Origin of the sequence: Nonomuraea longispora (genome assembly GCF_004348345.1) — a bacterium.
Taxonomy (GTDB): domain Bacteria; phylum Actinomycetota; class Actinomycetes; order Streptosporangiales; family Streptosporangiaceae; genus Nonomuraea; species Nonomuraea longispora.
This window is the reverse complement of record NZ_SMJZ01000032.1, coordinates 1-53,099: the sequence shown is the minus strand read 5'-3', so window position 1 is coordinate 53,099 and position 53,099 is coordinate 1. Positions and strand designations below refer to the sequence as shown.

At 69.7% G+C, this 53,099-nt stretch carries 52 protein-coding genes, 1 tRNA gene, 1 pseudogene and 1 riboswitch; of the genes and pseudogenes, 27 read left to right on the top strand and 27 right to left on the bottom strand.

The genetic code is table 11. From position 1 onward, the window contains the following. The 5 genes from E1267_RS11550 to E1267_RS11530 form a co-directional block, all read right to left on the bottom strand. The coding region (locus E1267_RS11550) for an adenosylcobinamide amidohydrolase (RefSeq protein WP_132332423.1) at positions 1-573 on the bottom strand (573 nt) is incomplete at its 3' end. Next, complete coding sequence (locus E1267_RS11545) at positions 570-1,343, bottom strand: ABC transporter ATP-binding protein (RefSeq protein ID WP_132332422.1); 774 nt, start codon at positions 1,341-1,343, stop codon at positions 570-572. The genes E1267_RS11550 and E1267_RS11545, both read right to left, overlap by 4 nt. Next, positions 1,340-2,374, bottom strand: a complete 1,035-nt coding sequence (locus E1267_RS11540) for a FecCD family ABC transporter permease (protein ID WP_181957784.1) — start codon at positions 2,372-2,374, stop codon at positions 1,340-1,342. Before E1267_RS11540 ends, E1267_RS11545 begins: the two co-directional genes overlap by 4 nt. 2 nt (positions 2,375-2,376) lie before the next feature. Beyond that, the gene (locus E1267_RS11535) at positions 2,377-3,339 is read right to left on the bottom strand and encodes an ABC transporter substrate-binding protein (protein ID WP_132332421.1); all 963 of its coding nucleotides are present in this window, start codon (positions 3,337-3,339) and stop codon (positions 2,377-2,379) included. 199 nt (positions 3,340-3,538) lie between these two features. Continuing rightward, entirely contained in the window at positions 3,539-4,396 is an 858-nt protein-coding gene (locus E1267_RS11530) for a Gfo/Idh/MocA family protein (RefSeq protein WP_132332420.1), read from the bottom strand. Positions 4,397-4,759: 363 nt separating this feature from the next. Here E1267_RS11530 and E1267_RS11525 point away from each other — a divergent pair, with 363 nt between their 5' ends. Beyond that, a complete protein-coding gene (locus E1267_RS11525) occupies positions 4,760-5,359 on the top strand; it encodes a histidine phosphatase family protein (protein ID WP_132332419.1) in 600 nt (199 codons plus the stop codon). A 15-nt stretch (positions 5,360-5,374) separates the two neighbouring features. On the opposite strand, the gene E1267_RS11520 is transcribed toward E1267_RS11525, so the two are convergent. From E1267_RS11520 to E1267_RS11510, 3 genes are all read right to left on the bottom strand, one after another. Continuing rightward, a complete protein-coding gene (locus tag E1267_RS11520) occupies positions 5,375-5,632 on the bottom strand; it encodes a hypothetical protein (RefSeq protein WP_132332418.1) in 258 nt (85 codons plus the stop codon). 88 nt (positions 5,633-5,720) lie between these two features. Further along, positions 5,721-5,957, bottom strand: coding sequence for a DUF397 domain-containing protein (locus tag E1267_RS11515; RefSeq protein ID WP_043632079.1), 237 nt, complete (start codon positions 5,955-5,957; stop codon positions 5,721-5,723). Then, a complete protein-coding gene (locus E1267_RS11510; protein WP_132332428.1) occupies positions 5,958-6,779 on the bottom strand; it encodes a helix-turn-helix domain-containing protein in 822 nt (273 codons plus the stop codon). It lies immediately after the preceding gene. Between the two features lie 223 nt (positions 6,780-7,002). Here E1267_RS11510 and E1267_RS11505 point away from each other — a divergent pair, with 223 nt between their 5' ends. Further along, the gene (locus E1267_RS11505) at positions 7,003-7,506 is read left to right on the top strand and encodes an ATP-binding protein (RefSeq protein ID WP_132332417.1); all 504 of its coding nucleotides are present in this window, start codon (positions 7,003-7,005) and stop codon (positions 7,504-7,506) included. Positions 7,507-7,586: 80 nt separating this feature from the next. Next, positions 7,587-10,016, top strand: coding sequence for a helicase-associated domain-containing protein (locus tag E1267_RS11500; RefSeq protein WP_132332416.1), 2,430 nt, complete (start codon positions 7,587-7,589; stop codon positions 10,014-10,016). 12 nt (positions 10,017-10,028) lie between these two features. Here E1267_RS11500 and E1267_RS11495 read toward each other — a convergent pair whose 3' ends face one another. The 3 genes from E1267_RS11495 to E1267_RS11485 are packed head-to-tail and all read right to left on the bottom strand — an operon-like array spanning position 10,029 to position 12,945. Then, the gene (locus tag E1267_RS11495; protein WP_132332415.1) at positions 10,029-10,829 is read right to left on the bottom strand and encodes an ABC transporter ATP-binding protein; all 801 of its coding nucleotides are present in this window, start codon (positions 10,827-10,829) and stop codon (positions 10,029-10,031) included. A 32-nt stretch (positions 10,830-10,861) separates the two neighbouring features. Then, positions 10,862-11,869 carry a FecCD family ABC transporter permease gene (locus E1267_RS11490; protein ID WP_132332414.1) on the bottom strand — a complete coding sequence of 336 codons (1,008 nt, stop codon included), beginning with the start codon at positions 11,867-11,869 and terminating at the stop codon, positions 10,862-10,864. Further along, entirely contained in the window at positions 11,866-12,945 is a 1,080-nt protein-coding gene (locus tag E1267_RS11485; RefSeq protein ID WP_246063740.1) for a FecCD family ABC transporter permease, read from the bottom strand. The genes E1267_RS11490 and E1267_RS11485 overlap by 4 nt, the downstream gene beginning before the upstream one ends. Before the next feature lie 88 nt (positions 12,946-13,033). Between E1267_RS11485 and E1267_RS11480 the strand changes: the two genes are divergently transcribed. After that, complete coding sequence (locus E1267_RS11480) at positions 13,034-14,035, top strand: ABC transporter substrate-binding protein (RefSeq protein ID WP_132332413.1); 1,002 nt, start codon at positions 13,034-13,036, stop codon at positions 14,033-14,035. 4 nt (positions 14,036-14,039) lie between these two features. On the opposite strand, the gene E1267_RS11475 is transcribed toward E1267_RS11480, so the two are convergent. Both E1267_RS11475 and E1267_RS11470 read right to left on the bottom strand, forming a co-directional pair. Continuing rightward, the gene (locus E1267_RS11475; protein WP_246063738.1) at positions 14,040-15,293 is read right to left on the bottom strand and encodes an ArgE/DapE family deacylase; all 1,254 of its coding nucleotides are present in this window, start codon (positions 15,291-15,293) and stop codon (positions 14,040-14,042) included. Positions 15,294-15,347: 54 nt separating this feature from the next. Further along, positions 15,348-15,911, bottom strand: a complete 564-nt coding sequence (locus E1267_RS11470; protein ID WP_132332411.1) for a DUF1349 domain-containing protein — start codon at positions 15,909-15,911, stop codon at positions 15,348-15,350. Positions 15,912-16,012: 101 nt separating this feature from the next. Between E1267_RS11470 and E1267_RS11465 the strand changes: the two genes are divergently transcribed. After that, entirely contained in the window at positions 16,013-16,333 is a 321-nt protein-coding gene (locus E1267_RS11465; protein WP_132332410.1) for a GroES family chaperonin, read from the top strand. A gap of 3 nt (positions 16,334-16,336) precedes the next feature. Here the strand turns inward: E1267_RS11465 and E1267_RS11460 are convergent, their stop codons facing one another. Both E1267_RS11460 and E1267_RS11455 read right to left on the bottom strand, forming a co-directional pair. Further along, complete coding sequence (locus E1267_RS11460; RefSeq protein WP_132332409.1) at positions 16,337-17,299, bottom strand: TolB-like translocation protein; 963 nt, start codon at positions 17,297-17,299, stop codon at positions 16,337-16,339. A gap of 47 nt (positions 17,300-17,346) precedes the next feature. Next, on the bottom strand, positions 17,347-17,808 hold the full coding sequence (locus tag E1267_RS11455) for a TIGR02611 family protein (RefSeq protein ID WP_132332408.1): 462 nt from the start codon (positions 17,806-17,808) through the stop codon (positions 17,347-17,349). A gap of 148 nt (positions 17,809-17,956) precedes the next feature. On the opposite strand from E1267_RS11455, the gene E1267_RS11450 reads away from it, so the two are divergent. The 3 genes from E1267_RS11450 to E1267_RS11440 are packed head-to-tail and all read left to right on the top strand — an operon-like array spanning position 17,957 to position 19,919. Continuing rightward, positions 17,957-18,865 (top strand): phosphotriesterase family protein, encoded by a 909-nt coding sequence (locus E1267_RS11450; RefSeq protein WP_132332407.1) that lies wholly within the window; start codon positions 17,957-17,959, stop codon positions 18,863-18,865. A gap of 34 nt (positions 18,866-18,899) precedes the next feature. Next, complete coding sequence (locus E1267_RS11445) at positions 18,900-19,289, top strand: PPOX class F420-dependent oxidoreductase (protein ID WP_181957783.1); 390 nt, start codon at positions 18,900-18,902, stop codon at positions 19,287-19,289. A gap of 33 nt (positions 19,290-19,322) precedes the next feature. Further along, positions 19,323-19,919 carry a P-loop nucleotide/nucleoside kinase family protein gene (locus E1267_RS11440; protein WP_132332406.1) on the top strand — a complete coding sequence of 199 codons (597 nt, stop codon included), beginning with the start codon at positions 19,323-19,325 and terminating at the stop codon, positions 19,917-19,919. On the opposite strand, the gene E1267_RS11435 is transcribed toward E1267_RS11440, so the two are convergent. Next, on the bottom strand, positions 19,901-20,683 hold the full coding sequence (locus E1267_RS11435; RefSeq protein WP_220449427.1) for a putative hydro-lyase: 783 nt from the start codon (positions 20,681-20,683) through the stop codon (positions 19,901-19,903). The genes E1267_RS11440 and E1267_RS11435 overlap by 19 nt on opposite strands. Positions 20,684-20,768: 85 nt before the next feature. Between E1267_RS11435 and E1267_RS11430 the strand changes: the two genes are divergently transcribed. Together E1267_RS11430 and E1267_RS44225 are read left to right on the top strand one after the other, a co-directional pair. Continuing rightward, positions 20,769-22,400 carry a sodium:solute symporter family protein gene (locus E1267_RS11430; protein ID WP_246063736.1) on the top strand — a complete coding sequence of 544 codons (1,632 nt, stop codon included), beginning with the start codon at positions 20,769-20,771 and terminating at the stop codon, positions 22,398-22,400. Then, entirely contained in the window at positions 22,397-22,558 is a 162-nt protein-coding gene (locus tag E1267_RS44225; RefSeq protein WP_165959559.1) for a hypothetical protein, read from the top strand. Before E1267_RS11430 ends, E1267_RS44225 begins: the two co-directional genes overlap by 4 nt. A gap of 126 nt (positions 22,559-22,684) precedes the next feature. Here the strand turns inward: E1267_RS44225 and E1267_RS11425 are convergent, their stop codons facing one another. Both E1267_RS11425 and E1267_RS11420 read right to left on the bottom strand, forming a co-directional pair. Further along, complete coding sequence (locus tag E1267_RS11425) at positions 22,685-22,924, bottom strand: hypothetical protein (protein WP_132332404.1); 240 nt, start codon at positions 22,922-22,924, stop codon at positions 22,685-22,687. Further along, positions 22,921-23,145: a DUF6158 family protein gene (locus E1267_RS11420; RefSeq protein WP_132332403.1), complete on the bottom strand. Its 225-nt coding sequence runs from the start codon at positions 23,143-23,145 to the stop codon at positions 22,921-22,923. Before E1267_RS11420 ends, E1267_RS11425 begins: the two co-directional genes overlap by 4 nt. A gap of 96 nt (positions 23,146-23,241) precedes the next feature. On the opposite strand from E1267_RS11420, the gene E1267_RS11415 reads away from it, so the two are divergent. Beyond that, complete coding sequence (locus tag E1267_RS11415) at positions 23,242-24,174, top strand: LysR family transcriptional regulator (protein WP_132332402.1); 933 nt, start codon at positions 23,242-23,244, stop codon at positions 24,172-24,174. A gap of 227 nt (positions 24,175-24,401) precedes the next feature. On the opposite strand, the gene E1267_RS11410 is transcribed toward E1267_RS11415, so the two are convergent. Further along, complete coding sequence (locus E1267_RS11410; RefSeq protein ID WP_132332401.1) at positions 24,402-24,929, bottom strand: histidine phosphatase family protein; 528 nt, start codon at positions 24,927-24,929, stop codon at positions 24,402-24,404. Positions 24,930-25,191: 262 nt separating this feature from the next. On the opposite strand from E1267_RS11410, the gene E1267_RS11405 reads away from it, so the two are divergent. Next, positions 25,192-25,265: transfer RNA gene (locus E1267_RS11405), tRNA-Ile, on the top strand. A 359-nt stretch (positions 25,266-25,624) separates the two neighbouring features. Here the strand turns inward: E1267_RS11405 and E1267_RS47170 are convergent. Beyond that, positions 25,625-25,819 carry a hypothetical protein gene (locus tag E1267_RS47170; protein WP_220449426.1) on the bottom strand — a complete coding sequence of 65 codons (195 nt, stop codon included), beginning with the start codon at positions 25,817-25,819 and terminating at the stop codon, positions 25,625-25,627. Further along, entirely contained in the window at positions 25,819-27,195 is a 1,377-nt protein-coding gene (locus E1267_RS11400; protein WP_220449425.1) for a site-specific integrase, read from the bottom strand. Before E1267_RS11400 ends, E1267_RS47170 begins: the two co-directional genes overlap by 1 nt. Positions 27,196-27,310: 115 nt before the next feature. Between E1267_RS11400 and E1267_RS11395 the strand changes: the two genes are divergently transcribed. Continuing rightward, a complete protein-coding gene (locus E1267_RS11395; protein WP_342774802.1) occupies positions 27,311-28,645 on the top strand; it encodes an IS630 family transposase in 1,335 nt (444 codons plus the stop codon). A gap of 583 nt (positions 28,646-29,228) precedes the next feature. Here the strand turns inward: E1267_RS11395 and E1267_RS11390 are convergent. Together E1267_RS11390 and E1267_RS11385 are read right to left on the bottom strand one after the other, a co-directional pair. Then, the gene (locus E1267_RS11390; protein ID WP_132332399.1) at positions 29,229-29,831 is read right to left on the bottom strand and encodes a YdcF family protein; all 603 of its coding nucleotides are present in this window, start codon (positions 29,829-29,831) and stop codon (positions 29,229-29,231) included. Next, entirely contained in the window at positions 29,828-31,273 is a 1,446-nt protein-coding gene (locus E1267_RS11385; protein ID WP_132332398.1) for a helix-turn-helix domain-containing protein, read from the bottom strand. Before E1267_RS11385 ends, E1267_RS11390 begins: the two co-directional genes overlap by 4 nt. A gap of 286 nt (positions 31,274-31,559) precedes the next feature. Between E1267_RS11385 and E1267_RS11380 the strand changes: the two genes are divergently transcribed. The 6 genes from E1267_RS11380 (at position 31,560) to E1267_RS11350 (ending at position 40,149) form a co-directional block, all read left to right on the top strand. Then, a complete protein-coding gene (locus E1267_RS11380; RefSeq protein ID WP_132332397.1) occupies positions 31,560-31,979 on the top strand; it encodes a hypothetical protein in 420 nt (139 codons plus the stop codon). A 186-nt stretch (positions 31,980-32,165) separates the two neighbouring features. Further along, positions 32,166-33,419 (top strand): methyltransferase, FxLD system, encoded by a 1,254-nt coding sequence (fxlM, locus tag E1267_RS11375; protein WP_132332396.1) that lies wholly within the window; start codon positions 32,166-32,168, stop codon positions 33,417-33,419. 42 nt (positions 33,420-33,461) lie between these two features. Further along, positions 33,462-33,656, top strand: a complete 195-nt coding sequence (locus tag E1267_RS11370; protein ID WP_132332395.1) for an FxLD family lanthipeptide — start codon at positions 33,462-33,464, stop codon at positions 33,654-33,656. 108 nt (positions 33,657-33,764) lie between these two features. Beyond that, positions 33,765-38,069 carry a thiopeptide-type bacteriocin biosynthesis protein gene (locus E1267_RS11365; protein WP_220449423.1) on the top strand — a complete coding sequence of 1,435 codons (4,305 nt, stop codon included), beginning with the start codon at positions 33,765-33,767 and terminating at the stop codon, positions 38,067-38,069. Between the two features lie 17 nt (positions 38,070-38,086). Beyond that, positions 38,087-38,959: a thiopeptide-type bacteriocin biosynthesis protein gene (locus tag E1267_RS11355; protein WP_132332393.1), complete on the top strand. Its 873-nt coding sequence runs from the start codon at positions 38,087-38,089 to the stop codon at positions 38,957-38,959. 17 nt (positions 38,960-38,976) lie between these two features. Continuing rightward, on the top strand, positions 38,977-40,149 hold the full coding sequence (locus E1267_RS11350) for a hypothetical protein (protein WP_132332392.1): 1,173 nt from the start codon (positions 38,977-38,979) through the stop codon (positions 40,147-40,149). Between the two features lie 82 nt (positions 40,150-40,231). Here E1267_RS11350 and E1267_RS11345 read toward each other — a convergent pair whose 3' ends face one another. Continuing rightward, positions 40,232-40,954, bottom strand: coding sequence for a 3'-5' exonuclease (locus tag E1267_RS11345; RefSeq protein ID WP_220449422.1), 723 nt, complete (start codon positions 40,952-40,954; stop codon positions 40,232-40,234). After that, positions 40,896-41,450: a transglutaminase domain-containing protein gene (locus E1267_RS11340; RefSeq protein WP_132332391.1), complete on the bottom strand. Its 555-nt coding sequence runs from the start codon at positions 41,448-41,450 to the stop codon at positions 40,896-40,898. The genes E1267_RS11345 and E1267_RS11340 overlap by 59 nt, the downstream gene beginning before the upstream one ends. Before the next feature lie 486 nt (positions 41,451-41,936). Here E1267_RS11340 and E1267_RS11335 point away from each other — a divergent pair, with 486 nt between their 5' ends. Then, the gene (locus tag E1267_RS11335; protein WP_165959557.1) at positions 41,937-42,812 is read left to right on the top strand and encodes a hypothetical protein; all 876 of its coding nucleotides are present in this window, start codon (positions 41,937-41,939) and stop codon (positions 42,810-42,812) included. Between the two features lie 34 nt (positions 42,813-42,846). On the opposite strand, the gene E1267_RS11330 is transcribed toward E1267_RS11335, so the two are convergent. Together E1267_RS11330 and E1267_RS11325 are read right to left on the bottom strand one after the other, a co-directional pair. After that, positions 42,847-43,899 carry a hypothetical protein gene (locus E1267_RS11330; RefSeq protein WP_220449421.1) on the bottom strand — a complete coding sequence of 351 codons (1,053 nt, stop codon included), beginning with the start codon at positions 43,897-43,899 and terminating at the stop codon, positions 42,847-42,849. Between the two features lie 99 nt (positions 43,900-43,998). After that, positions 43,999-44,727 (bottom strand): hypothetical protein, encoded by a 729-nt coding sequence (locus tag E1267_RS11325; RefSeq protein ID WP_132332389.1) that lies wholly within the window; start codon positions 44,725-44,727, stop codon positions 43,999-44,001. A 246-nt stretch (positions 44,728-44,973) separates the two neighbouring features. Here E1267_RS11325 and E1267_RS11320 point away from each other — a divergent pair, with 246 nt between their 5' ends. The 7 genes and pseudogenes from E1267_RS11320 to E1267_RS45580 form a co-directional block, all read left to right on the top strand. Further along, a complete protein-coding gene (locus E1267_RS11320) occupies positions 44,974-45,576 on the top strand; it encodes a superoxide dismutase (RefSeq protein ID WP_132332388.1) in 603 nt (200 codons plus the stop codon). Positions 45,577-45,581: 5 nt separating this feature from the next. Further along, positions 45,582-46,157 carry a GNAT family N-acetyltransferase gene (locus E1267_RS47860; RefSeq protein WP_132332387.1) on the top strand — a complete coding sequence of 192 codons (576 nt, stop codon included), beginning with the start codon at positions 45,582-45,584 and terminating at the stop codon, positions 46,155-46,157. Between the two features lie 37 nt (positions 46,158-46,194). Beyond that, positions 46,195-47,913 (top strand): ABC transporter ATP-binding protein, encoded by a 1,719-nt coding sequence (locus E1267_RS45305; RefSeq protein ID WP_181957782.1) that lies wholly within the window; start codon positions 46,195-46,197, stop codon positions 47,911-47,913. Next, complete coding sequence (gene cydC, locus E1267_RS11305; protein WP_132332385.1) at positions 47,910-49,676, top strand: thiol reductant ABC exporter subunit CydC; 1,767 nt, start codon at positions 47,910-47,912, stop codon at positions 49,674-49,676. The genes E1267_RS45305 and cydC overlap by 4 nt, the downstream gene beginning before the upstream one ends. A 227-nt stretch (positions 49,677-49,903) precedes the next feature. Beyond that, positions 49,904-50,110, top strand: a riboswitch (cobalamin riboswitch). A gap of 130 nt (positions 50,111-50,240) precedes the next feature. Then, positions 50,241-52,541 carry a 5-methyltetrahydropteroyltriglutamate--homocysteine S-methyltransferase gene (metE, locus tag E1267_RS11300; protein ID WP_132332384.1) on the top strand — a complete coding sequence of 767 codons (2,301 nt, stop codon included), beginning with the start codon at positions 50,241-50,243 and terminating at the stop codon, positions 52,539-52,541. 60 nt (positions 52,542-52,601) lie between these two features. Beyond that, on the top strand, positions 52,602-52,892 hold the full coding sequence (locus tag E1267_RS11295; protein ID WP_132332383.1) for a hypothetical protein: 291 nt from the start codon (positions 52,602-52,604) through the stop codon (positions 52,890-52,892). After that, a pseudogene (locus E1267_RS45580) lies at positions 52,889-53,099 on the top strand (hypothetical protein); the annotation flags it as partial. The gene E1267_RS11295 and the pseudogene E1267_RS45580, both read left to right, overlap by 4 nt.

The following is a 53,099-nucleotide window of genomic DNA, read 5'->3' as shown; positions in this document are numbered from 1 at the left end:
CCATTCCGAGCGCGGCCCCCCGAACACCTCCTGCGGCCCGCCGCCGTTCTCGTGCGCGGGCACGACCACGCACACCGCGTCCGAGGCCGTGCCCGTGCACGGGAACCCGGCCTCGATGAGCGCCTGCGTCTTCGCCTCCGTGACGGTCACGACCGTGTTGACGAGGGCCGCGTCCGTCATCGCCACCGGCAGCACGGTGACGATGTTGACCGTGCCCGCCCGCATGGGCGCGAGCTCGGGGTCCTCGGTGCCTTCCGGAGCCGCGGCCCAGGTCGGCACCCGCAGCCCGACGGTGGCGACCGCCTCGACGCCACCGTCCACGGCACGCGCGTGGCGGTCGACGGACGCGGCGGTCATCATCCCGACCCCGTCGCCCGCGGGGCCTAACGACCGCAGGTGCTCGGCCGGGTCCATGCGCGCGTACCCGGCCACGACCTGCGCGTTCAGCACCCACGCGCGCGTCCCGATCCCGCCGCCCAGCATCGCGGAGGAGATCATCCGCCACCCGGGCCCGAACTCCCACAACAACGACCCGAGCCTGGCGCCCTCCTCCACCCGGTACGTCAGCTTCACGGTCCTCCTCTGACCAGATGCACCACGGGCCGCCCGTCCGGTCCCCGTTCGATCTTCACCTGGGCGTCGAAGTGCCGTCCCACCAGCGCCTCGGTCAGCACCTGGGCGGGCCTGCCCGCAGCGACCGCGCGCCCTTCGGCCATGAGGAGCAGGGAGTCGGCGTACAGTCCCGCGACGGTCAGGTCGTGCAGTGTGGTGACGACGGTCAGCCCGTCGGCCCTGCGCAGGCGGTCGACCAGCTCCAGCACCTGCTGCTGGTGCCCGAGGTCGAGCGCCGTCGTCGGCTCGTCGAGCAGCAGCACGGGCGCCTCCTGGGCGAGCGCTCTGGCCAGCACCACACGCTGCCGCTCCCCGCCGGACAACTCGCCGACGCGGCGGGTGCCCAGCTCCGTCAGGTCGAGCCGGTCGAGCACGGAGGCGGCGACGCGCCGGTCGTGCCCGCTCTCCCTGCCGAGGTAGGGGATGTACGGGGTGCGCCCGAGCAGCGCGTAGTCGAAGACCGACATGTCAGGCGGCAGGGCGGGGGACTGCGGCGCGTACGCCACCAGCCTGGCCCGCGCGCGGGGCTTGAGCGCGGCGGCCGGCCGGGAGTCGATCGTGACCTCGCCCCGGTGCGCGACCAGGCCCATGACCGCTTTGAGCAGCGTGGACTTGCCGGCGCCGTTGGGCCCGATGATGGCCAGCCATTCGCCGCGGTGCACGTCGAGCCCGACGTCGGCGACGACGTCACGCCCGCCGAGCCGCACGGAGACGGCCGATGCCCCGATCAAGTGACCGCCCGCCTGGTCATGCGCAGCACGCCGACGAAGAACGGCGCCCCCACGAACATGGTCACCACGCCGATCGGAAGTTCGGCGGGCGCCAGCACGGTGCGGGCCACGAGGTCGGCCAGCACCAGGAAGGCCGCGCCGCCGATCATCGAGAGCGGCAGCACGCTGCGGTACGAGCCGCCCGCCAGCCGCCTGACGACGTGCGGGACGACGATGCCCACGAAGCCGATCAGCCCGCTCACCGCCACGGCCGAGGCGGTGGCCAGCGACGCCGCCAGCAGCACCGTGAACCGCACCCTGGAGGCCCGTACCCCGAGGCTGGTGGCCTCCTCGTCGCCCACGGACAGCACGTCGAGCATCCTCCCGTGCACCAGGAGCAGGACGGCGGAGACGGCGGCGTACGGCAGGACCAGCCAGAGCTGGTCCCACCCGCCGCCGACGTCGCCGAGGATCCACGCGTAGATGCGCTGCAGCTCCTCCACCTTGAACTGCTGGACGAACGTCTGGATCGCGGTCAGGAACGACGTGACCGCCACCCCGGCCAGCACCAGCGTGGCGGTGCCGCCCGCGCGCCCGGCGGTGTTGCCGAGCGTGTAGGCCAGGAACACGCCGCCGACGGCCCCGGCGAAGGCCGCGATCGGCACGCTGCCCTCCGCGGAGGGCAGCAGCACGATCACCGCGGTCGCCGCGAGCCCAGCCCCCGCGGCGGCGCCCAGCAGATACGGGTCCGCCAGCGGGTTGCGGAACACCCCCTGGTACCCCGCCCCCGCCATGGCCAGCAGCCCGCCGACCACGGCGGCGACCAGGACGCGGGGCAGCCGCAGCTCGTACAGCAGTCCCTGTTCGACCGGGGCGAGCCCCGAGTCGACGTGGGCGAACGGCAGCCAGTCCACGGCCTGGAGCACGACCTGCCACGGCGAGATGTCGGCGGCCCCGTCGAGCAGCCCGGCGACCATGGAGACGGCCAGCACGCCGAGGGCGCTCGCCACCCAGGCGGGTCTGGCCCTGGACGGGCGGGCCTGCGTCGTCACAGTCAGCTCGTGCCGTCCCCGGCGCCCGCCTTGGCCACGGCGGCGCCGATGGCCTCGGCCAGGTCGACGACGCGCGGCCCCCAGCGGGAGGCGATGTCGTCGTCGAGCTGGATCACCTGGTCGTTCTTGATGGCCGACAGGTTCTTCCATCCGGGCCGCTCGGCCAGGGTCTCCTTGCTCTGCCCGCAGCACTTGACGTCCGCCAGGAAGATCAGGTCGGGGTCGGCCTGAGCGACGAACTCGGCGGAGAGCTTGGGGTAGCCGCCCGCGGACGCGGGCGCCTTGTCGGCGATGTTGGTGAGGCCGAAGATGCCGTAGATCTGGCCGATGTACGTCTCGGACGTCGCCGCGTACGACGTCTGGTCCAGCTCGTGGTAGTAGGTGAGTTTCCTGTCCTTCGGCGCTTCGGCGACCAGCTTGTCCATGGCCGTCTTCATGCCGGAGACGACCTCCTCGGCCTTGGCCTTGTTGCCAGTGGCGGCGCCGAGCTCGACGATCTCCTCGTACGTTTCGTCGAGCGTGGTGGCGGCGGGCTGCACCAGGACGGGCACGTTCACCTTGCCCAGCTCGGCGACGATGTTGTTCAGGTCGTCGGAGACCACGACGAGGTCGGGTTTCTCGGCGACGATGGCCTCCACGTTGGGCTTGAAACCCGACAGGCCGGTCTTCGGGGCCTCGGGCGGGTGGTTCGACTGGTCGTCCACCGCGACGACCTGAGGGCCCGCGCCGACGGCGAAGAGCGTCTCGGTGTGGCTGGCCGACAGGGAGACGACGCGCTCCGGCTTCTTGCCGATGGTGACCTGGCCGTTGCCGGCCTCGATCGTGACGGGGAACTCCCCCGAGGTGGAGGAGGCTGAGGACGCGCGGGCGGAGGAGGGGGTGGCGGTCGTGCCGGCCTGGCCGCAGCCGGCCAGGACGAGCGTTCCCAGCAGCGCGCCCGCGAAGGCCGTTCGTACGGGCCTCACGAGTAGTCCTTTCACACTGTCGGAACCGAGAGACCCGCTTGGAGCGACGGATCACCCTTTTCCACGAGGGCTGATGACGTCGGCGCAGCGGCAGGCGACCTGGCTATGACAGTTGCGGGACAGCGCCGGATTCGCACCGGACTTCGCTGCAACGCTGCGCGTCGGACAAACGCTATCAATCCCCCTGCGGCGCCGGGCGTCAAGGGGTGAGTTGGGCCTCCGCCTCGGCGATGATCCGCTGGAGCCGGAGCCCGTGAGCGGCGTCGAGCGGGTGCCCGCCGCCGTTCCGCACGGTCTCCGCGAACTCCGCGGCCACGTTCTCCAGGGGGTCGTCGTCGAACGGCAGCAGCACGGCGTTGCCGGTGCGGCCGTACACGGCGAATGACGACGGGGGCAGGTCGCCGACCGCCGTCATGCACAGGGACGCCTCGCTGACGGCGCCGTTCTCGTGCTCCAGCAGCAGCCCTGTCCAGCCGAGCGGGTTGCCGTGGGCGCGCACGCCGCTCACCCGGCCGAGCGCGGCGTCCAGCAGGTCGATGACGTGCGGCCCGACGTCCAGCAGCGCGCCGCGTTCGAGCCGCCACGGGGTGGCGAAGTGGTGGTCGCCGAGGAGGGCGCCGGAGATGTTGGCGGCGTGGCCGCCGAACGCCTCGATCTCCGCGCAACGGGCGAGGAAGATCCGGGTCTGGGTGGCGTACCGCATGGTGAGCACCATCTGGGAGGCGACGCCCGCCTCCGCCACGGCGGCGGCCAGGCGCTCGGCGTTGTCGAGCGAGTCGGCCAGGGGCTTCTCCAGCAGCAGCGCCTTGCCCGCGCGGGCGGCGCGCGCGCCGAGCTCGGCCTGTACGGCCGGCGGCACGCAGAACGCGACGGCCTCGCAGGCGTCGAAGAGCTCCTCGACCCGCTCGAACACCGGAGCGCCGAACCTGGCGGCCGCCTCGGGCCTGCGGGCCCACACCCCGGCCAGCCGCGTGTGCGGCCCTCTGGTGAGCATCGGCACGTGCGCCATCTTCGCCCACGGCCCCGCTCCGACCAGCCCGACCGCCACCGGCTCCATGCGCCCCCCTAAGTCTTCGCAGACCTCACGATATTGGACATCAATCCCCATATTGAACCTGCAAACGCTCTCTTGCGCCGCAAAACCGATTTGAACGCCCTTTCGCCTCGGCGCTGCCTATCATGATCGCCGTCCGTCGTCCCCCACCGCGGCAAGAGCGCGGCCAACGCGGCAAGGCAGGATTCTGCTGCCTCCGCGCGGCACGCGCTGCGCCGCCGAGTACCCCGACCAGCCGTCCGCCTCGGCCAAGGCTGAGCGCCGGCTGCTGTCGCCGACGGGCCGCCCGCTGCACTGATCCCTACGGCCCGCCCGCGGTCACGACCTGCCGCCGGGCCGCGGCCGGCCGTACCGGATGATGGAGCAATGGACGAGATGCTGCTGCTGCGACACGGCGCGACAGAGTGGAGCAAGGCGGGCAAGCACACCGGCCGCACCGACCTGCCGCTGACCGGCGACGGAGAGGAACAGGCCAGGGCGCTCGCGCCGCTGGCCAAGGGCCGCGCGTTCGGCCTCGTGCTGGTCTCGCCCGCGCGGCGCGCGCGGCGCACCGCGGACCTGGCCGGGCTCGACGGCTACGACGTGGACGCCGACCTGTGGGAGTGGGACTACGGCGGCTACGAGGGCATCACCACCCCTGAGATCCGCGAGAGCCGTCCCGGCTGGTACCTGTGGCGCGACGGGGTGATCCCGGGCGACGCCGAGCACCCGGGCGAGAGCGCCGCCGAGGTCGCCGCCCGCGCCGACCGGGTGATCGAGCGGGCCCGCGCCGCGGAGGGGCGGGTGGCGCTGGTGGCGCACGGTCACTTCCTGCGCGTCCTGGCCGCCCGCTGGCTGGGGCTCGGCCCAGCCGAGGGCAGGCTGTTCAAGCTCGACACGGGCACCTACTCGCGGCTCGGCTTCGAGCACGCCGAGCCGGTGCTCATGGCGTGGAACGCCCCGGTCGACGGTTTCCAGGCGGCCTGACCGGCACGCCGGCGCTCAGGCCGGCGCCTGGGCAGGTCGCGGGCCGCGCCCCGTGAGCCACTCCAGGACCCTGCGGTGCCCCGCGGCGGCGTCCTCGAAATGGCACCAGTGCCAGTACCTCGGCTGGTCGCGGATGCCGGTCACCCACGTCCGGTAGGAGACGGCGGCGCCCGCGGCGGCGGGTGCCACGCCGTAGGTGCGGATCACGACCTTGCCGCCCGGCGCGAACAACACGTCGTCGGCGATCGGGTACAGCGTCATCTGGTCGAGCATGGTCCCGATCCTGGCCCGGACGGGAGGCGGGGCCGTTACGCCTCCGGCTCGCCGCCGTTAAGCGGGCGAGCCGGAGGTGAACACGGTGTTACACGAGCAGTCCGTCGAACTCTCCGTCCTTCACGCCGAGCACCAGGGCCCGGATCTCGTCGCGGGTATAGATGAGTGCAGGGCCGTCGGGGAAACGTGAGTTGCGCACCGCGATGCCTCCATCGGGAAGCTCCGCGAGCTCCACGCAGTTGCCCTGCGAGTTGCTGTAGCGGCTCTTGCGCCAGGCGACCTGGGTGAGGTCCGCCGCGGGCATGCCGTTGTAGGTCTGGTTCATCTACATCTTTCTGAGAAGACCGCCGATGAGCTCGACGGTGCCCCCTGGCGTGGTGCTTTCCACGCACAGTTGCTCCATTGCCGTGAGATACGGATCGATGTCCTCACGTTTGTCCAGGTACAGGGCACCCCAGAGCTGCTCGACGTAGACAACGTCCGACAAGTCGGACTCGGGAAACCGCAAGATGCTGAACGCGCCCCCTTCAGCGGCGTGCTTGCCGAACCTGAAGGGCATCACCTGCAAAGTGATGTTGGGAAGGGCAGCGACCTCCAGCAGATGCTGGAGCTGCTCGGACATGACCTCTCGCCCGCCGATGGTCCTCTTGAGAGCCGCCTCGTCGACGACGGCCCACAGACGGGGCCCGTCCTTCTGCGTGAAGCGCTCCTGGCGCTGCATGCGCATGTGCACGCGGCGCTCGATTCTCTCCGGACTCGCATCGGGGTTGCCCAGCTGGAAGACCGAACGCGCATACGCGGCCGTCTGCAGCAGGCCCGGCACGAACTGCACCTCATAGGTGCGGATCACGCTGGCGGCCTCCTCCAGGCCCACGTACGTGGTGAACCACGACGGCAACTCCGCCGAGTACTTGTGCCACCACCCGGGGGTGTTGGCCTCGCGAACCATCTCCAGCAGGGCACGGCGTTCGGCATCGTCGACGACGCCGTACAGGGTGAGCAGGTCTTCCACGTCACGTGTCTTGAAGCCGACGCGCCCGAGCTCCATGCGGCTGATCTTGGACTCGGACGCCCGGATGTGAAATCCGGCCTGAGCACGGTCCAGGCCGCTGGCTTCACGCAGGCGCCTGAGACTCGCCCCCAGCATGATGCGCCGAACGGTCGAGCCGGAACCAGGCGGATCAATGGACACGTGCTTGCTCCTTGGTCGTTTCCTTGCGACTCAGTCTGTCACTTCACGGCCCAAAGATCATGGGCCGTGAACAAGATCCCCTTTCCCCCATATTGACCTTTTGACGGAAACCGTAGCGTGTGCACGGGCTGTCTGCACGTGCATTCGCTCTTGCAGTTGCACGAGAGTTTGACGCAGAATGATCTACGTGCAATCCATCACGGCGCCCGGCCAGTGGACGACGTTCGATTGGTGGCCTCCGGTCGGCTGGTGGCCGGAAGGGGCCCGCGATCTCCTGGCCCCCGGCCCGTCGACGAGCGCCACGTTCGTGCTGCCGCCCACCGCCTCCTCCGTCCACTCGGCCCGCAGCTTCGGCGCCGGCGTCCTGACCGGGTGGGGGCTGACCGAACTCATCGAGAACATGGAACTGGTGGTCTCCGAGCTGGCCACCAACGCCCTGCGCCACGGCCTCTGCCTCGACGACCCGCGCCGCGAACGCACCGTGCACATGTCCCTGGTCCGCCGCGGGACGCTCGTGACCAGCGCCTTCACCGATCCAGGGTCATCGGTGCCGGTGCTGCGATACCCTGGCCCCCTTGACACCGGCGGCCTCGGACTCCACATCGTCGAATCACTCAGCCTCCGCTGGGGCTGGTCCGCACTCGCACCTCACGGAAAGATCGTCTGGGCAGTCCTCTCCTGACCGAGGGTGATCTGCATTACCGTGGATGGTCATGGCTCACGGTGAGTCCCTTGCGCGCGACCCCATGAGAGTGCTGACAGATGGAAGATCACCTGCTCGGCTGGCTGCGAACACTAGAGGAAGACCGGCTCGGCCGCGTCCTGGCCAACAGGCCTGACGCCATCGCCGCGCCGTGGCCACGGCGGCTCGACACCCTGGCCCAGCGGCTGGGCAACGGCTTCGCCGTCATGGAGACCCTGCGGAGGCTTCCCCTCCCCTGCCTGCAACTGGCCGAGGCCGCCCTGGCCATGACCCGTCCCACGGCCGACCGGCTGGCGGCCTTCGTCGACACCCGGCCCGACGACGTGACCCCCTGGCTCGACCACCTCTACGACCACGCGCTCGCATGGCCGGGCGACGACGGCGTGATCCATCTCGCCGAGGGCGTGACGCGCTGGTGGTCGGCGCCGCTGAGCCTGGGCGAGCCGCTCGAGCACTACCTCAACTCCTGGACCATCAGCAACGACGCGCTGCACGCGCTCGGCCGCAACCTCGGCCTGCCCGCGCAGGGCAACAAACGCCGCGCGATCGCCCGCGTCACCGAGGCGCTCAGCGACGGCGAGCGGGTCCGGGCGATGCTGGCCAAGGCTCCCGAGGGCGCCGTCCCGCTGCTCGACCGGTTCGCCTGGGAAGGGCCCACGCTCAACGTCGACGGAGGCCGCTTCGTCACCCCCGGCACGCCGGAGAAGTGGTGCGCCGACCACGGCATGTTGTTCCGGCCGAGCTGGCACGTCGCGGAGATCCCCCGCGAGGTCGCGATCTGCCTGCGCGGCCCCGGCTATCACCCGCCCTACGCGCCCGAGTCGCCCGAGGTGGCCACCATCCCCGTCGACCCGGAAGAGGTCGACCACCTGATGACGCTGGCCGCGCCACACGTGGTAGAGCGGTGCGCGGCCCTGCTCGACAACACCGCGAAGACGCCGCTGCCGCTGCTCAAGACCGGCGGCGTGGGCGTGCGCGAGGTGCGCAGGATCGCCAAGGAGACCGGCTGCGACGAGGACGAGACGCGGCTGCTGCTGGAGATCTGCGCCGTGGCCAGGCTGCTGGCCTGGGACGAGCAGTCCGGCGGCATGATCCCCACCGAGCGCTACGACCGGTGGCGGCTCGACGAGGGCTCGGCCAGGCTGCGGGTGCTGCTGTCGGCGTGGTGGCGCATGGAGCGCTCGTCGCTGCGCAGGGTCGACGGCAAGTACGGCACCGTGCTCGGCGACGACCCCACCGGCAGCGCGGTGGCAAGGGTCCGCAGGGCCGTGTTGTCGGTGCTGGCCCACCTGCCCGCCGGCACGGCGTTCGCCGGCCGCGACAGCCTCATGGGCAGCGTGCACTGGCACGCGCCGCTGATCGACCTGGAGCTGCTGCGGGAGTGCGCCCCCGCGGTGCTCGACGAGGCCAGGCTGCTGGGGCTGCTCGCCAACAACGCGCTCACCGACCTGGGCCGGGCGCTGGCGGGCCTGACCGCCCGGCCGGGCGACGAGAACGACGCCGCCGTGCCCATGGTGGAGCACGATCCCGTGCTGTCCGAGGCGGCCACCAGAGCGCTGGCGAGCGTGCGCAGGAGCGCCCTGTTCGGCCCCGACCTCACCGCCGTGGTGACCGGCCCGCCGTCGGCCGAGCTGGCGGAGTTGCTCGACCGGGCCGCCGACCGCGAGTCGCGCGGCGCCGCCTCGGTGTGGCGCTTCACCACGGGCAGCGTACGCCGGGCCCTCGACCGCGGCTACGAGCCCGACGAGCTGCTCGACGAGCTGGCCGCGGTCGGCACCATCCCGCAGCCGCTGGAATACCTGGTGCGCGACACCGCGCGCCGGCACGGCGAGGTGACGGTCACCACGGTCGGCTGCGTCGTGCAGGCCGCCGACCCGACGCTGCTGGCCGAGATCGCCGCGCACCGGCGGCTGGGCAAGCTGGAGCTGCGCCTGCTCGCTCCCACGGTGCTGGTCAGCGCCGCGCCCGCGGAGCGGACCCTGTCCGCGCTGCGGGAGGTCGGATACTCCCCCGTGCCCGTGGCCGACACCGGCGAGATCACGATCCACCGTGCCAGGTCGTCCCACCTGGACGAGCCGTGCAACGGCAAACTGATCCTGCTGCCCGGCGGCCAGGTGGCCGAGCTGTCCGACTTCACCGGCATCACCGAGCTCGATGCGCCCCCCTACATGCTGGCCGAGCCGCCGCCCGACCCCTACGAGCACGCCCGCCGCCTGATCGCCGCCAGCCGGGCCGACGCCGGCACCAACGGCCGCACCTGGGCGGTCATCGGCCGGATGGCCACCAGGCTGCCGACGGCCCAGCAGTCACTGCTCGGTTTCGTGGTCGACCGCGGCGTGCGGGCCGGCATCACGCTCACCGACGGGCTGACGGCCACGATCAGCCACGGCGAGCTCAAGGGCGGCGCGCTCGACGCGTGGTGCGAGGAGGCGGGCGACTACCTGGAGTTCCCCCTCGCCGAGATCGTCGAGGTCAGGGGCGCCTACTGACCCCGCGCCCGATCAGGCGGGGGCGGTGACGCGGCGGCGGGCCTCGGGGACGATCAGCGGCGTGCCCGTCTGCGGGTCCTGGATGATCTCGCAGCGTAGCTCGAACACCTGCCGCACCAGCTCCGGCGTGACGACGTCGCCCGGCTCCCCCTCCGCCACGATCGCGCCGCCGCGCATCACGATCAGGTGGGTCGCGTACCGGCAGGCCTGGTTCAGGTCGTGCAGCACCGCCACCATGGTCCGTCCGGTCTCGTGCAGGTCGGCGCAGAGGTCGAGCACCTCGATCTGGTGGGAGATGTCCAGGAACGTGGTGGGCTCGTCGAGCAGCAGGATCGGCGTCTCCTGCGCCAGGGCCATGGCCAGCCACACCCGCTGCCGCTGGCCGCCCGACAGCTCGTCCACGATCCGGTCGCCCAGCTCGGTCACGTCGGTGGCGCGCATGGCCTCGGCCACCGCCTTCTCGTCGGCCTTCGACCACTGCCGCATGAGCCGCTGGTGCGGGTAGCGGCCGCGGGCCACCAGATCGGCCACCGTGATGCCGTCGGGCACGATCGAGCTCTGCGGGAGCAGGCCGAGCCGCCTGGCCACCTCCTTCGACGGCAGGGAGGTGATGACGCTCCCGTCGAGGTGCACGGCGCCCGTCTTCGGCTTGAGCATCCTGGCCAGCGCCCGCAGCAGGGTGGACTTGCCGCAGGCGTTCGGGCCGATGATCACGGTGAAGGACTCGTCGGGGATCGACACGTTCAGGTCCGTGGCCACCACACGCTGGTCGTACGCGAGGGTGAGGCTGGTGCCGGACAGTCGGGAGGCCATCAGCGGAGATCCTTTCGCCGGGGCGGCGGCCATCAGTGGCGCTCCTTTCGCAGGAGCAGGACGAGGTAGGTGCCGCCGATGGCGGCGGTCAGCACGCCGACGGGCAGCTGTGTGGGGGCCAGCAGCCGCTGCGCGGCCAGGTCGGCGGCGGTCAGCAGGACGGCGCCGGTCAGCGCCGAGGCGCCCATCGTCACGCCGGGCGAGCGGGTGAGCCGCCGGGCCAGCTGCGGCGCGGCGAGCGCGACGAAGATGACGGGCCCGGCCGCGGCCGTGGCCACCCCGGACAGCAGCACCCCGGCCGCGATCGCCACCGCGCGCACGGCCTCCACCTTGATGCCCATGGCCTTGGCCGCGTCGTCGCCCATCTCGATCATCCGCATGGGTCGCGACACGTACGCGCACATGGGCAGCAGCACGGCCAGGGCCAGCGCCACGGGGAGGGCGTGGTCCCAGCCGCGCCCGCTCAGGCTGCCCGTCAGCCAGGCGCCCGCGGTGGCGGCGTCGTTGATGTTCGCCCGGGTCAGCAGGTACGAGTTCACCGCGAGCAGCAGCGCGTTCGCCCCGATGCCGACCAGCACCAGCCGGTAGCCCTGCACGCCACCGCGGTAGGCCAGGGCGTAGACCAGCACGGCGGTGACCACGCACCCCGCCAGCGCGCCGCCCGCGATCGTCATGGCCGAGCCGCCGGCGACGACCGCGATGATGCCGCCGGTCGAGGCCCCGGCGGTGAAGCCGATGAAGTCGGGGCTGCCGAGCGGGTTTCTGGTGAGGCTCTGGAAGATCGCGCCGCTCAGCCCGAACGCCGCCCCCACCAGCAGCCCTGTCACCACGCGGGGGGCGCGGAGCTTGCCGACGATCAGCTCGGCGACCGGCGGGCCCTGGCCGAGGACCGCGGCGACGATGTCCGGCACGGGTACGGTGTACTCGCCCGTCGCCAGGGCGGCCACGCTCACCGCGCAGGCGAGCACGAGCAGCGCGGCCCCGGTGATCAGAGCGCGGGGCGCGAGCCGTACGGACCAGGATCCGACGCGGATGGTCACAGCGCCGCCACCCGCCTCCGCCTGGCCAGCATGATGAAGATCGGCGCGCCGATCACCGCCCACACGATGCCCACCTGCACCTCGCCCGGCCGCGCGATGAGCCGGCCCGCCACGTCGGCCGCCAGCAGCAGCACCGGCGCGGCCAGCGCCGAGTACGGCAGCACCCACCGCTGGTCCGGGCCCACCACCGCGCGCACGGCGTGCGGCACGATCAGCCCGACGAACCAGAGCGGACCGGCGGCGGCGGTGGCCGCGCCGCACAGCAGCGTGACCGCGACCCCTGTGAGGATCCTGGTGCGGTTGACGCCGACGCCGAGCGCCTTGCCCGCGTCGTCGCCGAGCGCGAGCGTGTTGAGCGGGCGGGCCAGCATCAGGCCGAGCACCAGGCCGGCGGCCATGAACGGCGCCAGCCGCACCAAGGTGTCGGCCGTCTGCCCGGCCAGCGACCCGGTCAGCCAGAACCGCATGCGGTCGAAGGTCTGGGCATCCATGCGCAGGATGGCCGAGGCGATCGCCGTGCAGACCATGCCGAACGCGACGCCGGCGAGGGTCAGGCGTACCGGGCTGGAGCCGGAGCGTCCGGAGGAGGCCAGGGCGTACACGGCGACGGAGGTCAGCGCGGCCCCTCCGAACGCGAACCACACGTAGACGGCGGGGTCGGAGAGCCCGAACAGGCCGAGCGCCAGCGTGACGCCGAGCGCGGCGCCCTCGTTGACACCGAGCAGCCCGGGGTCGGCGAGCGGGTTGCGCGTCAGGCTCTGCATGAGCGCGCCGGCCAGCCCCAGGGTGGCGCCCACGCCGATGCCGAGCAGCGTGCGCGGGACGCGCAGCTCGCGGATGACCGTGTGGTCGTTGGAGCCGTCGGGGGCAAGGAAGGCGTCGATCACCGTGCCGAACGAGACGCCGCGCGCGCCCAGCGCCACGCTGGCCATCGCCACCAGCGCCAGCACCGCCATCCCGACGACCAGCCCGGTGGCGAGGACCGCCGGACGGCCCCTGCGCCCGGGGTCGCGGGCGGCGCCGGCCTCCTCACCGGTCCCGGCGACCGGGACGGCCGTCTCCTCAGCCGGACGCACCCGGCCCCCTCTCGTAGCAGTAAAACTTAGGCAAGGCTAATCTAATAGCCTGTAAGCAAGGCAAGCCTAACCACCATAGGAGATCGAGATGCCGGGACCCGTACTGCCGCGCAGGGGCTTCCTGTCGGCCACGGCAGGCCTCGCGGCGGCCCTGACACTCGCGGGGTGCGGCGGCACGGAGACTGCGGCCAGGGAGGGCTCCTCCGCCCCAGGGGGCCGGAAGTGGTCGTTCACCGACGACCGCGGCAAGAAGCTGGAGCTGGACAAGCCTCCCGCCCGGATCGTCGCCCAGGTGGGCTCGGCGGCCGCCCTGTGGGACTTCGGCGTACGCCCCATCGCCGTCTTCGGCCCGCACAAGCTCAAGAACGGCGCCAAGGACCCGCAGGTCGGCAACGTCGACATCACCAAGGTCGAGGGCCTGGGCAACGTGTGGGACGAGTTCAACGTGGAGAAGTACATCTCCCTGCAGCCCGAGCTCCTGGTCAGCAGCATGTACGTCAAGGGCGTCCTCTGGTACGTGCCCGAGAAGTCGAAGGACACCATCGAGCAGGTCGCCCCGACCGCGGGCGTCATGCAGACCGGCAAGAGCGCCACCGACGTGATCGGCACGTACGAGGAGCTGGCCACGTCGCTCGGCGCCGGCATGGAGGGCGTGCCCGAGGCCAAGGCCCGCATGGAGGCGGCCACCGAGCAGCTCGCGCAGTTCGAGAACCTCAGGATCCTCCTGATGTCCGGCGGCCCCGACCAGATGTGGGTGGTCAACCCGCCCGAATATCCCGACATCGTGCATCTCACCGCCGCCGGGCTGGACGTCGTCACGCCGTCCAAGGTGGACGAGGGCGGCTTCTTCCAGACCCTGAGCTGGGAGAACGCCGACACCTACGACGCCGACGTGATCCTCTACGACACGCGTACCCAGTCGCTCAAGCGGGAGGAGATGTTGAAGAAGCCCACCTTCGCCAAGCTGCCCGCTGTCGAGGCCGGCCAGTTCTACCCGTGGCGGGCGGAGGTGCCGTTCAGCTACCACGGGTACGCGGCGTTCCTCGAGGAGCTGGTGGCCAACCTGAAGAAGGCGCGCCCGCTCGGCTGACCGGTCAGCGGGCTCCGCAGCGGCGCACCGCGAGCAGGGCCAGCGCGCGGGTGACGGCCAGCAGCTCGTCCAGCGCGACCTGCTCCCTGGGGGCGTGCGCGAACCGCACGTCTCCGGGGCCGTAGTGCAGCGTCGGGATCCCGCCCGCCGTGTACAGGCGCAGGTCGCTGCCGTACGGCGCCGCCGCCTCCACCGGCGCGGCGCCCGTCGTGTCGGCGATCGCCCTGCTCACCTCGCCCAGCAGCTCGTGGCCCGCGGGCAGCCGGCCGCTGGCGAACTGCCCTCCCGGCCACGTCACCACCGGCGGGTTGGCCCGCAGCCAGGGGTGCGCGACCTCCGCGACCGCCTCCTCGAACGCCGCCCGCGCCGCGGCCGGGTCCTCGTCCAGCCGCACCCCGAGCCGCCCCTCCGCGACCAGCAGGTCGGGCACGGTGCTGGCCCAGTCGCCGGCCCGCACGGTGCCGATCTCGATCGGGTAGGGCAGCGCGTTGCCGCGGAACGCCTCGGGCACGTCGCTGTTGCGCGCCGCCTCCAGCCGCCTGATGGCCTCGAACACCGGCCAGAACACCTCGACCGCGTTGACGCCCTCCTGGCGGGTGGCGCCGTGGGCGGCCCGCCCCGCGAGCTCCAGCCCGAACGTCAGCGCCCCGGCGTTGGCGGTGATGACCGTGCCGCTGGTCGGCTCGCTGATGACCGCGGCCTCGGCGGTGTGGCCCCTTTCCAGGGTGGCGAACGCGCCGAGCCCGCCGTCCTCCTCGCTGATCACGCAGTGCACGGCCAGCGGCCTGACCAGCCTGACCCCCGCACGGTGGATCGCCCTGGCCACGGCCAGGTTGGCGACGAGCCCGGCCTTCATGTCGCACGCGCCCCTGCCGTGCAGCACGTCGCCGCTGATCCTGGCGGCGAACGGGTCGCTGCCCTCCCACTTGGCCAGGTCGCCGGTGGGGACGACGTCCACGTGCCCCTGGAGCGCCAGCGCGGGAACGCCCTCTCCCTCGGTCACGGCCACGAGGCCGTACCCCTCGGTGCGCGGGGCCTCGGTGCCGGGGAAGCCGGGGCGCCCGCCGAGCTCGTCGAGGTCGAGCTTCCACACGTCGACGTCCATGCCCAGGCCGGCGAGCAGGCGGGCGTAGTGGTGCTGCAGGTCCGACTCGGCGTCGGTGCCGGTGACGCTGGGAACCCTGACGGCTTCGGCCAGCAGGTTCACGGTCTCGGCGGCGTCGATGGCGTCGAGTACGCGGGCTTCTACGTCGTGCACGCTGCATTGTTGCATGTCGCCCGGGATGTCAGGTCCGAGGTGTCCGGGCCTCGCTCAGCCGGCTTCGGCCCGTACCTCGCCGAAGCGCACGGCGAAGCCCTTGCCCACGGGGGCGGCGGCCATGGCGCCGGCCATCACGGGCCTGCCGGGCGGGAAGTAGGCCAGGCGGAGCAGGGTCTCCGGCGGGTCACCGTCGAGGCCGTAGCGCACGGTGACCGCGTCGCCCGCGCGTTCCAGCGTGAACGTCACCCGGTCGGCCGCGCGCCCGAGCGGCAGCACCGACCAGTCGGAGAACTCCCTGGTCACGACCGTGCTCAGGTGGAAGCCGCCGTCGACGTACTCCACGCCGGCCTTGATCCACTGGTGCTCGTCGATCCTCAGCAGGGCGCCCGCCTGGTCGTACTGCTCGGCGTAGTCGCCGGCGAACGTGACGGTCAGCTTGAGGTCGCCGGGCAGGGTGCGGCCGAACATGTGGGCACTGTCGTAGGTGTAGCCGTAGTGGGTCCTACGCCACATGTCGGTGGCGGGATCGCAGATGAGGCTCAAGCCGTCGTCGGCGGTCCATTCGCGGGGAGGGTTCAGCCAGTGCCAGCCGGTCTCGCCGAAGGCCATGATCATGACGTGATCCTGCCACGATTCCGGCGCCCCGGTAAGCGCCCCCGAGGGGGCGACGGCGGACCCGGGAACCCGGATGTCCCGCGACTCGTAAACTTGGGCCCGTGGAAGAGCCCAAGTTCGAGATTCAGATGCTGCACGACCGGGTCATGATCAGCATGGAGCAGGAGGCCGGGGAGCGGCGCAGCGGCTCCGGGATCGTCATTCCCGCGACGGTCAAGATGGCCAACCGCCTGGCCTGGGGCGAGGTCTGCGGCGTCGGCACGAACGTGCGCTCGGTCAAGGTCGGCGACAAGGTGCTGTTCAACCCTGAGGACCAGTTCGAGGTCGAGGTGCACGCGCGGATCTATCTCGTGATGCGGGAGCGCGACCTGCACGCCGTCGCCACGCAGGAGACCGACCACGGCACCGGGCTCTATCTCTGACCTCTATGACGTCGGCGCCGTCCTGGCGAAGGAGAGCCAGAGGCCCGCGTCCCACGTCCTGGCGGGCACATCGGCCAGCACGCGGGTGACCTTCCCCTTGAGGTCGAGCACCGACAGGCGATAGGCGCCCCCGTGCGCGAGGACGGCGATGAGGTGCTCGTCATCCCACCACCCGAACACCGCCCGCGGCGCCGCGCCCACCCGCCCGGCGATACTTCCCGTGGCCGGGTCGACCAGGCAGAGCTGCTCCTCGAAACGTTCGGGGCACCACGTGGCCAGCCGCTTGCCCGACGGGGAGTAGGCGTCCTCTGGGCCGGTCGGCGGGCCCACGTCCGCGTACGCGCGCACGACCGCGCCGTCGGACGCCCGGTGGACGCGCAGGCCGGTGCCGTGCCGGGAGACGAGATGGCCGTCGGGGCTCCACCAGAAGCCGGCGTCCGCCCCCAGGCCGTCGATCTCGACCGTGCGGGCGGTCCTTCCGGCCACGTCCACGACGGTGAAGCCGAGCACCCGCCACTTCCCGCTCACCTTCTGCTCGACCGTGAGCGCGACCTTCTTGCCGTCACGCGACCAGGACGCGTAGGAGGCGGTCATGGGCTTCTTGACCGTGCGGATCGTGGTGGTCCCGCCGGTCGCGCGGTCGGTGACGAGGAGCGCGTCGTGGCCGGACCGGTACGCCGCCGGCACCCCCGCCGCCAGACGGCCGCCGGGTGAGACCGACACCTCGGACAACGGTTTCCTGTGGGTGAAGGCGTTGCCGGTGGCGGATCTCAGGTAGGTGCGCCGGGTGCCGAGGCCGTAGGCGGTGAGCCGTACGGGATCGCCCGCTTTTTCGCGAAATTTCATACCGCCGATGCCCGGAAGCTCCAGATCCGCCCCTACGGCTGCCCGCACGGGCAGCGCTACGGGCAGCGCGACGGGAGTGGGGAGGGTCAGGGACAGCGCGACGGCGATGGTGGCGATCACGCCCGCAGAATAGGCATGAATCCGCGGGTTTTCCCGTGTGATGCCGACTAGGTATGCACGTAGCTCAGCGCGAACTGGACGACGTCGAAGCCGACCGTGCGCAGCCCGAGATAGACGATCACCCCGGCCACGGCCACGGTCACGGCGAGCACGACGATGCGCACCGTCCAGCCCTGCCGTTTGTACCACTCCGTCCAGGCGTGCAACACGCGCTTGCCGAACTCCAGCAGCTTGTGCGCCCAGTGGAACTCCGTGGCCAGCACCGCCAGCCCGGCGAACACGACCAGCCAGCCCGGCCCGGGGAACGGCACCATGATCAGCCCACCGACCACCATGACCGTGCCGATCACGCCGATCACGATCTTCAGCGTCAGCGCGCCCGTACGGGTCGAGCGGATGCCGTCCAGCCAGCCCTGGATCCCCCTGCGACGTCCGGGCATGCCTGAGCGACCGGCGGCCTCCCGCTTGATCACGTCGGCCTCGCCGGTGTCGGAGTTCTGAATCGTCACATTTCCCCCCGGCAATCGATGTGCCCCCCAGGATACGGCGCTGCCTCCGGTCACACTTGCAGACGGCTAGCAAATCACCAAACCCCCAAACAGGTAAAATCTCCTGCTTGGGCGGGCTTCCACCGGTAAATATCGGTTAATGTCTGCTATGCCCGACGTATTGCTCCGCACTGTCACCGGCCCTGTACGCGCGGCCTCCATCGAGGGCGTCGTGCTGCCCCACGAGCACCTGCGCACCGACATGCGCTGGGCGGTCGGCATCGAGTCCGACCCGCACCGGTGGCTCGACGAGGAGGCGACCGTCACCGCGGAGCTGCGCGAGCTGCGTCAGTCCGGCGGGCTCTCCCTCGCGGTCGACCTGACGTGCATGGGCATGGGCCGCGACGCCGGCACCCTGGCCCGGGTCGCCGCCGGCAGCAGGGTGGCGGTGATCGCCTCGACCGGGCTGTTCGCCGATCCGTTCACGACCGTCGGCGACGCCGACCCCGACACCCTCACCGGCCTGCTCATTGAGGAGATCTCCAGCGGCGTCGACGGCACGGGCGTCTTCCCCGGCGTGATCGGCGAGGTCGGCTGCTGGGGCGCCGAACCCACCCCGCGAGAGGAACGGTGCCTGGTCGCCGCCGCCCGCGCCTCGCTCCGGTGCCGCCTGCCGGTCGCCACCCACGGCAGGAACGCCCTGTCCCTGCTGGAGATCCTGCTCGGCGAGAACCTACCGGGCTCCCGGGTGGCCGTCGGCTACGCCGGAGCCGAGCCGGCCGCCGCCAGGAAGATCGCCGAAGCGGGCGCGTACGTGAGCCTCGGTGTTCTCGGCCTCGGCCCCGGCCAGGCGGCCAGGATCGCCCTCGGCCTCATCGAGGACGGGCTCGCCGACCGCACCCTCCTCAGCACAGGGCTGAGCCGGGTGGCGCAGACCCGCAAGTACGGCGGGCCCGGCTACGCCCACCTCTTCCACGACCTGCTGCCGCGCCTGCGCGACGCGGACGTGGGCGAGGACACCATCCGCCTGATCACGCACGACAACCCGCTGCGCTGGCTGACCTCCGGCCTGGCTTGACCTCCACCGGTGTCAAGGTTGCAGAGTGCGTGGCATGATTTTCACTCCAGCGGAACTCGACTACCTGTCCACGCAGCGCATCGGCCGCCTGGCCACGGTCGCGCCCGACGGGCAGGTGCAGAACAATCCCACCGGGTTCTTCGTCGACGCCGGCACCGGCACGATCACCATCGGCGGGCACGCCCTCGGCGCGTCCAAGAAGTTCGCGAACGTCCAGGCGGGCAGTACGGTCGCGTTCGTCGTGGACGACCTGGCCTCGGTGGACCCGTGGGTGGTGCGGGGCATCGAGATCCGCGGCACCGCGCAGGCCCTGACGGACCACGAACCGCCCGTGGCGTTCTTCTCGAGGGAGGTCATCCGGATCACCCCTGCCAGGATCGTCTCGTGGGGCGTGGACGGGCCCCGTACGAGCCGGGCGGTGTGAAGCTCACCGGCCCACGCTCCTTAGGGTGACGGCATGGCGACTACATGGGTGGTCAGCGGGCCGCCGGGCGCGGGCAAGTCCTCGGTGGCCACCGCGCTGCTCGCCCGGCTCGACCCGGTGCCCGCCCTGCTCGACAAGGACACCGTCTACGGCGACTTCGTGGCGCGGGTCCTGCACGCCCACGGCAGGCCCGGCGGCGAGCGCGAGGGCCCCTGGTACGACGAGAACGTCAAGCGTCACGAATACGCCGGCCTGACGAGGACCGCCGGGCAGATCCGCGGCCACGGCTGCCCGGTGCTGCTCGACGGCCCGTTCACCACGCAGGTGCACGACGCGGCGCGGTGGGCGGAGTGGGTGGCGCAGCTGGGCGGGCCCCCGGTGCGGCTGCTGTGGGTGCGTTCCGACGGACCGACGCTGCGCGAACGTCTCACGGCACGTGGTCTCGCGCGTGACGCGGGCAAGCTCGCGGCGTTCGACGCCTACCTGCGGGCCATCCGGGTGGACGAGCCGCCGGCCGTGCCCCACCTGGAGATCGACAATCGCCGCGGCGCGCCGCCGATCGCGGACCAGCTGACGGCGGCGGGGATACCGCCGCGAGCGCGTTCAGCGGATCACGGGTTCACCCGGTAGTCGTCGTCCCGCGTGTCCAAGATCGCCATGTGTCCCGGCAGGTGGCCGATCGCGTACTCGACCTTGCCGGCCATCACCGCCGCCTGGGGTGTCACGCCGCACGCCCAGAACACCGGCGTCTCCCCCGGCCGCACCTCGACGGGATCGCCGAAGTCGGGCCTGGCCAGGTCCGCGATCCCGATCGCCGACGGGTCGCCCACGTGCACGGGCGTGCCGTGCACCATCGGATAACGGCCGCTCACCTCGACGGCCGTCTTCACCAGGTGCTCGGGAACCGGCCGCATCGACACGACGAGCGGCCCGGACAGGCTGCCGACGGGCTCGCAGGCGACGCCGGTGACGTACATCGGCACGTTCGTCCCCTGCTCCAGGTGCCGCAGCGGCACCCCTGCGGCCAGCAGCGCCCGCTCGAAGGTGAAGCTGCAGCCGATGAGGACCGGCACCAGGTCGTCGCGCCACGCGGCCACCACGTCACCCAGGTCGGCGACCGCCGCGCCGTCGCGGTAGAGCCGGTAGCCGGGCAGGTCGGTACGCAGGTCACCGGGGAACAGCCGGGTGGACCAGGCGCCCGGCTCCCCCACGTCGAGCACCGGGCACGCCCGCGGGTTGAGGTGGGCGAACAGCAGCAGATCGTAGCCGAGCCGCTCCGGCACGGCGATCAGGTTGGCCTGGGTCCAGCCCCGGCACCAGCCCGCGGTGGGCACCCGCTCGCCGGCGCGGAACCGCTCGCGCGCCTGCCCGGGGCTCAGGTCGGCGACGTCCACCTCTTGACGTTATGACCGCCGCGTGCCGAGGTCCATCACCGCGTCCGCTAGGTGATGTCGCGAATCTGCGGGGTAGCGGGTGGCGGTGCGGCTAGATGTGAACCTCCTCGACTACGCTCTGATCGCCATCTACTTCGCCACCGTGCTCGGCATCGGCCTGGCCGCCCGCAAACACATCAGCTCCAGCCTCGACTTCTTCCTCGCCGGTCGCGGCTTACCCGCGTGGGTCACCGGCCTCGCGTTCCTCTCGGCCAACCTCGGCGCGATCGAGATCCTCGGCATGGCGGCCAACGGCGTCCAGTACGGCGCGATGACCGTGCACTACTACTGGATCGGCGCGGTCCCCGCCATGGTGTTCCTCGGCATCGTGATGATGCCCTTCTACTACCGCTCCAAGGTCCGCAGCGTGCCCGAGTTCCTGCGTAGGCGCTTCAACGGGGCCACGCAGCTGCTCAACGCGATCACGTTCGCGGTCGCGCAGATCCTCATCGCCGGGGTGAACCTGTACGCGCTGGCCATCGTCATGGAGGCGCTGCTCGGCTGGCCGCTGCCGGTCTCGGTGGTGGTGTCGGCGGTGATCGTGCTGGCGTACATCACGCTCGGCGGGCTCTCCTCGGCGATCTACAACGAGGTGCTGCAGTTCTTCGTGATCCTCGCCGGCCTGATCCCGCTGACCGTGCTCGGCCTCATCAAGGTGGGCGGCGTCTCCGGCCTGGCCGACAAGGTACGGCAGACCTCGCTCGGCGAGGGCGGCCTGCACACCTGGGCGGGCACGGCCGGCGAGAACCCGATGCAGGCCCACTGGATCGGCATCGTGTTCGGGCTCGGGTTCGTGTTGTCGTTCGGCTACTGGACCACCAACTTCGCCGAGGTGCAGCGCGCCCTGTCGGCCAGGAACACGAACGCGTCGCGGCTCACGCCGATCATCGCCGCGTACCCGAAGCTGCTCATCCCGCTCGTCACCGTCCTGCCCGGGATGATCGCGCTGGTGCTCTTCGACGGGTGGGGCCAGGGGCAGGACTACAACAACGCGATCCCCCTGCTCATGCGCGACCTGCTGCCGAACGGCGTGCTGGGCGTCGCGGTGACCGGGCTGCTGGCGTCGTTCATGGCCGGCATGGCCGCCAACATCAGCGGCTTCAACACCGTCTTCACCAACGACATCTGGCAGGCGCACGTGCGCAAGGACCGCGACGACGGCTACTACCTGCGGGTGGGCCGGATCGCGACGGTCGCGGGCGTGGCGCTGGGCGTCGGGACGGCGTTCATCGCGGCCGGTTACACCAACATCATGAACTACCTGCAGGCGCTGTTCTCCTTCTTCAACGCGCCGCTGTTCGCGACGTTCATCATCGGGCTGTTCTGGCGGCGGATGACGCCGTGGGCCGGCTTCTGGGGGCTGCTGGCCGGAACGGTGGCGGCCTTCGTGTCCTACGTCGCGTACAAGGCGGGGGTCCTGAACTTCGGCACCGAGCTGAACGCGAGCTTCTGGGGCGCGGGCGTGGCCTTCGTCGTGGACGTCATCGTGTCCGTGGCGGTCACGCTGGTCACCACGGCCAGGCCGACCGAGGAACTGCGCGGCCTCGTCTACGGGCTCACCGCCGTGGACGCGGAGGACGACGCGCTCGCCGGGGACGCCCGGTGGTACCGCTCGCCCGTGCTGCTCGGCACGGGCGCGATCGTACTGGCCGCTGTGATGTACGGAGTGATCCTGTGACGGACATCAGACTGGTGATCGGCGGGCTGTTCCTGCTGTACGGCGTGATCCTCATCGTCGCCGGGCTCGCCGGGGAGGCCGTCAACCTGTGGACGGGCCTGGCCATGGCCGTCTTCGGCGGCGCCTTCGTGGTGTGGTCGCGCGTCAGACGGATCTGACCGGCTCCCCGCCCCCGCGCCCCCGCCGGGGGTGGACGGACTTTTCCGGAGGGCGGGCGATCGCCGCCTTGGCTATCGCCCACCCGCCCGGCCGGCCGGATCCTGCGGTTCCTGGAATGACGCCCGTCAGTACTCGACCTCGAACGTGTGCCGGCCCAGCGCGTACCCCTCGCCCTTGGGCACCACGTGGCCGTGCTCGATGAGCGTGGCCAGGCTCTCCCGCACGTCGTCCTCGTCCAGGTCCGTCGCCCGGACCAGCGCGTCGAGCTCCGCGCTCCCGTGCTCGACCGTCTGGGAGGCCACCGCCTCGTACACGTGGATGTCCACGTCCGACAGGGACTGGACATCGTGGCTCTCTGTCATCATCGTTGTCTCGCCCCCTCCCTCAGCCGCATCGGGTCGACCTCGCGCTCGGGATGGCGCCGGAGGTATTCGGCCTCCAGCTCGTTGGTACGCGACGTGTGCGTCGTCAGAGCGTCGTCCGATCCGTGGAAGAACGTGTCACTCCGCGTGGCGTGCAGTTGCCGCAGCTCACGCACCAGATCGTCGTCGCTGAGCTCGCCCGCGTCTATTCCCATCGTCGTCATGGGCTCCCACTACCCCAGAAGACCAGCAACAATATCTGTCACATTTCCTGACATTTAGGCATTGTTTGTAAGACATCGCCGCCTTACCTTCCCGTTATGGACCTCGAGCTCAGGCACCTCAGGATCGTGCGCGCGGTCGCGGACGCGGGAAGTGTGAGCAAGGCCGCGTCCCTGCTCGGGCTGGCACAACCGGCCCTCACTGCCCAGCTCAAGCGCATCGAGAGGGTGCTCGGCGGCACCCTGTTCGAGCGCGACCGCCGCGGCGCCCGGCCCACCCGGCTCGGCGAGCTGGTGCTCGCCAGGGCACGCGTACTGCTGCCCGCCGCCAAGGAACTCCAGGACGAAGCGCTGCGCTTCGCCCAGGCCCCCTCCCCCGGCTTCCGCATCGGCGCCACCAACGGCCCCATACTGGGGGGCCTGGTCGACCGCCTCGCCGCCGAACGCACGATCAGCACGTACACCTCCTGGTCGGCGCACGAGCTGAACAGCATGGCCGAGCTCGGCCGCCTCGACTACGTGCTGACCGGCGCCTGCGGCGACTCCGGCACCCCCACCGGCTCGCTCCTGTGGGAGACGATCAGCGTCGACCCCGTCTTCTGCCTGGTGGCCGAGAACCATCCCGCCGCCAAGGAGAAAGAGATCGAACTGGCCGAACTCGCCGAGGAGCAGTGGGCGGTCACTCCGGGAGACGGCTGCTTCGCCGACTGCTTCGCCATGGCCTGCGCCAGGGCCGGGTTCACGCCTGGCACGATCTACGAGACGGACGTGCCGACATGCACGCACCTGGCGCAGGTCGGCCGGGCCGCCGTACTGTGCCAGGCCACCCACCAGCCCGCCCAGGACCTGGTCATGGTGCCGCTGGCCGGTGCGCCGCTGCGCTGGCGGCAACTCCTCGGCCGCCACCCCACCGCGCCCGACTCCGCCTGGGTGGTGGCACAGGCGAAACAGGCCCACATGGACGCCGTACGCAAGAGCCCGGTCTACAACGACTGGCTCGTACGCAATCCGGGATATGGAACCGCTCCGTGACACTGCCTCCGGGGCAGACCGGCTCTCCCCCGCTCCGTGCTCCGCCGTCGCCGTCAGCGCGCCCCGACAGCGAGAAGGTTCCCCTGCCCAGAGCGTCCGCGCTGATCGCCCTCGCGACCGGCGACCTTGCCGTGCCCGCGACCCACCTCCGCCGCCCGTTCCGGCGTGGTCGACACCATCCGCCGCCGCTCAGCGCCTGGGCCGCCTCACGCACAACCGCCGCGCGCTCAGACCAGCAGGAACTCCCATCCCGGCTGCCACTCGAACGATCTGACAAGTTCCTCCAGCGGCCTACCGTGCAGCAGGTTCTGCAGTGCCCACAAGTTCGCGGTGTGCGCCACCACCAGCACCGTCCCCCGCTGCCACTCCCCCATCACATCCCGCAGGAACGCCGCCGTCTCGGCGACCACCTGCCGGTAGCTCTGTCCTCCCGGCCACGGGGTGTCGACGTACCTGCTCCGCAACGCCGCGACCTCACTCACCGGCCGCCCGTTGTGAATCCCGTAGTCGCACTCCCTGAGCCGCCGGTCCAGCTTGATCTCCTTGCCGGTCCCCCCGAAGGCGATCTCGGCCGTCTGCACGGACCGCCGCAGGTCGGATGAGTAAACGACATCGACCTTCCGCCGCCGCGCCCCCAACTCCACCGCTTGGGCACGCCCGAGGGAGGACAACTCACCCGGCAACCATCCGGTGGCGATGCCCGTCTCGTTGTCCACGGTGGTGGAGTGCGCCTCGTAGATCAGTTTGACAGCCACGCCCAGACGGTACCGGCCTTACCTGCGTACCCGCTGGGAAGACCTGGCCTCCCCCCGCCACAGCGACTCCGCAGACCCGGCCGGACCCGAAAATGATCGTCTCAGGCTCCACCAACTCGTTCGGGCGTGGAATGATGTGTGCGGAGGTCTGCCTCCCGTCCGGCCGGGCACCACAATCGGTTCCCATGCTCTAGCCTTAGCATGCGCGGGGGCAGGAGCATGATCGTTGTGACGCCCACCGCACGTCACACAACTGAATCCAGGGGCGGTAGCTCAGCCGGTCAGAGCATCGGACTCATAATCCGTGGGTCGTGGGTTCAAGTCCCACCCGCCCTACTCACCAATACCGCGTTCGACCTGGGGTTTCTCGGTTCTCGCCGGCCTCGGATCTCGCTTTTGATCATGGCTGGTTGCTCGCTGATTGCTCGGCGGCGCGGGTTGTGCAACCCGGTAGATCATTTAGACCGCTGTCTTCACGACAGACCTCAGCGACCATCAAGAGAAGATCAAGCCGGAACACCTGCACGGCCCGCTCCCCCAAGCCACAGCACCGGTGTGGTCAACTGCTGGTTCCTGAGCATGTTCCCCCCGCCCTCGCCATGTGACCGAGCAGACTTTTCATCCGCTGGTCTTTCGGCTCCGAAAGACCAGGCCCGCAGCTCTCGCTGCGGGCCCCCATGTGGACTACTTGATACTCAGACGCGAGCAGGCAAAGTGATCAAGCGAGCGTGACCGGCGCCCGGCACGGCGCTGATGAGGGCGGCGGTGGACTCGGCCGCCGCGCGGGCCACCTCCGGGTAGACGCTGGTGTAGGTGTCGCGGGTGAAGGCGGAGGAGACGTGTCCAAGCGTCTCCTGCACGATCTTCAGGTCGACCCCGGCGGCCAACATCAGGGACGCAGCCCCATGCCGCAGTCATGCAGCCGCACCGGTGGTAGACCCGCCTCGTAAGACAGCAGATAGGACTGGTCGCTGACGTGCTGCGGATGCAACGGGCGGCCGATCTCGTCGGTGAAGACGAATCCGCTGTCTTGCCAGATCTCCCCTGCGGCCAGACGCTCGGCGGCCTGCGCCTTGCGGTGGCCGCGCAGGGCGGTGACGGTGTCGGCGTCCAGGGCAATGGTGCGGTCGCTGGCCTCGGTCTTGGGCTTGCCCTGGATGGTCTCCCAACCCAGCTGGGTGATCTGCCAGTGCACCCCGGCCGTCCCGGCGTTCAGATCGATGTCCTTCCACCGCAACCCCACCGCCTCACCCCGGCGCAGCCCGCGCAACGCGATCAACCGGTACAACACCGCCAGCCGATGACCGGCCGCCTGAGCTAGAAAGGCCGACGTGTGTGCCGGAGTCCACACCATGACGGGTGAGGGTCGCGAGGTGGAGATGTAGACGTTGATCGGGTTGACCCGGCCGCCGCGTCGCTGCTGTTCGACGGCCAGCCGTTGATGCAGATCCTGGTTCCAGGCTGCGACGCGCTCGTCGGTCCACACCAGCGCCTTCGGCTTGTCCGCATCCGGCAGCTCGACCACCGCTGCCGGGTTGAAGTCGATCAGCCGGTCCTGCTTGATCGCGATGTTCAGCGCGTGCCGCAGGGTCGCGCGGATGCGATGCATGGTGCTCGGCCCGACCGGCCGCCGATACCGCACCTTGGCCCGCTCGTCGGGATCGTCGCTGGCACGGGCGGTGACGATGACGTCGTTGAACTCCTCGATCGCGTCGAACATGCCCGCGATATCGGAGACCCGCAACCGGTCCAGACGGATATCACCCAGATAGGGCATGAAGTACAGCCGTATGTGCGCCTCATAGGAGCGGCGCGTCGTCTGATCGATCTTCCGCTTGCGGCGCAGGAACTCGGTCATCCATTCCGCGACCGTCACCGTCGGGTTCAAATCCTGGTGAGTACGGACCTTTCGCCGCACCTCCTCCACCGGCGGGAGCGCTTTGGTGTCCTTGAGGACGGCCAGCATCAAGTCGGTGACCTTCCGCCGGACCTGCGGATCCTCGTCCAGCGCCAACAGCGCGCAAGCGTGCTCCAGCTCCGCCTCCACCTCCTCCACCGCAGTGAAGCCTTGACGACGCAACGGGTTGCGCCGCCGCCCGTCCGCGCGCGCTGGCAGCTCCAACTGATAGGCCCACGTGCCGTGCGTGGGACTCCACCGCTCCCCCTTGCCCCCGAAGCGGCGGAGCTTCGGGCAGCTCTTGCCGAGCTTCTTCCCGCTCGCCTCATCCCGGCAAGAACAGGTCTTGTAGATGGTGCCGTTCATCATCGTGGCTGACCTTTCTCGTCGAACTGTCGCCTCTGTCCATCGCCCGCACCCACACCACGCGCCGGACGGGCGTTGCGCTAGTGTCATCCGCCTGAAATTCGCCAGTTAAATCCGTATGGTGGTGGTCGTGGCGCATCCAGGACCATCCGCAGTGGAGATCCACTTATCGGACAGTGAGCGGGCTCGGCTGATCGGGATGTCAGCGGAGCCGTCGAGGGTGGCGGTCCGGGCGAGGATCGTGCTGGCGTGTGCAGGGTCGGGGATCAGCACTGCGCAGGTGGCACGGGATCTTGGCGTTGCGGAGAGCACGGTGCGCAAGTGGCGTGCGGCTTTCGCCCGAGGCGGGCTGGAGGCTCTGGCCGACGACGCGCGCACCGGCCGGCCCAAGGCGGGACTGACAGTGTCGCAGGACGAGCGGGCGGTGCTGCAGCGATGGGCACGGCGGGCCAAGTCCGCGCAGGCCCTGGCGATGCGCGCGAAAATCGTGCTGGGGTGCGCGGACGGTAAGGACAACAAGCAGATCGCCGCCGAGTTGCGAGTACATCCGGACACGGTCTCCAAGTGGCGCCACCGGTTCCTGCGCCTGAGACTGGACGGGCTAATCGATGAGGCGCGCCCAGGCCGCCCCCCGTCGATCAGCCTGGAGCAGGTCGAGCGGGTGGTGGTGGCCACTTTGGAGGAGACACCGGCCGGCGCCACGCACTGGACCCGCGCCTCGATGGCGCGGCGCAGCGGACTGTCGGAGTCGACCATCGGCCGGATCTGGCGGGCCTTCGACCTTAAGCCGCACCGCACGACCACGTTCAAGCTGTCGACCGATCCGCTGTTCGTAGAGAAGGTCGTCGACGTAGTCGGGCTGTATCACGATCCGCCGGAACGCGCGGTGGTGCTGTGCGTTGATGAGAAGTCGCAGATCCAGGCGCTGGATCGGTCGCAGCCGGTGCTGCCGATGATGCCGGGCATGCCCGAACGGCGCACCCACGACTACGTTCGTCATGGCATCACCAGCCTGTTCGCCGCCTTCAACATCGCCGACGGAAGCGTCATCGGCGAACTGCACCGCCAGCATCGCGCTGCCGAGTTCAAGAAGTTCCTCCTCACCATCGACAAGACCGTGCCGGCCGAGCTGGACATCCACCTGATCTGCGACAACTACGGGACCCACAAGACACCGGCGATCAGGGCGTGGCTGGCCCGGCACCCCCGCTTCCACATGCACTTCACCCCGACCGGCTCCTCCTGGATCAACCAAGTCGAGCGCTGGTTCGGCTACCTGACCGACCAGCTCATCCGCCGAGGGGTGCACAAGAGCGTCCAGGCGCTGGAGCACGACATCCGCGCCTGGATGGATCGCTGGAACGCCGATCCCAAGCCCTTCGTCTGGACCAAGACCGCCGAGGAGATCCTCGAATCCCTCGCCAAATATTGCCGACGAATTTCAGGCGGATGACACTAGCGGGTGAAGCTACCGCCGTCATCGCCGGCGTGATAGCCGTGGCCGGCGCAGGCGCGCCCGGCGGCCAGCAGAGCTCACCGCCTCAAGCCGGGAGCGCTGTCCAAGGCACCGCCAGCATCAACGCCTTGACGCCCGATCAGCTGTGGCGTAAGTCATCCGTCTCGTCCGCTTCCCCCATCGGCACCGCTGACTCACCTGACCAGAAAGCCGGTAGACGAGACGACAGAGATGGCGGCGCCAAGAACGTCAGCACGTCCAAAAACCAGACACGCATCGATGAGCCACACGGTCACGGCGCTGGACGTCCGCGGCCGGTGGTCCATCCGTCAACCAACGGCCATTCTCCCCGATCGGGCCCCCGCATCAAGCACACCCCCGCCGACCCTCGCCCAGCTTCACCGGGCATTTCGCGACGCGGTGAGGGCTCGTCGCTGATCGACATGAAGTGCGACGAGCTGTTCCCTCCGCACAAACCTGAGTTCCGGATCCGCAACGTCGCGTGCCATCGTCTTCTCGGCCCCTGAACTTCGCATGTTGTATGCAGTCTGGATCTGTGCAGTCGGTCGGATCTCGAGGGTCAGCGCCACGATCCGTTCACGCGTTCCAGCGTGGCAAGGCTGCCGTCTTCAACCCGGCGAGAGACCTCTTCCCATTCGCGGAGCACCCGCCGCCTCCCGTCAGGGATGGACGGCCAGTCAGCCCGGGTGACGAGCTTGCCCGCGTAGACCGGCTCCCAGCCGATGGCGTTGAAGGCACCGACGTCGTGGAGCAGGGTCTTGAGGATGTGCACGGTACGGCGGTGGTACCACTTCGACACCGTCGTAATCGTCAGCCCGGCACGAAGTGCTTCATGAAGGTAGGCAAGCGAGAACTCGACGTTCTGCCAGGTGCTGGCGGACCGGTCTTCGCAGCGGATCACGGCCTCAGGGACACCGCGGTCCATGAGTTGACGCTGGAATGTCCGGCCTTCAACGATCCCGTTGTGCCGGTTCACGCCACCGGTGACGATGATCAGAGGTGCCAGTCCCGCGTGGAAACGCTCGGCGGCGATCTCCGCGGGCGGCGCCTGGTTGGTGCCGAACAAAAAGAGGGCAGTCGCCTGATCCGCCGGTGGTGGGGCCTGGATGTCCACGAACGCGGTGATCTCGGCTACCTGCCCCGAGCTGATCTCGTCGGTCATTCACGGTCCTCAACAGCGTGCGAGAGCTGCAACTGGTGTGCTGCGGAAGTAGTGATCGCACCCAGGTAGCAAGCATGGTACTCGGCTACCTGATGGGCATCGGCGAACCGCTGAGCAAGCACCTTGTCAAGCTTGCCCGCCAGCACCATGGTCGGCCAGGCCGGGCGACTGCCGGAGAGCGCGGCGTGGCCGGCGGCTACCGATTCGTCCAGCCGGCCCAGCGCGGCCTGGGCCAGCGCGAGGATCAACAGGGAGCGAGCGTACCCGGAAGGATGCTCACCACGCTGCCGCGCCTCGGGCTGGTAGACGATCTCGATCACCCGGTTAGTGACGGTTACGGCCTCCCGATAGCGGCCGGCGAACAGCAGAGACGTCGCGGTGTACGGCGGGTCTTCCGACAGCGCGATCGACAAGGCTCCAGTGGTGGGTGCGTCGGCCGGAAGCGCCGCGACCGCTGTGCTCGCTTGTCTCCGGGCCCGCGTCATGCCGTCCACGTCCCCGGCCATCGCCGCAGCGCGCATCTCTTGAGAGGCCAGCTTCGCGTAAACGACGGTGCCGCACTGCACGAGTTCCTGGCCGCGGGCCGACAACGTCGCTGAGTGGCGAGGCTGACCCTGGTACCAGGCGATCATGGCTTTGGTCAGGGTGGACCATGCTTCCAGTTCGGGATGTCCCGCTTCGCGGCTTCGGCGTTCGGCGTCGGAACACCAGACGCGCGCGGCGGCGTGTTCGCCCATGTCGCAGGCGGCGACCGCGAGCAGGTGTGAGAGCCGGCCGGTCGCGAGGACGAGGTCTGTCCTTGCTGGTGCATGCCTGACCTGGTCCATGATGCCGCTGGTGTAGGACCTGACGGTGAGCAGTTCGTCGTACACCTCAGCGGGGGGCAGGGAGCAGATCGTCTGTGCGTAGTGATCGATGAGTTCCCCGAGCCCGTCCAGGACCCTGCCGATGTGGGCACTCCCCACCACGTTGAGGGCCTGGATGACGCGCCGATCTTGGTGAGTGCTCATGGCTGGCATCACGGCGACCGCGATTCCGCTCTGGAGGAATGTCCGGCGTAGCACCTCGCCCACCTGCTCTGCCTCGTTGCTGAGGCCAGTGTAGGGATCGGGTGCCGCCTGCTTGGAGCGCGTCTTCTTGTCGGCTCTGTCCGGCGCCTTCTCCAGCACATTGAGGTCCACGTTGAGAACCTCGGCCAGGGCAGGCAGCCATGACGTGGGCCGGACACGGCCCTGTTCCCATCTGCCGATCTCGAATCGGGTGAGCGTCCACGTGCCGGTCATCGCGCAGAGCTGTTCTGCCATCTGCTGCTGCGTCATTTTGGCGGCGTGCCGGAGGTGTTTCAGCAGGTCCGGAAGTGGGAGTGGTGGTGCTTCCACCTGGCGATCCCTTTTCGGTCGGCGTGTGGGCACGGTGTGGGCACGCTCAGTGTGCCCCTCCATCGCGTCCGTGACCAGCGAGATGCTTCAGAAGTATCGCCGGAGTGCACGCAAGCGGCCCGCATCGTCCAGGTGTAGGGCTCTTGGTCCGATGTGCTAGGCGAACGCGAGAAGCCCCCCGACACGATGAGGCCACATGTCCCTCGGCACCGGCTCAGCCCTAAGTCGTGAGTACTGCGGTGCTGATCATCGTGACGTTGCTGCGGTCACACAGCTCGGCGTCCGCCGATTCGGCCGGCAAGTTCGGCCGAAGACGTGGCCGTATCTCCTGGGGCTTCCTGGTCGTGGCATGGCAATCAGTGAAGTGCGGAACCGGCTTGCACCACCGCATGCCATGCCCTGTGCGGGTGGCCCGGTGTCGCCTTCCCCGCTGCCCGTACGCGTGGCCGGGCTCGCGTTCAGAGAGTGCGAGCCCGGCCTGCACCTTGCCTCACTTGCGCGATCGGAGTGGACGATTGTGAGTTTCGCCAGCGACGCCGAGGCGGATCGCCGCGGGATGAAGTACGTGGCGGAGAGCCAGGCGAGGTTTCCCCACTGGTTGCTCTTCTACTCCCGTCACGAGCGCGGCCTCGTGGCCTTCTATCGCGGCGAATGCCCCCGCCCAGGGCTGATCGTCACGGCCCCCGATCAGGAGATGCTTGTGCGCCGGATGGCCGAAGAAGTTCAGGGCCTGTGGCAGCATGCCAGCCCTCACTGGGAGCGAGGGTGACGGGAACGAGAAACGGCGTCCGCTCCACATGCCCTGGTCAGGCGCACCGTTCACGGCTCTGCCTGGGCAGCCGAGCCCGGCTATCCCTGCTCCACAAACAGCGCCATCCGTACGGGATCAAGCTGTATGCCCTCAGCCTCATCCCGATAGCGACCTGTCCAGCCACCCGACCAATACGGTGATCACATGACTACGATCCGCAACCACGACGCCGACGAACCCGCCCGCCTTCGCACCGCCATGGTGGATGAGCTCCGCGGCGACCCGATCACCTCAGAGGCCGTGGCCGACGCCATGACCGCAGTGCCCCGGCACCTGTTCGCGCCGGAGGTATCTCTGCAGGAGGCGTACGAATCGAACACCGCCGTACCGGTCAAGCGAGACGGCGACGGCCTGACCCTCAGCTCGCTGTCGGCGCCGCATCTCCAGGCCACCATGCTGGAGCAGGCGGCCATCAGATCCGGCATGAATGTCCTCGAGATCGGCTCCATGGGCTACAACGCCGCCCTCCTGCAAGAACTCGTCGGCCCGGCCGGGCACGTCACCTCCGTCGACATCGACCCCGACATCGTCGAACGGGCTCGCACGGGCCTCACTCAAGCCGGATATGAACGCGTCGACGTGATACTCGCCGACGCCGAACACGGTGTTCCTGCAAGCGCCCCGTACGACCGGATCATCGTCACCTTCGACAGCCCGGACATCCCACCCGCATGGCTGAAGCAGCTCACCGGCGACGGCCGGCTCGTGGTGCCCCTGCGGATGAAGGGCATCACCCGATCCATCGCGTTCGACCGCGACGGCGCCGGCCTGATCAGCCGCAGCTACCGCCTGTGCCGCTTTGTCCCCGTACAGGGGCAAGGAGCACACGACCGCCGCCGCCTCACCCTCGACACCGGCGTCTACCTGACCGTAGAGGACTCCGACGAGGCCGGCTTCGACGTGACCGCGCTTCGGCAAGCCCTGCACGAACCCACCTCGAATGCCTGGCCCGGCGCCGTCTTCGATATGCCCGACGAACTGGAGCTTTTCCTACTGACCAACTCGCCCCGGATGGCCTTGCTGCACGCCAGCCAGGAGCGCATCGACGGCGGACTGCTGACCGCCGCCACGCGCCTCGGAGTACCCGCCCTCATCGCCCACGACGGCAGCTTCGCCTACCGCATTAAACGCGCCAGCCAGGACAGCGACACCGGTTTCGAGTGCGGCGTCATCGCGCACGGACCCTCCGCAGCGGACGTCGCAGAGCAGTACGGGCAGCTACTGCTCCGCTGGGCGGAAAACTTCCGCCGCCGCGACGCCGCCTCCATCCGCTATCTACCCGCTCAGGCCGACACCCCACCGGAGCCTGAGCTGGGCGGGGTGGTGCGCAAGCGGCACGGAAGCATCGCCGTCTCCTGGCCCCCGAACTCCGGGACCGCTGGCGGTACCCCCGCCTGAAGGCTTCCGGAAGCCCCACCCGCCACAAGTAAGGAGACAACCATGTCCGCACGACTGGCCGAGACGCTCTCCACCCCGGCTGTTCCCCCACCGGCGCCCGCTCTCGACATCGAGCCGGACTTCGAACTGGACATCACGTTCGTCGAGTCCGGACCGGAGGCCGACAGACTGATCCGAATGACCGACGACGGCTGCGGCAAGACGTGCCAGAGCGCCTGCCCCAAAACCTGCGCGTAACCGATAAGCCAACGTCCGCAGCTGAGCGGACACTCAACCCCTGAAAGCGCCTGCGGTCGGTCGACACTGATCGGCCGGCCGAGGGTGCCACCCCCATCCGGGACGGCGATGTACAAGTACGGCGACGGCGCGCTGCTACGCGCCGCAACGTGGCCACCCCAGCACCTACTTCCACCCTGGCCAGACCTGACCAGCCCATCTGCCGATCAAGAATCCTGGCGGTGCTGGCTGAGCAGCATCTGGCAGATTCCCGCATTCGCGACAGCGGTCCAGCACGCCAGTCCCGACCTGGCGCAACGCATCGACGCCATGCTGGACGGACATCACCTCGACGACGCTGCTACGCGCCGTCTCGTGGTGTCGGCGATGCGTTACCTGCTGCGCGCCCGGACCCGAGCAACCCCGTTCGGACTGTTCGCCGGCATCGCCTCAGCCCGCATCACCGCAGCTCGAAAGGCTTCGATACGGATCGGCGACGCCCACCAGGCAATATTGCGGGCACGTACCGCATGGCTGTTCGCCGTCGTCGACGAACTCGAAGACATCCCGGCGCTACGCAGGCGCCTGGCCATGGTGGCCAACGACCTGCTGTTCGAGCGAGATGGCCAGATCGTGCTGGAGCACCGCCCCCACACCCGACCGGACGGAGCCCCGGCGCACGTCAACGTTCGCGCCACCGAACCCCTGCGGGCCGCACTGCGCCTGGCTCAGCACCCGGTCCCGTATGAGAGCCTCCACGGCCGGCTCGCCGCCATGTTCCCTACCGCGACCAGGCCCGCCATCGACACACTGTTGGCGCGCCTGGTACGCGAACGGATCCTGCTCACCAGCTTGCGACCGCCTACGACGACGAGCGACCCCCTCGGCTACCTCCTCGCCGAACTCACCGCAGTGAACGCCGACGCCATGAGCGAGGCGACCGAGACCGTCAAACGGCTACGCGCCATCGCCGACGAGCTCGCGCACCAACCACATCTGGCGCGGCCGACCGACCAGCAGGAGGCGATGACACGAGCTGCCGTCTCCATGCGCGTTGTGCACAGCGACGTTCAGCCGCTTGCTTGCGACACCCGCCTGGACGCCAGCCTGACGTTGCCCGCCACCGTGGCAAAGGAAGCCGCCACCGCAGCCGACGTGCTCATCCGCCTGGCCCGGCGTCCCGCTCTCAGCAGTGGCTGGATCGACTGGCACCAGCGTTTCCTAGAGCGCTACGGCCCGCACGCCCTGGTTCCCGTCCTGGACGTCATCGACGCCGATACCGGGCTCGGCTACCCGGCCGGATACCTCGGCGCACCCTCCCCACAACCGACCGCGCCAACCAAGCGTGACACCGAACTGCTCGCCCTGGCAGGGCGAGCAGCGCTGCACCTCCAGCACGAGATCATCCTGGATGACAAGGTCATCGACCGCCTGTCCGTCATCGGACGAGGCGTGCCCGTCCAGCCGAGCACCGCGCTGGCCCTCCGCCTGGACGCCACCACCCCACAGGCGATCGCCGACGGGACCTACACGCTGACGATCCTCGGAGTGTCCCGCCACGCCGGTACGACGATCGGCCGATTCCTGCCGCTGCTGGAGGGCGATGATTTGAAGCGGACGGCGGCGCTATGCGCGAACACGCCGACAGTCGTCTTGGGCGCGCTGAGGGCCCAGATTTCGGCGCCGTCCCTTCATACCAGCAGCGGAGACGTCACCCGCGTCCCGCGCGTGTGCCGGCATCTGCTGCCGATCGCCGAGTACCACCCCGCCGACGACCAGCAGCTCGCCGTAACCGACCTCGGCATCACCGCAGACGCCCATCGCCTGTACGTCATGTCCCGCTCACGACGCCGCGTCGTGGAACCGCTGACGCTGAACGCCGTCAACCCGGCCACCCATATCCACCCGTTGACACGCTTCCTCACCGAAGCACCAACCGCGCTCAGCACACCCTGTACCGAGTTCGACTGGGGACCGGCCACCATGCTGCCGTTCCTGCCAGCGCTGCGTTACGGCCGGACAATCATCTCTCCGGCACGCTGGCGCTTGTGCGCCTCCGATGTGCCCAATCGAGACGCGTCATGGCCGGACTGGGACCGCGCTCTGGCAGTCTGGCGGGACAAGCTCGGCCTGCCGTCGAGGGTCTACCTGGGTGAAGGTGACCGCCGCATCATCCTCGACCTCGACGAGCCCGCTCACCGGGCGCTCCTACACGACCACCTGCGTACCCACGACGCCGCCGCACTGCTGCCCGCTCCCGGCCCAGATGACGCCGGATGGATCGGCGGCCACGCCCACGAGCTGGTGCTGCCGCTGAAGACGATCACTGCCCAGGTCGATCCGCCAAGCCGCTTCCACGCCATCAGCGGGCGTGACCACGGGTACCTGCACGGCCAGAACGGGCGCCTGTACCTCAAGCTGTACGGCCACCCCGACCGGCACACCAGCGTCCTTCTACGGCACATGCCCCGCCTGGTGGAACTGCTGGAACCGATCACCGGCCCCCTCGCGTGGTGGTTCCTGCGCTACCACGACCCCGACGAGCACCTGCGCATCCGCATGACCGTGCCGCCCGACACGCTCACCCCGGTCATCGACCGCATCAACACCTGGTGCACCCACCTCCGCCACAACGGCCTCACCGGCCGGGTCCAATGGGACACCTACTACCCCGAGGTCGCCCGCTTCGGCGGCCCCGACGCGATGGAGCCCGCCGAGGCATACTTCGCCGCAGATTCCACCGCCGTACTCGCCCAGCTCGCGGCCTGCACCGCGACAGGGATCGACGCGCGAGCGGTGACCGCCGCTAGCTTCCTCGACTTGGTCATGGCGCTGATCGATGACACCGCTTCAGCGACGCGCTGGCTCATCGAACACATCCGGCCCGACTCCCAAGCTCCCGACCACGCACTGTTCAATCACGCCCGCACCCTGGCCAATCCCGACCACCGCACCGTCCTGGCCACAGATCCCAGCTGGCACGACGTCCTCGCCAGCTGGAAACGACGGCACTCTGCCGCCGAGGTCTACCGGGCCGCATTGCAGACCGCCGACATCAGCGCCCGAGACCTACTCCCCGACCTGCTCCATCTGAACCATGCTCGGAACGTCTCCAACCAGCGAGCGGACGTGTCTGCACTTGGCACGAGCCGCCGCCTTGAGCTGGATCGCGGCACGAACACAAGTCAGGAGACACTCATGACCGCGCCGCACACCGCTGCGCTCGCCGCCTCTGACCGCATCGCCGAAATGCTCACCGACCCACGCTCGTCGGCAGTCGCCCACCGCGGCGGCCGCCCCTGGCCACAGTCACTCGCGGGCGGCGCAGCAGGCATCGCCCTGCTGCACATCGAACGGGCCCACACCGGCCACGGCGACCACCAGACCGCCCACAATTGGCTGACCGCAGCCGTCCAGGCACCGCTAAGCACAGCCGACAACGCCAGCCTGTACTACGGCGCCCCCTGCCTGGGGTTCGCCGTCCACGCCGCCCACACCAGCAACGGCCGCTACCTGAACACACTCGCCCGCCTGGAAACCGCGGTCTTCACCCTCACCAGCAAGCGCGTCGCCGCCGCACAAGCCCGCATCAAACGCGGCGAGCGACCCACGATGAAGGAGTTCGACCTGATCCGCGGGCTCACCGGGCTGGCCGCCTTCCACCTGACCTTCCACCCGGAACACCCCTTCACCATCTCCACGCTGACGTACCTAGTGCAGCTCACCACCCGTCGAAGAGCCGACGACCCGTTCCCGCCGTGGTGGACGAACGTCGCGCCGAACGGCGAACCAGACCCGCACACATACCCCGAGGGACACGGCAACCTCGGCCTCTCCCACGGCATCGGCTCCGCCCTGGCCGTGCTCGCCCTGGCGATCCTGCAGGGCCTCCACGTTCCCGGCGCCGAGGACGCAGTGCACCGCATCTGCGCCTGGACCGACCAGTGGCGCCAGCAAGGCGACACCGGCCCGTGGTGGCCGGGCCTCATCTCCGCCGCCCAAGCCCGCGACGGGAAGATCAACCCGCTGCTCCGGCCGCGACCGTCTTGGTGTTACGGCATCGCCGGGACAGCGCGCGCCCAACAGCTCGCCGGCATGGCACTCGGCGACCTTGACCGCCAGCGAGCGGCCGAAGAGGCCATGCTCGCCGCGCTGCGCGACCCCGCGCAGTTGGATCAGCTGGACGAGATCGGTTTGTGCCACGGCAAGGCAGGCCTCTTGCAGGCCGCCTGGCGGATGGCCGCCGACGCGCGCACCCCGTGCATCGCCAACGAGCTACCCCGTCTCGCTGCCTCCTTGGCCGAAGACCTGTCGGCTTCCGTCAACGACTTCGAGTTGCTCGATGGCGCCGCCGGGGCCGCACTCGCCCTCCACACCGCCGGCACCGGAACAGCCCCGGCCTCTCGCTGGGACGCCGTGCTCGCGCTCGCCTGAACACCGGAGCCCCAGCCATGAACCAGCAGTACCAGCAGATCAACGTCGCATTCCCCTCCTGGACCGACGCCGAGACAGTCGCCGTGGCGCATATCGCTCCTCTATTCGAGGAAGCCCGCGCCCGAGAATGGATCGACTGGTGGTGGTTCATCCGCAAGAGCCCCTGCTGGCCAATCCGCTACCTCCTCACTGACAGCGGCACCGAGGCAAGGAACCACGTGCTCGGCCGTCTGGCACAACTGGTCAGCATTGGGCGCATCCTCTCCGCCACGCCTGTCGTCTATGAGCCGGAGCTCCACGCCTTCGGCGGCACCGAAGCCATGGACAGTGCCCACCAGCTCTTCCACCACGACAGCCGTCATCTACTCGCCCACCTCGCCACGATCGGGCATCGCCCGGAGGGAAATCACCGCCGCGAACTGGCCATCCTGCTGTGCACCGCGCTCATCCGCGCGGCCGGCCAGGACTGGTACGAACAGGGCGACATCTGGGCGCGCGTGGCCGCGCACCGCGAACCGGCCCTGCCCCGCCTCGACCAGCTCGACAAGGTACGCCGGTTGATGAGCGTGGACCTTTCCACTCTCTGCCGCCCCGGCGCTGCCCTCGCCGAACACGCCGAGTGGGCCCATGCCTTTACCACCAACGGCCGACAACTCGCCGAACTGGCTCACAACGGACAGCTTGATCGTGGGCTACGCGCCGTCCTGGCCCACCACATCATCTTCACCTGGAACCGGCACGGCTTGCCCCACACCACCCAAGCCGCTCTCGCCAGCACTGCCACCACCGCCGTGTTCGGCCACGACCCACAACAACAGCCCTCCAGCGCTGAGGCCTCCACTCACCTCCCAGACAAGCACCACTCCGAACGACCCACGCCCGGCCCGTGATCGACTGGACGTAACCCATGGACTCCGCCCATCACCTTGCCCGAATCGCGCAGCGCTTCCCTCTGATTCCTCGTCCCAGGCCCACCTACCGGCCGCTGCCCGACCGCATCAACGACATCCGCGCCCTCGCCCGCACCGCCGCCGCCAACGGCAGCCCCATCCTGCTGGCTCAGGCGGTGCAGGCGATGAACAAAGCGTCGCTGATCGCCAGCGACTGCGGGCGACCCGACCTGGCGCGAGCATGGTGCCGGCGCCAGATCCAACTCTTCCTGGACGCCCGTCCGCTGAGTGCGCAAGAAGCACGCTATGCCCTGGAGCCCGCCGTAAATCTCGCCCGGCTGGCCATCCGCGCCGGCGACGCCGACGGCGCTTACCAGCAGCTCGAGAACCTCTACCGTGCCGTCACCGCCCACAGCGATGCCCTCATCGACGGCGAACCCACCTCCTTCTACGACCTCACCGCCAGCGCCGACGAGCACCGCGATGTGGCCCAGTGGCTGTGGGGCGTTCTCCTGGCCGATGGCGGCAGAGCACTGATCGGCGCAGGACGCTGGCAGCAGGCAGCTCAGCACGCTGAACGCTACCGAGGCGTGGGCCGGCGACTCCTGGACGGTCGTCAGATCGTCATCGTGGCCCGTTGCCTGGCCGGCCAGCCCGAAGCCGCGCGACAGCTCCTGGACGAAAGCACTCTCACCGACCCATGGGAGCGCCTGGTCGCGCTCCCACTCGGCGCGCTGTGCCGCCGCGCCGGCGGCCAACCGGCCGACGCAGAGATCGCGGAAATGCGGCAGCTCTACCTCGCGCTCGAACCCGCAGACGAGCTCATCGTCTTCCACACCCGCCTCGGCCTGGCCATGATCGACCTTGCGGACGGCCCAGACCAGGAAGCCGCAGCGTCGATCGCCGCCCGGCTGGTACACGACATCCTCGCCGCCGGCGACGGCTACGCCGCACGCGACCTGCTCGCCCACGATGCATGCCGCGCGGCTCTCACAGACGCCCACGAACAGACGCTCATCGCAGCCGTCGAGGCAGCCGGACTGAGCACGGGCGCCATACCCGCGCCACTCATAGGCGATCTCCACGCCACGGTAGAGCTGAGCGAGGAGCAGATTACGGCCCACTTCGGCACCCGGCTGCGCCCTGCTACTCCCTCACGAGCCGGGCATGCTCGACGTTCACAGCGGTGAGACCAGCACCGGAAGCAATGGCGGCGGCTCGAGGCACTTCCAGGCCATGAAGACCGCCACCGCTGTACCTCGTGCTGCGGCTTCAAAACAGTCCGACCTGAACTCCGACCGGTGACGCCAGACGTTTGGGTGCCAGCCCACCAACCCTGTCAAGATCGAAAAGCGTGCACCAACGCCCCGTCCGTCCGCCCTCAGCCATCAGGAGCTCGAATACCCGCGCCGTGACCTGCACATCCGGCATCGCTCGATGACGACGCCCAGGCGGCTCAATACGCAGATATCTCATCAGACCGTCCAATCGGTGCGACGGCAACTCCGGGTACAGCGCGCGGGCCAACCGCACGGTGTCCAGCAGCGGGACAGCCGCCAAGACTGGGCAGTGCCGCCGCTGGTGAGCGATGAGCCCCGCCTCGGTGGGCGCGTGGTGGGCGACCAGCCGGTACGGCGGCGTCGTGAGCCGGCGGTCAAGGTCAGCCATGACCCGCTCCGGGCCGGCCGCCGTGGCCAACATCGACGCGGTGATGCCCGTCATCCGCACGTCGGAGGAGGTGACGGGCACCTCGGCGGGTGGTGCGATCAGCGATTCAAAGCTCCACAGCGGCGACAGCCCGTCGCCAGCAACGGCGAGGGCAAGGACCGCCACCTCCACCGGAACGGCGGGCCGCCCGGCGGGCGTCAACCCCTCAAAGTCGACGACCAAGTAGGTGTGACGGGCAAAGGCGGCATCGCGGTAGATCGGCGAAGCGTCAGACATCAGCCGCCCCCGTACCGCGTGCATTCGTTGCGGCACCGGCACGGACTCCACGAAGCCACTCATTAAATGCCTTCTGATAGCGACCGCCGCTGTCGACGTCGACGGGTTCGCGGACATCGGCGTTCGGCACCGGCTCGGGTCCATCTCCCGGCCGCCACAGCGGCCCGCGCGGCTCGTACGCCAAGACGGTGTCGGTGATGCCGTCCCATTCGGCAACGGTCAGCCCGGCGGCGGCCAGGGGCGGATCATGGGTGGCATCCACCAGCGTCCACCGGCCTTCGATCAGCACCTCGACAGCGGAATGCACGTCCTCCCGTGACGGCAACAGCCGTACTTCCGCCGGTCGATCGGGCAGGTAATACAGCCACCGGACCCGCCGGGCCGGGTAACCGAGCGCCCGGAAGCCCCGGATCAGATAGGCGGCCTTGGCCAGGCAGTCGCCACGCCCGAGCGTCATCAACGTATCGGCGTCATGGGCGCCGTCCGTGGCGTACGGCACGTCCCGCACGGCGAGGAACAAGGCGATCCGCTCAGCACGCTCATCCACGCGCTGACGCTACCCCGGGCATGTCCCGCCCGCACCGTACTCCGCACCGAATCAGCAGTTCACGCCGGTTTGAAGGCAGAATCAAGGGCTACGTGACGCCGGGCCGTAGCCGAGCGCCGAGTATGAACACCTCCACCGCATCCACGCTCGCGGCGCCTCACCTTTCGCTGACCGCCCGCCCTGGGCCACCCTTTGCGGCTCTCACTGTCCCGTCCTATCACTTCGCCGTTGCCCCGCCCAGACCGAAGCTCTCATATCGTAGGAAAGCTTGCCGCCCCACTGGGTCGTGTGCTGTCCCCGGCTCGCGTGAGACATCCGAAATCGTGGAGAAGGCCCGGAAACGCGGCCTCCCTGGGACCGTCGCAGGACCCCGATCGTCAGCACCCTATCGCCCATTCGCACAAATTATCGAGCAGCGCGCTTACCTTGCGACACAAAACCGCTCATTCGCGGATATTTAGTATCAAATTATCCCAAGAACTACCGGTGCTCAATTTTGTCGGAGGCGTTGATTACCTTTGCTATATGGGCACCTCGGCATCGGCGGATCGATTCGCCATTCCCGACGATCACGTACGCTCCATGGCGCTGCAAGCCTCCCTCCTGGCTGCGGACGCCCTGACCAAGCCAGCAATGAAAAGCAACAGTCGGGCAAGTGCGCTAACCAGGGCGTACGGGCTCGTGATGGCATTGCGAGGCCCTGCACACCCGCTGAAGTTCACCGAGTTCCGGGCTCTAGTCAGAGGCCCTGTCGCCGGACTCCTTCCGCCCGGTTGCCCACCCGAAGGACTCGAGGCCATATACGCGATCAACCCGGAAACCGGCGAACGGAATGTCGAACTTGAGGCCCTTGAAGGCGAATTCGGCGAGGTTGCACGCGAATGCGGCGTTCTGCCCTACTGGCCTTGGCTGCGCCAGGAGCTGACGGAGCACAAGGCATACGCGCTGTTCCGTAAGGGCGAGAATCAGGCAGCGTACATCCTCAGGAGGAGCTTCGTCATCCGTAACGCGGCGGGAACGCAGGCGATGTTACAGACGATGCCCAAAGAGCTCAATGACCTATATGGGCGGGTGCCAGAAGATCGCGTGTACGACCGCCGCTGCTTCCTCTGCCCGTTGTGCCGATGGCCGATGCACGTGCTGCCCAATGGACCGATCGTCATGGTGTCGTGCGCCAACCGCGATCATCGAGATCGTGGCGCTCGATACCTGTTCGACGACGACGGACTCGATCGGGCTCCCCACCTCGTCAGGACCCATGACGTCCGGGATCGGCTTCTGGCTCCTGCCGCCGGTGACGCGATCGTGCATGAAGCCTGCGCCTGCCGACAATTCCATCCGTGCTGGTCAAGCGGCATGTGAGTATTCGTGGAGGACGCCTCCAAGCCGGTCTCTTCTACGGATGTTCAGGTCGGTGATTCGCTCGGGGTCCGTGATCGGGTCCGGGGCGGGACGCAGCGGCGCTGCTTGGCCCAGGGCTTGATGGGCCCGATGCTGGGTTGTAGAACCGCTCGTACTCGAGCAGGGCGTGCCGCAGGTGGCGTTCATTCCAGACGAGGCAGCGGTCGAGAAGCTCGCGGCGGCACGACTGCACCCACCGCTCCATGATCGAGTTCATCCGCGGCATCCGGATACCAGTGAGCACCGTCTTGATGCCGGCCTCGGCGAGAATCTCGTCCATGAGGGCCGGGAACTTCCCATCCCGATCGCGGATCAGAAAGTGCGCCCGGCAGCCCGCATCGTCCAGATCCATCACGAGATTCCTGATCGCCTGGATGACCCAGCTCGCGCTCGGATGAGCGGTAGTGCCCAGCACCCGGACGCGCCTGGTGGCGAGCTCGATCACCGCCAGGATGTACTGGCGCTGCCCGTTCAAAGTGATGGTCTCGATGAAATCGGCGGCCAGCAGGGCGTCGGCTTGCGAGCGCAGGAAGTCGGCCCACGTGGTGGACGCCCGATCAGGCGCCGGATCGAGACCGGCCTGTTTGAGGGTCTCCCACACGGTGGACGGCGCGACCTTGATGCCGAGCGTGGTGAGTTCACCATGCACCCGCCGATAGCCCCAGCCGGGGTTCTCTCGAACCAGACGCAGGATAAGAGCGCGGATGGAGCGGACCGTGGGCGGGCGCCCGGGCCGCTTTGGCCGGCAGGCACGGGTATGACGCCCTCGCATCAGATCGCGATGCCAGCGCAGCACGGTATCCGGCCGGACGAGAAGCCGCAGCCGGCGCAGGACCTCGCGGGGCAGCGAGGTCAGGAGCGCGGCCAGGAAGGCCCGGTCCTCGGGTGCGAATCTCACTCTGGTGTCGGCGCCGAGCTGGCGTTCAAGGACGGTGATCTGGTGCCGCAGGGCAAGAATCTCCACATCCTTGTCCCGATCGCCCATGGGCAGCAACCGCAGCGCGGCGAAAGCGTTCGTGACGGTCAGATAGGCCAGGCGAAGGAGCACAGCCGGTCATCCTGCCGTACGCGCTCTCGTCTCCCGAGAGACCGGAGCTCGCGTACTCCACACAAAGCCCTCGCAGGGCCACGACCTGGGCGGATGTATTTATCGGCAGGCGCAATGCTGCCGAACTCCGGCCAAGGAGAGCAGACCCCACCACATGCGCTCGCCGTACTCCAGCAACAGCGCGGTGAGCACGGTGGCCGCCGCGTGCGTGAGGACCATCGGCGTCGAGGAGTCGCCGATGCCGGAGTGACCGGGATCGTGGTGGCCGGGGGCCGTCAGGTAGACGCTGAGGCCATGGATGCCGACCTGCGCGGCGCCGAGCAGGGCCAGCAGTTCCCACCGGGCCATCCTGCGGCCCACCAAGGCGTAGGCGATGCCCCAGGCCACCAGGACAACGGGGACCAGGGCCAGCAGTGGCGGGGTCGTTCCGTGAGCGCGGTGGGCAGCGACTGCGATCGCGATGGTGCTGAGTGCCACCAGGGCCGAGCGCAGGCCGCGCACCGTCCGCTTCCGGCACTTCATGGCCGGAGTGTAGCAACGCCGTCTGTCTCGATACAGGGTGTCACGAATGGTCCGCCCCCAGACACGCACGATCCGCTCATCACCTCCCGCCCCTGGCCTCTCGCCGAGGATGTCGTCCTCGGTCCCGAGAGAGTCGTACCGGGCGTCGAGCATGATGGTCACGTCGCCCGCCGTCGGCTCTTCCCGGCCAGGGGGCGGCCGGTCGGTGCTGTGCACAGGCAGGGCGACGCTGGTGAGCGTGGTGCGGTGCCGCTCCAGCCGTGACATCGACCGGCTCGCTCCAGGCCGCAGGAGAGGCCGCTTCATCACGGCGGTCCTCAGACGGTAGGCAGGTTCACATGTCCTGTCAGTGCCGTGCCGCAGGTCGCCGGCAGGCCGCCGGCACCATCAGCTTGCGGAACCGATGGGTCAGACAGCCCGGACGAACCCGGCTGGCCATCCGCCGCGCAGTTGAGGCCGATGTCGTCGGCATGCCGTCTCTCGTGCGAGCCAGTTGCCGGACTATGGTTGTTGCGAGTTATATGCAAGTAGAGGCTTTGGAGGAGAGACACCATGGGTGAGTACACCCTTCCGGACATGCCCTACGACTACGCGGCGCTGGAGCCCGCCATCACCGGCGAGATCCTGGAGCTGCACCACGCCAAGCACCACGCGGCGTACGTCAAGGGCGCCAACGACACCCTGGAGCGGCTGGCCGAGGCGCGCGACAAGGGCGAGTTCGGCGGCCTCGTCGGGCTGGAGAAGACGTTCGCGTTCAACCTGTCCGGGCACGTTCTGCACACGATCTTCTGGCAGAACTTGTCTCCCGACGGCGGCGACCGCCCCGACGGCGAGCTGGGCGAAGCCATCACCGAGCACTTCGGCTCCTTCGACGCCTTCAAGAAGCAGCTCACCACCGCCACCGCGACCGTCCAGGGGTCGGGCTGGGGCGTGCTGGCCTGGGAGCCGCTGGGCCGCCGCCTGGTCGTCGAGCAGGTCTACGACCACCACGGCAACATCGGCATGAACAGCACCCCTCTCCTCGTGTTCGATGCCTGGGAGCACGCCTACTACCTGCAGTACCGAAACGTGCGTCCGGACTATGTCGAGAAGCTTTGGGGCCTGATCAACTGGAACGACGTGATCGCCCGCTACGACGCCGCCAAGGGCGCCTGACCCCGATGCCGGCGACGCCCGCCTGGCCCGAGCTTGGTCCGCAGGGCCAGGCGGGTGCCGCCAACTCTGAGATCCGTCTCGTCCCGGCGATCGAGACGCCCGGCTTACTGGCCGCCGTGGCGGATGTGGCAGGTCAGACCTTCACCCGTCCCCCATGGGCCGAGCCTCGGGAGGCAGCCCGCGCGATCGCCGAGCGACTCGCCAACGACGCATTAAAACCGGGATTCACTCTCGCAGTGGCCCTGCGCGGCGACCAGGTCCATGGTTTCGCCTATGGCGTACGCTGTTCCCGCCTCGCGCTCCTAGCCTCCCAGATGCCCTGCGGGGACATCACCCTGCGGGAGTTGGCGGTCCTACCGGCCCAGCGGGGACGCGGTCTCGGGATGCGCCTGCACGACACCTTACTGTCCGCCTCCCCCGAAGCATCGTGGTGGCTGTCCACGCATCCTCAGGCGAGCGCCGCGCTCGGACTGTACCGCCGCAGAGGGTGGCGCGTGGCAGCGCTCCTGAACGCTGATCACCAGTTCAGATTGATCATGCTCAGGGCTGCTCCCGGGGGATCTCATGGGCGGGCGGCGTGAGACCTCTCCCCACCCGCGAACGCTCTCAGGAGAAAATGTGATCACCCGGCTGCTGGCCATGTCGCCCCGGATCCGATGGCGCCTGGCCGGACTCGTCCTGCTGTTGCTGTCCATCACCGCCACCTACATCGGTCAGGGCGTGCTTGTCGCCCAGGCCCTGGCACGCGTGTTCGGCGGGCAGGGCGCGGGCTCGATCGTCTGGCTCGTCGCCGCGGTCGTCGCCCTGCAACTCCTGCGCAGCGGCGCGCTGGCCGTCCGTGACGGCGTCGCGTTGCGGACCTCGGCCGCCGTCAAGGCTGAGCTGCGTCGCCGCCTGACCGCCAAACTGCTGCGCCTCGGCCCCGCCCACGCCCAGCGCGGACGCACCGGCTCCGCCCAGACCACCCTCGTGGACAGCATCGAGACCGCCGACGCCTACGTCGGCAAGTTCCTGCCCCAGATGATCGCCGCCGTCCTCGGCGCGGTCGCGGTCACCGCCTACCTCTTCATGCTGGATCCGCTGGTCGGCGCTGTCGTCCTGGCCTGCGCCCTGCTCCTGCCGGTGCTGCCGCTGCTGTCGGACCGCGTGCTGCGTGACCGCAACGCCGCCTGGTTCCGCGGCTACAAGGGCCTGTACGCCGAGAACCTGGACGCGCTGCAGGGCATGGCGACGCTCAAGGCGTTCAACGCCAGTGGCCGCCGCGGCGCCGAGCTGGGCCACCTGGCCGGGCAGTTCTGCCGCGACTCGATCCGCCTCATGGCCGCCGTCATCGGCTACGTCGGCGGCGTCGCGTTCGTCATCGGCCTGGGCACCGCCGTCGCCCTGGGCACCGGCGCGCTGCGGCTGGCCGCCGGCGAGCTGACCGTCACCGAGCTGCTGATCATCCTGCTGCTGACCGCCGAGAGCTTCCGGCCGCTGAAGGAACTGGAGGCCGCCTACCACTCCAGCTACAACGCCGTCCCTTCGCTCAAGGCGGTCTTCGAGATCCTCGACTCCCCCGACCCCGCGCAGGGCACGGCCGACCCCAGCCTGACCGGCCCACCGTCCGTGGCCTTCGAGGACGTGCTGTTCACCTATCGCGACCGCGACCGTCCCGCCCTGGACGGCTTCCGTCTCGCCATCGAGCCGGGCGAGCGCGTCGCCCTGGTCGGCCGCTCCGGTGCGGGCAAGACCACCGTCGCCTCGCTGCTCCTGCGCTTCTTCGACCCGGAGTCCGGGCGCGTCACCGTCAACGGCGTCGATGTGCGCGACCTGCCCCTCGACCGGCTGCGCGCCCTGGTCGCGGTGGTCTCCCAGGACACCTACCTCTTCCACGGCACAGTCCGCCGCAATCTCGCGCTCGCCCAGCCCGGCGCCACCGACGACCAGCTCGAAGCCGCCGCCCGCGCCGCGCGGGCGCACGACTTCATCGCCGCGCTGCCCGACGGCTACGACACCGTGGTGGGCGAGCGCGGCCTGAAGCTGTCCGGCGGCGAACGCCAGCGCATCGCCATCGCCCGCGCCCTGCTCAAGGACGCCCCCATCCTCGTCCTCGACGAGGCCACCTCCAGCGTCGACGCCGCTAACGAGGCCGCCATCCAGCACGCCCTCGACACCCTGTCCGGCGGCCGGACCACCCTCATGATCGCCCACCGGCTGTCGACCGTACGCACCGCCGACCGCATCATCGTCATGGCCGACGGGCTCATCGCCGAAGCCGGGCCGCCCGGCGAACTGCTGGCCGGCCAGGGCGCGTACGCCCGCCTCGTCGCCGCCCAGGACGGAGCCACCCGATGACCACCCTCACCGCCACCACCCCCCGGCCCCGGCCCGGAGCCCGGTTCCGCCCGTTGCTCGCCCTGCTGGGCCCCCACCGGCCGCTGCTGTTCACCGCGATCGCCAGCGGCATCGCCCACCACCTGGTCGTCCTCGCCTCCGCCGGAGTCGGCGCGTGGGTCGTCAGCCGCGCCATCACCGGCTCCACCCCCGACGAGCTGCGCGGCGGCCTGATCGCGCTCGGCCTCCTCCTGCCCTTCCTGGCCCTCACCCCATGGCTGGAGTCCTACCTCGCCCACGTCGCGGCCTTCCGCGTGCTGGCCGACGTCCGTGGGCGCGTCTACGCCGCCTTCGAACGCCTCGCCCCCGGCTATCTCCTCCAGCGACGCTCCGGCGACCTCGGCAGCACCGCCATCTCCGACGTCGAACAACTGGAACTGTGGTTCGCCCACACCCTCAGCCCGCTCATCAGCGCCGTCACCGTCCCCGTCGCCGCGCTGACCGCCCTGGCCGTCTTCCATCCCGCCCTCGCAGCGGCCCTCGCCCCCGCCCTGATCCTGCTCGCGCTCCTGCCCGCCTGGCTGCGCAAACACGCCGCCGCCCAGGGCGCCAGGCTGCGCGCCGAACTCGGCGAGCTCAACGCCGAAGCCGTCGACACCCTCCAGGGCCTGCGCGAACTACTGACCTCCGGAGCCGGCGCCCGCCAGCTCGACCGGCTGGCCGAACACGACCAGCGGCTCCTGGACGCCAAACTCGCGCACGGCCGCCGCTCCGGCCTCGAACACGCCGTCACCAACGCCGCCACCACCCTCGGCCTCCTCGCCGTCCTGGTCACCGCCGCCCTGCTGACGTCGGCGGGCAGCCTGCAGCCCACCCTCTTCCCGGTGGCCGTCATCCTGGCCGCCACCACGTTCGCCCCGGTCATCGCCGTGACCGACGTCGCCCGCGACCTCAACCTCGTCATCGCCGCCGGCGACCGCATCATGACCATCCTCGACACCCCCGCCCCGGTCACCGACCGGGTGACGGCCGCACCTCCCGGTCCCGTCGAGCCTCGCGTCCGCTTCGACGGGGTCCGCTTCCGTTACGCCCCCGATCTGCCCGAAGCGCTCGCGGGCGTCACCCTCGACATCGCACCCGGCGAGACGGTCGCCCTGGTCGGCCACTCCGGCGCCGGCAAGTCCACCTGCGCCAGCCTGCTCATGCGCATGTGGGACGTCACGGCGGGGGCCATCGAGATCGGCGGCCACGACATCCGCGACTTCCCCCAGGAAGATCTGCGCAGTCTGATCACCCTCGTGCCCCAGGACGTCTACCTGTTCAACATCCCGCTGCGCGACAACATCCGCCTCGGCCGCCCCGATGCCCCCGACGAGGACGTGGAAGCGGCCGCCCGTGCCGCCCACGCCCACGAGTTCATCACCGGCCTGCCCGACGGCTACGACACCCTGCCCGGCGAACTCGGCGCCCGCCTGTCCGGCGGACAGCGTCAGCGCATCGCCATCGCCCGCGCCCTGCTCAAGGACTCGCCCATCCTCATCATGGACGAGGCCGTCTCCAACCTCGACGCGGAGAGCGAGCAGGAGGTCGCCGCCGCCATGACCGCGGCACGGCGTGACCGCACCACGCTCGTCATCGCCCACCGCCTGTCCACGATCCGCACAGCTGACCGCATCGTCGTCCTGGACGGAGGCCACATCGCGGAGACCGGCACGCACGCGGAACTCATCGCGCGTACGGGTGCCTACACCGAACTGCTGGCCACCCAGCTCGTACACGAGTGATCAGACGGATGCTCGCACTCAGGGGCTCGGCGGTCCAGCCCGAAATGGCACCAGCCCCACCTGTCCCGCTCACGACTGGGCCTGCGTCCGAAGCCGATCTGACCAGGGGAGGCTGAACCGAGGCGGCGTGCGTGCGCTGTCCGGGCTCCGGAAGTAGCACGGCCGTACAGCTGGGCGTCGTAGCTGTCCAGTACCCGGACACGGTTTCTTCCATCCCCGGTTGGCTCTAGGGTGTGGTACGCAGTCGGTTCTCCCTGCCAGCCAGGCAAGGAGTCGCAAGAGGGAACCTGGTGCGAATCCGGGACTGCCCCGCAGCGGTGAGTGGGAACGAACGCCGTCATCAGCACTCGGCCAGAAGGCCGGGGAAGCGACGGCCAGTAGGAACAAGCAAGACGCCCACGAGTCCGAAGACCTGCCACTGCCCGCTCGCATCCTGCGTGCGGTGACGTCGACGGCCTCGAGGGAGGGCCCGGCGAGCACGTGGGCGATGCATGCTCACGTCGCTTGCGTGTGCCTTCGTCCGAGTGCCGCGGATGTCTTCCGTGACTCGCGAAGGAGAGTTTCGTGACCGAGCGTTCGCTCGCCACCGTCTACGGCTACCCCCGTCAGGGAGCCGACCGCGAACTGAAGAAGGCCGTCGAGGGCTACTGGGCCGGCAAGGTCAGCGCCGACGAGTTGCACGAGACCGCCGCGCGGCTGCGCCGCGCCGCTTGGCGCGAGCTGGCCGACGCCGGGCTGGGTGAAGTTCCCTCCGGCGACTTCTCGCTCTACGACCATGTGCTGGACACCAGCGTCATGGTGGGCGCGATCCCCGAACGCCATCGAGCGGCCGTCGAGGCCGACGCGCTGGACGGGTACTTCGCGATGGCCCGCGGCACCCAGGACGTCGCTCCGCTGGAGATGACCAAGTGGTTCGACACCAACTACCACTACCTTGTGCCGGAGCTGGGGCCTGACACCGAGTTCACCGCCAATTGCGTCAAGCAGGTCGGCGAGCTCAACGAGGCGCTGCTCCAGGGGCACAATCCGCGGCCGGTGCTGGTCGGCCCCGTCACCTACCTGCTCCTGTCCAAGCCCGCGCCGGGCGTGGCAGCCGACTTCGACCCGCTGTCGCTGCTGGACAAGCTGCTGCCCGTCTATGCCGAGATCCTCACGTTTCTGCTGTCGGCGGGCGCCGAGTGGGTGCAGCTCGACGAGCCGGCGTTCGCGCAGGACCAGCCGAAGGCGGCCCTCGACGCCCTCGCCCGCGCCTACCGCGAGCTGGGAGCCCTGAAGCAGCGCCCGAAGATCCTCGTCGCCACCTACTTCGACCGGCTCGGCGACGCCCTCCCGATCCTGGCCGCCGCTCCCGTCAACGGGCTGGGCCTGGACTTCACCGGCCCGGCCGCCGCCAACCTCGACGACCTGGCGAGCGCCGGTGGGCTGCCCGGCAAGCGCCTGGTCGCGGGCGTGGTCGACGGGCGCAACGTCTGGATCAACGATGTGGAGAGGTCGCTGTCCACCCTCGGGACCCTGCTCGGCCTGGCCGACCGGGTCGATGTGGCCGCCTCGTGCTCCCTGCTGCACGTGCCGTACGACGCCACGCTGGAAACCGGCCTCGACCCCGAGGTGCGGCGCTGGCTGGCCTTCGCCCGCCAGAAGACCGCCGAGATCGTCGCCTTGAGCCGGGGCATCTCCAAGGGGACGAACGCCATCGCCGACCTGATCGGCGACAACCAGGCCGCGCTGCGCTCGCGGGCCGCGTCGCCGCTGACCACCAACCAGGCGGTCCGCGAACGGGCTGCCGCCGTGACCGACGCGGACGCCCGCCGTGCCGGATCCTACGGCGAGCGGGTCGACGCCCAGCGTGCCCGGCTGAAGCTGCCGCTGCTGCCCACCACCACGATCGGCTCGTTCCCGCAGACGAACGAGCTCCGCGTCGCCCGCGCCGACCTGCGGGCGGGCCGCATCGACCAGGCCACCTACGACGAGCGCATCGCCGCCGAGATCCGCCAGGTGCTCGCCTTCCAGGAGGAGGCCGGCCTGGACGTCCTGGTGCACGGGGAGCCCGAGCGCAACGACATGGTGCAGTACTTCGCCGAGCGACTCGACGGCTACGTCGCGACCCAGCACGGCTGGGTGCAGTCGTACGGCAGCCGCTACGTGCGCCCGCCGATCCTGGCCGGTGACATCGCCCGCCCGCAGCCGATGACGCTGCGCTGGACGACCTACGCCCAGTCTCAGACGAGCAAGCCGGTCAAGGGCATGCTCACCGGGCCGGTGACCATGCTGGCCTGGTCCTTCGTCCGTGACGACCAGCCGCTCGGCGAGACCGCCCGCCAGGTCGCACTCGCGTTGCGCGACGAGGTGAACGACCTGGAGGCCGCGGGGACGGCCGTCGTCCAGGTCGACGAGCCCGCTCTGCGCGAGACGCTCCCGCTGCGCGCCGCCGACCGGCCCTCCTACCTGGAGTGGGCGACCGAGGCTTTCCGGCTGGCCACCTCCGGCGTACGTGACGACACCCAGATCCACACGCACATGTGCTACGCCGAGTTCGGCGAGATCCTGGCGGCGATCGACGCGCTCGACGCGGATGTGATCAGCCTGGAGGCCGCTCGCTCGCACATGGAGGTCGCCCACGAGCTGGCCGAGGGCGGCTACCCGCGCGAGGTCGGGCCCGGCGTGTACGACATCCACTCGCCGCGAGTGCCCTCCACCGACGAGATCGAGCGCCTGCTGCGAGAGGGACTGGCGGCCATCCCGGTCGAGCGGCTGTGGGGCAATCCCGACTGCGGGTTGAAGACCCGCGGGTGGGACGAGGTCCGCAGCTCACTGAGGAATCTCACGGAGGCGGCGCGCCTGGTCCGTGAGGGCCGGGACGGCTGAGCCGGCCGCTGGGCCCGGCGTTCGGCCGGGCCCAGCACCCCTCTCGAAAGGGTGATCAGGATGACCAATCCCCCCAAAGTGCATGCGTTTCGGCTGGGTGAGATCGAGATGGTGGCCATCAGCCAGGAGGACTACGACCAGCTACTCGGGACACGCCGTCGGATGGGCGCCCAGGGCAACCGGCTCCGCGGACTGAGGACACAGCTCGACCTGGCTCAGGATCGGCTGGAAAGGATCAGTGAGCTGGTCAGGACTGGCCACACAGCGGACAACGGGTGTGACAGCGATTGTCTGAAGTGCGCCATTGTCGCCCTGCTCGTTGATCCCTCTCATACGGTCGAGGACGCATGAGAAGGATCACCGTATGCCGCGACTGCTGCTGCGGCAGCGTGCGCAAGGTTCCCGGTCTCGATCACGATGAGCAGACTCGCCAGTTGGCCGAAGTCGCCGAAATCCGGGTGAGCGCCTGCCTCGACGTGTGCGACCAAGCCAACGTCATCGTCGTGCAACCGACTCCGGAGGGCAGGGCTGCTGGTGGGCGGCCCGTGTGGCTGGCGC

Excerpts from the sequence above, each read along its gene's own strand:
- E1267_RS11530 (WP_132332420.1), bottom strand. The coding sequence starts at position 4,396 with ATGGAGCCGGTGGCGGTCGGGCTGGTCGGAGCGGGGCCGTGGGCGAAG.
- E1267_RS11525 (WP_132332419.1), top strand. The coding sequence starts at position 4,760 with ATGGACGAGATGCTGCTGCTGCGACACGGCGCGACAGAGTGGAGCAAG.
- E1267_RS11520 (WP_132332418.1), bottom strand. The coding sequence starts at position 5,632 with ATGCTCGACCAGATGACGCTGTACCCGATCGCCGACGACGTGTTGTTC.
- E1267_RS11515 (WP_043632079.1), bottom strand. The coding sequence starts at position 5,957 with ATGAACCAGACCTACAACGGCATGCCCGCGGCGGACCTCACCCAGGTC.
- E1267_RS11510 (WP_132332428.1), bottom strand. The coding sequence starts at position 6,779 with ATGCTGGGGGCGAGTCTCAGGCGCCTGCGTGAAGCCAGCGGCCTGGAC.
- E1267_RS11505 (WP_132332417.1), top strand. The coding sequence starts at position 7,003 with ATGATCTACGTGCAATCCATCACGGCGCCCGGCCAGTGGACGACGTTC.
- E1267_RS11500 (WP_132332416.1), top strand. The coding sequence starts at position 7,587 with ATGGAAGATCACCTGCTCGGCTGGCTGCGAACACTAGAGGAAGACCGG.
- E1267_RS11495 (WP_132332415.1), bottom strand. The coding sequence starts at position 10,829 with ATGGCCTCCCGACTGTCCGGCACCAGCCTCACCCTCGCGTACGACCAG.
- E1267_RS11480 (WP_132332413.1), top strand. The coding sequence starts at position 13,034 with ATGCCGGGACCCGTACTGCCGCGCAGGGGCTTCCTGTCGGCCACGGCA.
- E1267_RS11470 (WP_132332411.1), bottom strand. The coding sequence starts at position 15,911 with ATGATCATGGCCTTCGGCGAGACCGGCTGGCACTGGCTGAACCCTCCC.
- E1267_RS11450 (WP_132332407.1), top strand. The coding sequence starts at position 17,957 with ATGCCCGACGTATTGCTCCGCACTGTCACCGGCCCTGTACGCGCGGCC.
- E1267_RS11445 (WP_181957783.1), top strand. The coding sequence starts at position 18,900 with ATGATTTTCACTCCAGCGGAACTCGACTACCTGTCCACGCAGCGCATC.
- E1267_RS11440 (WP_132332406.1), top strand. The coding sequence starts at position 19,323 with ATGGCGACTACATGGGTGGTCAGCGGGCCGCCGGGCGCGGGCAAGTCC.
- E1267_RS11425 (WP_132332404.1), bottom strand. The coding sequence starts at position 22,924 with ATGATGACAGAGAGCCACGATGTCCAGTCCCTGTCGGACGTGGACATC.
- E1267_RS11420 (WP_132332403.1), bottom strand. The coding sequence starts at position 23,145 with ATGACGACGATGGGAATAGACGCGGGCGAGCTCAGCGACGACGATCTG.
- E1267_RS11415 (WP_132332402.1), top strand. The coding sequence starts at position 23,242 with ATGGACCTCGAGCTCAGGCACCTCAGGATCGTGCGCGCGGTCGCGGAC.
- E1267_RS47170 (WP_220449426.1), bottom strand. The coding sequence starts at position 25,819 with ATGTTGGCCGCCGGGGTCGACCTGAAGATCGTGCAGGAGACGCTTGGA.
- E1267_RS11400 (WP_220449425.1), bottom strand. The coding sequence starts at position 27,195 with ATGATGAACGGCACCATCTACAAGACCTGTTCTTGCCGGGATGAGGCG.
- E1267_RS11395 (WP_342774802.1), top strand. The coding sequence starts at position 27,311 with ATGGTGGTGGTCGTGGCGCATCCAGGACCATCCGCAGTGGAGATCCAC.
- E1267_RS11390 (WP_132332399.1), bottom strand. The coding sequence starts at position 29,831 with ATGACCGACGAGATCAGCTCGGGGCAGGTAGCCGAGATCACCGCGTTC.
- E1267_RS11385 (WP_132332398.1), bottom strand. The coding sequence starts at position 31,273 with ATGGAGGGGCACACTGAGCGTGCCCACACCGTGCCCACACGCCGACCG.
- E1267_RS11380 (WP_132332397.1), top strand. The coding sequence starts at position 31,560 with ATGGCAATCAGTGAAGTGCGGAACCGGCTTGCACCACCGCATGCCATG.
- fxlM (WP_132332396.1), top strand. The coding sequence starts at position 32,166 with ATGACTACGATCCGCAACCACGACGCCGACGAACCCGCCCGCCTTCGC.
- E1267_RS11370 (WP_132332395.1), top strand. The coding sequence starts at position 33,462 with ATGTCCGCACGACTGGCCGAGACGCTCTCCACCCCGGCTGTTCCCCCA.
- E1267_RS11365 (WP_220449423.1), top strand. The coding sequence starts at position 33,765 with ATGTACAAGTACGGCGACGGCGCGCTGCTACGCGCCGCAACGTGGCCA.
- E1267_RS11355 (WP_132332393.1), top strand. The coding sequence starts at position 38,087 with ATGAACCAGCAGTACCAGCAGATCAACGTCGCATTCCCCTCCTGGACC.
- E1267_RS11350 (WP_132332392.1), top strand. The coding sequence starts at position 38,977 with ATGGACTCCGCCCATCACCTTGCCCGAATCGCGCAGCGCTTCCCTCTG.
- E1267_RS11325 (WP_132332389.1), bottom strand. The coding sequence starts at position 44,727 with ATGAAGCGGCCTCTCCTGCGGCCTGGAGCGAGCCGGTCGATGTCACGG.
- E1267_RS11320 (WP_132332388.1), top strand. The coding sequence starts at position 44,974 with ATGGGTGAGTACACCCTTCCGGACATGCCCTACGACTACGCGGCGCTG.
- E1267_RS47860 (WP_132332387.1), top strand. The coding sequence starts at position 45,582 with ATGCCGGCGACGCCCGCCTGGCCCGAGCTTGGTCCGCAGGGCCAGGCG.
- cydC (WP_132332385.1), top strand. The coding sequence starts at position 47,910 with ATGACCACCCTCACCGCCACCACCCCCCGGCCCCGGCCCGGAGCCCGG.
- E1267_RS11295 (WP_132332383.1), top strand. The coding sequence starts at position 52,602 with ATGACCAATCCCCCCAAAGTGCATGCGTTTCGGCTGGGTGAGATCGAG.